We start from the raw sequence: 45,880 nt of genomic DNA, 5'->3' as shown, positions 1-45,880 counted from the left end.
AAATAACGGTGTAACCCTCCGAGAGTGAGGACATGCCGTGAGTGACACGATGGTAGAGGTTCCGCCGGCCCACGAGGCCCCCGCGCTGGATCGACCCGGGGACGGCCCGGTGGACCTTCGGTCCTCGGCTTCGACGCACATTGAGGGCTATTATGTGCGTCATGGTCGTGCGCGTCGGAGTCAGAGAACTGCAACACAACACCGCCCGGGTGATCGAGAAGATCAAGGATGGGCAGACCGTCGAGATCACCGAACGGGGACGGCTGGTCGCCCTCCTCGTCCCCCCTGGACCGTCCCATAAGGCCAGGGACGAACTGATCGCCGCGGGAGTCCTGCATCCTGGTCGCGGCGGTCTGGCCGGCTGGCAACCGTTGGCAGCGCGTCCGGAGATTCCACCGTTGTCCCAGATCCTTGCGGACATGCGCGACGAGGACGACCTATGATCTATCTGGACTCCTGCGCGCTGGTCAAACTGCTCGTCACCGAACCCGAAACCCCGGCACTTGTGGCATTCCTTTCCGCTCACGCCGCCTATCCACACGTAACCACCACCCTGGCCCGCACCGAAGTGACGCGGGTCGTACGCCGTGCAGCACCGAAGGACTCCCAGCTGCACGCAACCGCCGTCGAACTGGTCGATCAACTGGACCAGGTCGAGCTGGAGCGGCCGTTGCTCGACCAGGCCGGCATCATCGCTGATCCGTATGTCCGTACCCTCGACGCGATCCATCTCGCGGCCGCACTCCACCTCGCGGAGGCGCTGACCGCCTTCGTTACCTATGACCACCGACTGGCTGCGGCCGCCCGGGATGCGGGCCTTCCCGTCCGCACGCCGACGTAGACTTGCGTTACGGAGATGGACGGAAGGACGCGCTGATGAGCGAGCCGCTGATCGCGATCCCGCCGGATGGGTGGACCACCGACTACCTTGACGAACTGCCGGTCAGCAACCACCGCTACGAACTGACCGACGGAGCGCTCAGCGTGTCGCCGTCGGCTTCCAACCTGCACCAGGCCCTGAGCGCCCGACTCTTCGCCGCGCTTGACGCGCTCGCGACCGAGCCGTTCGCCCTTGCGATGGCCGTGGACATCCGGTTCGGCCGGCAGCTCACCCGCATCCCCGACCTCATGGTGGTGCGCAGCGACGAACCGGGCCGGCACTGGTTCGCTCCCGCCGAGGTCGTCGTCGCGATCGAGATCGAATCCCCCGGCAACCACGTTGAGGACCGCACCACCAGGCCGGCGTTGTACGCCCAGTTCGGCATTCCGTACTACTGGCGGATTGAACCGTCCCCGCCGCGGGTGACGACCTACCGGCGCGGCCGCGGCGACGCCTACACGGTGGCCGGTAGCGGCGAGCGGCTCACCGTCACCGAACCGTTCCCGGTCGACCTCGACCTCACGGCGCTACTCCCCCACTGGGCCCGCTGACGACCGCGGGATGTCGTAGTACAGAGGCTACAATGCACTACATGGGTGCGCCACTATCGATCCGATTCGACCCGGAACTGCTCGCCCGGCTACGGCGTCGGGCACAGGCGCTACCGGGGGCAACCGTTTCCGGCCTCGCGCAGCGCCTGGTCGACGAGGGGTTGCGCCAGGCCGAACATCCAGGTGTGACCTTCAAGGACGGCCCGACCGGTCGCCGGGCGGCGCTCGTGACCGGTCCCGACCTGTGGGAGGTCATCAAGACTCTTCGGGAGTTGGACGAGCGTGGGCCACGTGCCGTCGAGGCAGCCGCCGAGCTGTTGAACCTCCCCGTAGCAAAGGTGCGTACCGCCTTGCGGTACTACCTCGACTACCGCGAGGAGATCGACGCCGAGATCGAGCAGGCCGACGCGGAGTCCAGAGCCGCCGAAGAAGCGGACCAGGCTCAGCTGCGGTTGCTTGCGTGAACGACCAGGACGACCCGTCAGGTGATGGACCCCGTGCCATCGCTCTGCTCCTGGACGAGATGCACGCCCCGGCTGTAGCGCAACGGCTGCGGGATCTCGGACATGACGTCGTCGCGGTCGCGGCGGACGACAGCCTGCGAGCCATGGCGGACGCCGACCTCTACGCATGGGCTCTGGAACACAGCCGTTGGATAGTCACGGAGAACGTCAAGGACTTCCGCCGACTACTCGTGGCCGCCGACGAGGCAGGCGGGCAGATGATCGGAATGATCTACACCAGCAACCGGACATTCCCACGGACGCGGCGTAACCACGAACCGCTCGTCACTGCGCTCGACGCATGGTTACGCAGGACCACGCTCGACAACGCCGCGCTGGAGGAATGGCTACGCCCAGCGTGACCGGGACGACCGACTCATCCGTCGACGATCAACCCGTCGGTGGGGGCCAGCCGCCGGGAAGGCGGAAGGTGAGGTCGGCGGCGGGGATGCCGGTTTCCAGCTGAGCCTTCTGCAGGTGGCCGGAGTAGTCCCAGTTGACCGCCTGCCACCGGGTGACCTGGTCGAGCACCCAGCGTCCGGACTGACGGGAACCGTTACCGGACCGGCCGTTGCCACCGAAGGGCAGGTGCGCCTCGGCCCCGGACGTCGAGTTGTTGACGCTGACCATGCCGGCGCTGATCCTGCGGCGGAACCGGAAGACCGTCGCCGGGTCATTGGTGTAGATCGACGAAGACAGGCCGTAACCGGGCGCGTTGGCCAGTTCTATCGCCTCGTCGAGGTGACCGTAGGTGGTGACGCCGACGATCGGGCCGAACGTCTCCTCACCGAACACCTCATCCCCGGGACGCACACCGTCGAGGATCACCGGATGGTAGTACAGGCCGGTCTCGGCGACGCCGACGAACCCGTTGCGCGGGCGGGCCGCGTCGATCCGCCCGACCGCCGAGGACCCCGCGACCCGGTGATGATCACGGATGAGCCCGAGGGTGCGTTCGAAACCAGCGGCGAACCGCCGATCGAGCAACGGCCCGTAGAGGACGTCCGCGCAGGGGTCACCGATCGCCGCCGTCTGCACCGCGGTCACGAACCGGCGGACGAACTCGTCGTGCAACGACGCGTGCACGATCACTGTGCCCAGCGACGTGCACCGCTGCCCGGCCGTGCCGAAGCCGGAGAACACCGCGCCGGCGACGGCGGCGTCCAGATCCGCGTCGGGTGCGACCACCATCGGGTTCTTCCCGCCCAGCTCCAGGCAGGGGGTCTGCAGGTGCCGGCCGCACAGCTCGCCGATCATCCGTCCGACCTCGGTCGAGCCGGTGAAGCCGACCTTGTCGACGCACCCTGCCTCCAGCGCCCGCTCCAGGCCGGTGAACGTTTCCACCCCCTCGGCGGGCACCAGGCCCAGCACGCCGGCGGGTACCCCGGCATGGTGAACCAGCTCGGTGAACGCCTGGGCGCACGCGGCCGCGTAGACGGCCGGCTTCCACACGACGGTGTTGCCGCACAGCAACGCCGGGATGATGTACCACGCCGGAACCGCCACCGGAAAGTTACCCGCAGTTATCACTGCCATCACACCGACCGGCTCCCGGAAGGTGAACAGCTGCTTGTCGGGCAGTTCCGACGGCACGGTCTCGCCGTAGAGACGCCGGCCCTCGCCGAGGAAGAACCGGCAGGTGTCGATGATCTCCTGTACCTCACCGCGCGCCTCGGCCAGGGGCTTGCCGACCTCGCGGGTGACCAGCCGGGCGAGCGCGTCGGCGTTGTCCTCGACCAGGCGCCCGAGGTTCGCGATCACGGTTCCACGCACGGGTGCGGGCACATCGGCCCAGCCGGGCTGGGCGTCCCGGGCGATGCGGCAGGCAGCCAGCAGTTCGGCGGGGCTCGCAAGCACGATCTCCGCGACGACCTCGTCAAGATGGGCGGGGTTCGTCGACAGGCTCACCGATCCCATCACGTGGCCGGGACGCTGGTCAGTACCCGCTCAAGGGCATCCACGCCGAGGGAGAGCTCGGTGGCCGAAACGGTCAACGCGGGCCGGAAGCGCAGTGCCCGCGGACCAGCGGGCAGGACCAGCACATGCTCCTCGGTGCGCAGCCGGCGCACGACCTCGTCGCGGATTCCGGGTGCGGGCAGGTCGATCGCGCACAGCAGGCCGCGCCCGCGCGGGTTGGTCACCAGCGACGGGTGGCGCCGGGCCAGCTCCCACAGGCCGGCCAGCAGGTCAGCGCCGAGCTCGCCGGCCCGGGTGAACAATCCGTCAGCTTCCATGATCTCCAGCATCCGCCGGGAGCGGACCATGTCGACCAGCCCGCCACCCCAGGTCGAGCTGATCCTTCCCGCTACACAGAAGACGTTGTCGGGCACCTCGTCCACCCGCCGGCCTGCCATCACCCCACCGACCTGCACCTTCTTACCGAAGGCGACAACGTCGGGATGCAGGCCCAACTGCTGGTAGGCCCAGGCCGACCCGGTGCTCCCCACCCCGGTCTGGACCTCGTCGAGGACGAACAGCGCGTCATGGACGTGACACAGACGTTCCATCGCGGTGAGGAACTCCGCCCGCAGATGGTTGTCGCCGCCCTCACTCTGGATCGGTTCGGCCAGGAAACAGGCGATGTCGTGTGGATGGCGGGCGAACGCCGCCTCGGCCTGGGCGAGCGCGCCCGCCTCGGCCACGGCGAGGTCGCCCAGCCGGGTGTCGTCCAGCGGGTAGGTGACCGCCGGGGTGTCGATCCGCGGCCAGTCGAAGGTGGGGAAGCGGTCGGTCTTGACCGGGTCGGTGTTGGTGACCGACAGGGTGTAGCCGCTGCGTCCATGGAAGGCGTGGCGCAGGTGCAGCACCCGCGTCCCGAGCGACGGCGACCGCCCCGCCTGGGCGTTGCGACGGCTTTTCCAGTCGAACGCGCACTTGAGCGCGTTCTCGACGGCGAGCGCTCCGCCTTCGACGAAGAACAGGTGGGGCAGCTCCGGGTCGCCGAGGACCCGGACGAACGTCTCGACGAACCCTGCGTAGGCGGCGGTGGCGATGTCGGGGTTGGCCGGCTTGTTGACCGCCGCGGCGGTCAGCTCGGCGAGAAAATCGGGGTCGCCGGTCAGCTCCGGCGGATTGACCCCCAGCGGCGCCGAGGCGAAGAAACTGTACAGGTCCAGATAGCGCTGGCCGTCACGGGCATCCACGAGCCAGCTGCCACGGCTGTGCGCAGTGTCGAGGACGATGTCGAAGCCGTCGGTGCGGACGTGGCGGCCCAGCACCTCCAGCACCCGGTCCGGTGCGACCGTCGGGTGTGCGACGGCGCGACTCCCCGTGACCAGGGAGATCCGACCCCGCATGGGGACCGCGGCAGGTGTGGTCGACATCCCGCCCCTCCTTCCGCGTACATCTCGCCTGGATCACACCGTGTCTGGGCCACATCCCACAAGATCTGTTTCTCGTGCGGCCAGCTTCTCGGAGAGACCGATAAACCTTCTGTCAAACCCTCTTGATCGTCAAGATACTATTCTTCCAGACCGGAATCAAGGCAAAATTTTTCCTCCGAGACGGAGGATGTCGCATAGCCGACGGCACCGGAGCAGCGCTGCCACGCACGGGCGAACGCATCAGGGACAATCGGGGACACCATCCGCCGATCGAGCGGGCGGGCGGGTGGCAAGGAGGAGGAAAAGACGTGCTCCAGCCGTTGTCGGACGACGACCCGCGCGAGGTCGGTCCGTACCGTCTACAGAGCCGGATCGGCGCCGGCGGCATGGGCATCGTCTACCTCGGGTTCGCCGCGGACAACAAGCCGGTCGCGGTCAAGGTGCCCTCGCCGGGGCTCGCCGACAACCCCGAGTTCCGTGACCGGTTCCGCACCGAGGTGACCGCGGCCGCGCGGGTGCGCGGCATGTCGGTCGCCGCGGTGATCGACGCCGACACCGACGGCCCACGCCCGTGGATGGCCACCGAATACGTCGAGGGCCGCAGCCTGACCGAGGCGGTCGCCCAGCGCGGCCCCTTCACCGGACGCCTGCTCGACGGGCTGGCGGTCGGGCTCGCCGACGCCCTGGTCGCGATCCACGCGGCCGGGGTGGTCCACCGCGACCTCAAACCATCCAACATCCTGGTCACCTGGGATGGCCCGAAGGTCATCGACTTCGGGATCGCGAGGTCGTCGGACTCGACCAGCCACACCCGTACCGGCGTGCTCATCGGCACCCTGGTGTGGATGGCACCCGAACAGCTACGGGGTGAGCGGGCCGGGTCGCCGACCGACATCTTCGCCTGGGGTGCGTGCGTCGCGTTCGCCGCCACCGGCCGCCAGCCGTTCCGGGGCGAGCGCCCCGAAGCGATCGCCGTCCAGATCATGACCGCTGCCCCCGACCTGACCGGTGTGCCACCGGCCCTCACCGCGGTGCTGGCCCGGACGCTGGACAAGAACCCGGCGCGGCGCCCGACCGCCACACAGCTCGTCGCCGGGCTCGTCGGGCACGATATGGTCGACCCCGGCGAGACCGTCCGGGCGGCACACACCGCCCTTGCGCAGTGGTGGTCGTTGCCGCCCACCCCGCCGCAGGCACCGTCCGAACAGGCGCAGGAGACCTTCCGCTCACCCACATACCGGACGCGGGCCGGCGGCGAGCCTATGCGCGGCGAGCCTTACCGGGGCGGCGAGTCGTACCCGCCAGCCGCACCGCACCGGGGTGGCGAGCCGTACCGGGAGTCGCAGCCAAGCCCGTCACGGCCCAGCCGACGCGGCACGTTTGCCGCGGTCCTGGCAACCGTCCTGGCGCTGGCGATCGCCGGCGGGATCATCGCCGCCATGACATTACGCGGGCACAGCACCCCGACCGGAGACACCGGCGGGTTGACGGCAGCCGGGCAGAGCACGCCGGCGTCGACCGCGACCACAGCCACCCACCGGAGCCCGACGCCGTCGGGCCGGCCCACTACCGCGACTCCGACCCCCACCCCGTCGCGGACTCCGACGCCGACACCGACACCGACGCACGGGCCGCTCACCCTCGCCGAGGCGGCGAAGATCGTCAACGAGCAGGGCTACGCGGTGACCGACCAGACCGGATTCCTCACGGGCCGGACCCTCAACGTCCTCATCGGCCGGGACACCGCCTCCGCTGGCACATCCCGCGAGTTCGCGTTCTTCTTCGTCGGCACCGACATGATCGGTAAAGATTTCATCGAGCCGAGCGCCGGCATCCATGTCGTGTCCGCGACGCAGATGGCGAGCGTGCTGCGCTACGACCTGTACGAGCCGTCGGACAAGGTGTGCTGCCCGACCGCCGGCACGGCTGATGTGACGTTCCGCTGGGACGGCAAGAAGCTCAACACCGACCCGTCGACGATCCCGCCGAGCGACCCCAACGTCCACGGCAGCCGCCGCTGACCGGATGACAGCGGCGGACAGGCGGGCTACCCGCCGTCCAGCGGGACGACGCACAGCCGAGCCGCGATGTCCTCGACCTCCGCCGCACCCTGAGCGACATCCATGACCAGGTCGAACGCCGCGTCGTGAGTCAGGTCGACCGTGTGACGGTTGATGTCGAGAAACACCACGGTCGCCAGCCAGGCAAGGCGCTTGTTACCGTCGACCAGAGCACGGTTGCCGGCAACTGAATGCAGCAGCGCGGCGGCCTTGAACGCGAGGGTCGGATAGGCGTCCTGCCCGAAGGCGCTCGACCGGGGCCGGGCTGCCGCGACGTCGAGCAGACCGACGTCGCGCACCGGACCGGCACCCAGGTCGCGTACCAGCGTGAGCAGGTCCTCCAGATCGAGATACGCGACGCGACTCACACTGTGCCCAACCGGACGAGCACATCCCCCCATCGATCGATCATGCGAGTGGAGCTGTCCCGTACCCGGGCAGTGTGCCCGGCTCGCTCGTAGCGCTCCAGAACGGCACGCCGAATGATCTCCTGCCGGGAAATGCCCTCACTGGCGGCCAGCGCGGTCAGAGCGTCTTCGAGCTCTTGGTCGGTACGCACCGTAAAGGCCATACGGTGACGATACCATTCTGATACCAAAAGTGCAGTCGACGGCCGGCACGGGATGGGACTCCACGCCCCGGTGACCCAGCCACCCGGGGCCGGGCACGAGCGCGGATGGGTTCAGGACGGGTGCGTCGATGGACCGACCGGGCACTGTGAGCGGCCCGGATCTTCGTGTGTCAGTCGGGTGTGAAAAGCATGGTCACGATGCCGACTCTCTTGATCGTTCATCACACACCCGCACCGGCGATGCAGGCGATCCTCGAGACCGTCCGCGCCGGTGCCACCGACGACGCGATCGAGGACGTGGCCGTGGTGGTGCGGCCGGCGCACTCAAACACTTCTTCGACCAGAACCCAGGCGATCTAGGGTGCTTCGGGCGGTCACGTTCCGTAACAACAGTAACGGCGGGCACCCAAGGGTGACACAGCCGCTACTTATTGTTACTGTGCGTGCCGATGAACCAGGATCTCGGCCAACACGGTCATGATCTGTTCTTCGTATGCCCCCGGCCTGCGGAAGCCTTCCCACGTCACGTTTGACAGGCCCAGGATCTCGATAGCATCCTCGCGGCGCATAACCGAATCCCGGCCTTCGTACGCTGCACGGAAGACAAAGAGAGGGCGGGTTCAAACGGTCGTAGCGACGGCGGTCGGACACGCTGCGGCGACCTCCGTACTCTCCGTTCGAATGCCTGGCTCGCTGGTCGTGTCGGTGCGATGTGACCGCGGACTCCGCTGCGCGCGAAGCCTGCTGCGAGCTGGGCGTCGGCACGGTGGCGCGCCTGATGCCGTAGCGCTCACGTCTGGTCGGGTATCTAGGAGCTTCATGCGCCGTGCATGAAAGCGTGGTAGCATCGACATATGGGCGAGTCCGCCGACGTGGGCATCATCCAGGTGCGCGATGTCGATCCGACGACGCTCGCGGTCCTCCGGGAGCGTGCTAGATCGCTAGGCCAGTCGCTGTCCGGGTACTTGCGGGACCTGATGGATGCTGACGCGGCCACGGAGACCAACGCCGAGGTCATCGCCCGCATTGCCCGCGACAGGGAACCGGTGGAGCTCACCATGGACGACATCCTCGAGGCGCGGGACGAGGGGCGGCGTTGACCCTCACGTACGTGGTTGACTGCTCGCTCGTCATTGATGTGTTGTCCGTCCGCAATGGCGATGAGGTGCTCCGGCAGCGCCTGTCTGCCCCGCGCACGCTGCACGCCCCGCACCATCTGGACGTCGAGGTCGCGTCAACAGTCCGCGGGCTTGCCGCCGGAAAGAAGATCACCGACCGTCGCGGCGAGCAGATGCTGGCTGACTACGCGCGCTTGCGGATCACCCGTCATCCGGTCTGGCCCTACCACCCCCGGATGTGGAAGCTACGACACAACCTCGGTGCCTACGATGCCGCCTACATCGCGCTCGCCGAAGCACTCGGCTGCGAACTGCTCACAGGCGACATCAAGCTCAAGAACGCGACCGGACACCGCGCGACGGTCATCGTCACCCGGTAGCCCGTGCGAGTTCGGCGCGAGGTAGCGGCGAGATGCCACGCGGTGTGACCGTCTGGCGCACCCTACTTTCGGGTAAATCTGCGACACCGTCTACTACCCGTGTCTCGACGCGACCGTTGGCCGGCCGTATGCGCTGTACGTCCACGGCAACAGCGATACGACCGGCGCGGTCCGCGGGGTCGAGACCATCGCGACCGGCCTGCGCTGGAGGTGCCTGCGCGATCCAGTCACCGTGATCGGTGCGCCACTGATAGGATGCGCGCAGATAATCTACGCATAGACTTTTATGGCAGGAGGTCCCAGGATGTGGTCCTACGAGCACAGCGTCCTGACGGAGGCGGCGCCGGAGGCGGTCTGGCGGTTGTGGGCAGACGTGGCAGGCTGGAGGGCCTGGAACGCGGACATCGACGGGATCGAGGTCAGTGGTCCGTTCGAGGTCGGGAGCGAGATCGTAATGAACCCCGCAGGTGAACAGCCGGTGCGGCTGCGGCTGACTGAGGTTGACGCGCCATGGCTGTTCGTCGATGAGGTCGATCTCGGCGACATTCTGGTCCGCACCACGCACCGCATCGACGCGGTCGACGCGGAGCGCCGCCGCGTGACCTACCGGACGGAGATCACAGGTTCGGCGGCCGACGAGCTGGGAACTCAGGTCGGCCCGGCGATCACGGCTGACTTTCCGGACACGATCGGGGCATTGGTCAGGCTCGCGGAGGCGCCAGCGTCCCGCGACTGACGAAGGTCGACCGATAACGTGGCCTTGCCTCCCGGTGGCAGCCCCGGCTTCCTGCTGTGGCACGCCACGCTGCGCTGGCAACGGGCGATCGCGGCGGCGCTCGCCCCGCTCGAACTCACTCATGTCCAGTTCGTGCTGCTCGCCTCCGTCTGGTGGCTGGGCGACCAGGGTGAGCCTCCCAACCAGCTCGCCGTCGCCGCGCACGCCGGCACCGACGTGAAGATGACGTCACAGGTGCTGCGCACCCTGGAACGCAACGGTTTGGTCAACCGCGAGACCGACCCGGCCGACACGAGGGCGAAGCTGCTTCAGGTCACCGCAAGGGGCGCCGAGCTCGCCCCCCGCGCGATCGCCGCTGTCGAGCGCGTCGACGCGGACTTCTTCCGTCCCGTCCCGACCGAAGGGGCACTTGCTCTGCTACGCCGCCTGGCTCACCCGGACGGCAGCGGCCGCGCGATCGACTGAACACCCTTGTTGATGTTACTTTTGCGATTACGCATATTTTCCGATCTTGGAAGCGACTGTCGGCAGGCCCTATGCCCTGTACGTGCATGGCGGGAGCGACACGACGGGCGCGGTTCGTTCGGTGGAAACGATCGCGACCGGCCCGCGGCGGCGTCTACGGGAGTCGCGGACCGCTTGGTGCGTCTGCTCCGGCGGGACACGTACGTACTACCGCCAAGTGCGTGACGCCTTACGACACCTCGGACGTCCAAGCCCCACCCCCGATCAGCGTCAACCAGCGGCGGACTTCGAGCTGGAGGAAATGTCGGGAGAGGCTGCGGACACGGTGGTGACGGTCGGCCTGGGCCGGCCGTCACCATCAAAGGCGAGCTTGTGGTTGCGGCTATTCCCTCGTCCTTGAGCCAGTTCCACGCGTGGTAAACATCCCCGCCGGATCCCAGAGCGAAAATTTCCTGATGACGGTCGGAGTGAGTGCCGGCGGCGATCGCTGTCAGCATATTGGTCGTACTACCCGGTGTGGAAGCCGCCTTCGCAGGTGCGGGGGCGGGCATGTCCGTCCAGTCCGACCAGCCTGCTTCTGTACAGCGGCTTGGTCAGTAGTCCATAGGTATCACCCTCCCATGTTCATCACTCCCTTCGGGGTGTACGGCGGTATCCGGGGCTCCAACTCCGTTGGCGGACACCCGGAGATTTTGGTGAAGATGGTCCAAGCGATCAGCTCGCAGTTGTCACGGGTGATGCGGCGGGTAATACGCTGGCTCCGGTCCTCCACTTCCAGCGGCAGGACCACTTGGTCGTCCATGGCCGTGAGGTGCGCCCACTGGTGGGCCTCTTCCCACTCTGCGAAGGCGGCCAACTGCTCGCCGTACCCGTTCAGGACGGCGTAGGGCCGGATACGCCGGGCCGCCGCCTTCTGGACTGCTCCAACCGTCCCACGAGCTTCCCCATTTGGTCGCGCATCCATCGGGCCTCCTCGGTCACGATTTCCAGCCGTTCGCGCAGGGCTTCCAGCTCAAGGGGCGTGGCGCCGAGTTCGTTCCTGGAATAGGCAACGTTTTCTTCCAGTCGCTCCAGTTGCGTCAGCGCGGCTTCAAATTGGCGCTCGATGAGATGTGTAGCCGTATTCTCCCCGGACCCCGGCCCAGACGAACACGGACCGCTGATCCAGCCGCCCATCATCTGCCTCCTCTTTTTTGTCCGCCGTCGGCCCCGTCTGGTTGGCGCCCGGTGCCGGGGAGCCCGGCATGATCGAACTTGAGCCATCTCGACCCGGCACCGGGGCCTGGTTGGGACAGTGCGCGCGTTGGCTGAAGAGCAGTAGCCATCCCATGTATGACGGGTATACGCGGCACGTCTGGACGACGGACCGTAACGGCTAGACTGCGAGGTAGGAAGCCCACCGCAGGCGACGGAGAGGGCCGGTAATTACGGTGAGCGAACAGCGGGGGCAGGGTCGCTACTGCCGGTGTGGGGAACGGCTGGCACGGGACAACAGTGTGGGCCTGTGCGGACCCTGCCAGCGCCGGACGGTGGAGCTGGAGGCAGGAGCGCCGGAGGTGCCGCCCGCGTTTTGGGAGGCGTCAGACCAGCTCCGAGATGCCCTCGACGCCTGGCACATGGGGCAGGTTATTGCGGCGTACCGCACCCACCCCCACCACGGCTCCCCCTTACCCCAGGAGATGGTGGCGCGATGGATGGGCAATACCCAGACACAGCTAAGCCGTATCGAATCGGGCGCTCCTATAGCTGATCTCACCAAGCTCATTCGGTGGGCACAGATGTTGCGCATCCCGGAAGAGCTGTTGTGGTTTAAGCTTCCCCGCCAGCGTCCGCCGGCGGGAGAAATACATAGGCTCCCTGCCGCTGGCGCCACATCAACTTTTCCGCCCCAGCGTGGCAGGGGCAGCACGTATAGCGACGTGCCGGACCAGTACCGGGTGATCGCGCACGTCGGGGAGGTGGTAATTGTGGCGATGGACCGGCGGACATTCCTCGCAGGAAGCGGAGCCGGATTTTTGGTCGGAGGCAAAGTGATGCCCCTGGCCTCCTATAAGCAAGTAGCGCCCGAGGCCATCGAGTATCTCGCCTCACAAATTGACGGCTTCTATGCGGCCGAGGCCACGCTAGGCCCTCACACGGTGATTCCCTCGGTGCTGGTCCAGCAGGAGGTGCTACGCCAATTCCTCACCGTGGCCCGTGGCGATGCGCGGCGGGCGCTCCTGCGCACCAACGCCGCCTATGCGGGCTTGGTGACGTGGCTTTACCAGGACGCCGGGGATTTGGGTACGGCCTCCCATTGGGCGAATCACACGCTGGAATTCGCCCACCGGGTCGGGGACACCCAACTCATCCGCCACGCCCTGACCAATAAAGCGATGATCTGCACCGACGAGCAGGACGGACCCGGCACGCTGGACCTCACCAGCGCCGCCCTGATGGATGAAACTGAGTTGTGCCCGAAGGTCCGGGTGCAGGCTATGCAGCAATCCGCCCACGGCTTTGCCCTCATGGGCGACCGGCGGGGCGCTGATTACGCTTTGGATAAAGCCGCCGCGTTCCTGCCCCAAGTAGATGACGAATACCCCTGGTATAATGCCTGCCGCCGGACCCCGGGCTACATCGAGGCCCAGCGCGCCACCTGTTACAACCGCCTTGGCCTCGGCGCGGAGGCGGTGGCGCTGTGGGAGCAGGTGATAACCGGCCTGCCCGCGACCGCCCGGCGGGATGCGGGCGTGTACCGGGCACGGCAGGCCGTGGCCTGCGCCCAAGCCCATCAGCCGGACGCCGTGGTGGAAGCGGTCGGCCAGGCCGTTACCATCGCCCAGGAAACCAGTTCGGCGCGGCTGCGCCAGGAATTGGACGGAGTCTGGCACCACCTCGCCCCGTGGCATGACCACGCCGTGGGACACGAGGTTAAAGAACTGTTGGCCCAACTGTAGGAGCGTGTGAGATGGCACTACGTGACCCGCTGCCAGCCGAGGAAGTCACCCGCCGCCTCAACGAGCTTGATGGTTGGGAGAAGGCCCCGGACCGCGAGGAGATCCATAAAAGCTTCCACCTGGACTACTACACCAGCGTCAAGGCGATCAACGACGTGATGGAGCCGGCCCAGGAGCTTGAGCACCACCCAGATATTGATTTGCGGTGGGAGACGTTGCACTTCAGCCTCACCACCTACACGGCGGGACAGAAGATTACGAAGCTGGATTTTCTGCTGGTGGCCCGGATCGAGGACGTGATGGCCAAATACATTCCGGCCGGATGAGTGCGGTTTCAAATGGGCGGGGTCCAGGGACGACGATGACTCTGGACCCGGCGGAATCAAGCGGTCAAGGCGGCACTGCAGGGTCGGCTTCGGGTGCTGGCGCAGGTGCTCTTCGGTAGCAGCGTGTTCGGCTCGCACACTGGGCCGACCGCGAGATAGCGGTGGGTGCGACCGCGGCCGACCTCCTCGATGAGTCTCGCTGCCTTCAGTCCTTGAAGATCACAGATCGTTTGGTAGAGCGCGGAGACCTACGGGTGGTGGACGTCTCGCCGATGCCGGCTGGAGTGGATCTCTACCAGGTGCTTGGCCTCGTCGATCCGGTAGATGACGCGGTAGGTCCCGCGGCGCGCCGAGTAGAAGCCGTCGAAAGGCTCGTCCAACGGCTTCCCGACCCGGCGAGGGTTCACCGCGATCGCTCGCTGGATCGTCTCCAGCGCGGCGGCCGCGACCTCCAAGGGCAGGTCCTCGTGGAGGTTTCTGCGTGCCCTGCGCGACAGTGCGATCTCGTAGGGCGCGCCGGCGGCGGCCATCACCCGCCCACGGCGCGCCGCTGCTCCAGTTCGGCCCGGACCTCGCCCACAGCGAAGACGTCGCCGGCCGCGAAGTCCTCCCGCGACTGCCGCAGATCCGCGAGAGCCTCGTTGTCCGACAGCAGGTCGAGGGTCTCCCGCATCGACTCGTACTCCGCGACAGAGATATGTGCCGCCGCGCTGCCAGGTGCCGGTGCGCCTGCTCACGGGCAGCCGGCACGGGTGGGACTCCACGCCCCGGTTACCCAGGCACCCGGGGCCGGGCACGAGCGCGGATGGGTTCAGGACGGGTGCGTCGATCGGCCGATCGGGCCCTGTGGAATCCTGTCACCGGATGTGGGGGGCTCCGTGGCGGCAGGCATTCGTATCGGAGTCCGATTCGTATCGGAGTCAGAACCGTCACGGTCGGGGGTGCTGGGGTGACATGGTCGTGGGCGCAGGTGCCGCTCGATCGTGTCGTGCGCCTTACCGAGGCGAGCCCCGAAGCCATCGAATTATCGCTGGAGCCACTACCCGACGACGCGCCCGCTGTCATCAGCTACCGACCGATCGCCACGACGTCTCCCACATCAATGATCACGAATGTACTGGACGCCCTGGACACGGTCGCGACCGCGCTGTTCCCGGCCTGGCTTCCCGGCGCGGAGCTGCTCGACGGACCAGCCGGCGCGAGTACCGCCGCCGCCCGCTCACTGGCCAGGAAGGCCGCTGCCACCACACCCGATTTCGGGCCCTTTCTCGCCGACCTGGCGCAACGGTCACTGGCCGGCGGGAAGCCGCCGACCGCGAAATTCACGGTCGAGGTACGCGCCGTCGGGCTGGCGCGGGTCATCGCAACCGCATTCGGCCGCGCCCGCACCGCCATCCTCGTGCAGGTACCCGATGGGCTCACACCCGCGGCCGAACGGTCCTTGGCGACGGCATTCGAGTGGCTCGTGTACCACGGCCGTGCCGGCGTGTGGCTCACGGGTGATCCGCTTCAAACCGTGGACCGGATCTGCGCGGCCGCGGTGGACCTGACCGGGACGGTTGCGGAATTCACCCGCCAACAGATGTTCACCGACCCCGCACCCATCGAACGTACGCCCATCAGCTACCCGCCCCTCGCCGGCAGGCCGCATCCGGCGAGCCAGGCCGAACACATCCTGGAAACAGCGCTGGCGGCACGGCCGTGGGCGATGGGACGAACCTGGAATCAGACCTACCGCTTCGGCCCACTGGTCAACCCGGTCCGGCTGGATCTGGCGTGGTCCGCCGAGCGATGTGTGGTCGAGGTCGACGGTCCGGAACACTGTGGGCTGGCGCGCTACGAAGCGGATCGGCGCCGCGACGTGGACCTCCAGCTCGACGGCTTCGCCGTGCTGCGGTTCACCAACACCCAGATCCTTCATGATCTGGATGCAGTGCTGCTCCGCATCGAGCGTTTCATCCGGACCCGACGCCAAGGACAGTAGGAGGAATAAGGAAATGCCCAGCGAGACGTTGACCCCCAGCGAGGTGGCGATCCTCTTGGCGTTGATGGCGGAGGCGGCCGAGGTCTCCAACCCGGAGCTGAAAAACGCCTACGGTCTGACGCTCGACGGCGCCCCGCGCAAAAAGCTCAATGACCTGAAGCTGGTGGCGAGCCGCCGCGCGGGTCGTCCGTACATCCACGAACTGACCGAAAGCGGATGGGCGCGGTGCCGCGAGGAGCTGTCGGCGCCGCGTACGGCGCGCGGTGGCCCCGCCGCCGGTGCGCTGTATGCCGTACTGGCCGGCATCAACCGTTATCTCGAACAGGAAGATCTCGTTCCCGCCGACGTCTTCCGGCCCCGCAGCGAGCCCCCGCCCGAAACCGGGTCGGCGTTGCCGAAAGCCGAAGCCGCGATACCGACCGCTTCGACGGCCGGTTTCGCCGGACCCGCCGGACCCGCCGGACCCGCCGGACCTGACCTCGATATTCGGATCCGGGATGCCTATCGACAGCTCGCCGAGCATCCCGGAAGCTGGGTGAGCCTTACCCGGCTACGCTCCCTTCTCGGTGATGCCGAGCATGATGACGTGGACACGGTGCTGCGCCGGATGGACCGCAGCCCGCGGGTGAACCTCATACCCGAGGAAAACCAGAAGACGCTGACCAACGAGGATCGGGCGGCGGCGGTGAAGATAGGCGGCCAGGACAACCACCTGCTCGCGATCGAGGACGTATGACCGCCCTGGAACGCAAGGCGTTCGCCGCTCTCCGGCTGGACTGGGCGCGCACGCCGGAGGACGTGTGGCGGACCTCCTCGGTGCATGTCGACGGACTCCACGCCCACGCGACACTCAGCATCGACGCCGGGATCACCGACGCCGTCGCGAGCAGCGGCTCCAGTCCCATCGGGATCGTCGTCCAGGGCCAACGCGGGTCGGGAAAGACACACCTGCTCGGCTGGGTGCGGGAAAGGGCGCACAGCGTTGACGGCTACTTCTTTCTCATCGGGCCGCTGAGCGGCACGACCTTCTGGGAGAGCGTCGCCGGTTCCATGCTTGAGAATCTGCTCCGCGACGTCGACGGACAGGGCACGCAGCTTTCGGTCTTCCTTCGGCGGCTGTCGTCACTGCTCGGGGTGACCGACCAGGTCCAGGCCGGCGTCGTCGGTGACACCGAGCTGGCACCGGAGCATCTGAAGGACTTCATCGTCGGGCTGCGCACGTTCGACAACAAGCTCGGACGGGAGTGTCAGGACACGCTGCGGGCGATGGTCCTGTACGGCGCGGCCGACTTCGCCGCGCAGGACATCGGCCAGAGCTACCTCCAGTCGATGGAGGAGCAGGAACCGGGCGAGCGCGCGCGGCGGGGCATGCGCACGCCCGCGAAACCGGCGCGGCAGATCGTCAGCGAGATCTCACGTCTGCTGGCACTCACCGGCCCGAGTGTGATAGCCATCGACCAGATCGACACGATTATCGCGGAAACCACATCCGCCGTGGACAAGGAGACCGGGCCGCAGGACTGGCATCCCAACCCGCTTTTCGATCAGGTGGCGGACGGGCTCCTGGTGCTGCGTGACGTGACGGCGCGCACGCTGTGCATAGTCGCCTGCCTCCCTACCACCTGGATCCTCATCAGGGACCATGCCGTTGCCACGGTGAGCGACCGATTCCGTGAACTCACCGCGCTGAACAGGATCGAGACCCCGACGATCGGCAGGGAGATCGTCGAAAGGCGCTTCGCCGATCGTTTCCGGAAAATATACTTCAAGGCTCCGCATCCTACCTGGCCGGTGAAAGAATCCGCCTTCGCGGACACCACAGCATATACTCCGCGGGCACTGCTCCAACGCATAGACAATCACGTCCAGAAATGCCTGACCGATGGCAGGTTCTCGGAACTGGAAAAACTGGACGAGGAAAGCACCCCGTCGAAACCCATCGTGCCCCCGCCCGTCATCGATCCGAATCCGAATCCGAATCCGCTGGACGTCAGGTTCGACGAACTACGTGGGAACGCCGACATCACCGCCGCCCTTGTCGCCGAGACGGAGGACTCGCTCGTTCCGAGACTGCTCGCGGCCGGCCTGACTGCGTGGATCGCCGAACGCGGCGGGAACGGGGACACCTTTTCCCGGGATCCACTGCCGGGGCCGAAACCCGCCCTGCATGCCCGCCTGCGCCGCACTCTCGACGAGAGCACCGGCGACGAGATCCACTGGGCCTTCCGAGCGATCACGAGTGACCAGGCCACCTCCGCGCTCAACCGAATCCGCGGCGCCTGCACGATGGCCGGCATCGATCAGAGCGGAGGCAGACGCCGGCTGTTCCTGTTACGCAACGCCATCTGGAGCAACGGCGCCCGCACGCGGGAGGCGATCGAGGCGTTCACCGCGGCAGGTGGCATCACCCTCCCGCTGGACGACGGCGACCTGAAGACATTCGCCGCGCTGGAGACGATGCTGGCCGAGAACCGCCCCAACCTGCGGGACTGGCTCGTTACGCGGCAGCCGGCCAGCAACACGACGCTGCTGAGCGCAGTCCTCGCCGACGCGGCTCCCGCTCCGGTCCCGCCACCGGTCTCGGGGTCGGAAGCAGGGTCGGGGTCGGAAGCAGGGTCGGACCACACAAGCCCCGAACCTGGTGCGACAAAAACCGCGCCGATCACGATCGGCCTGACCGTGAACAGCCGGGTACCGGTACAGGTCGAGCTGGAGTCCCTGCGCAGGCATGTCGCGATCTTCGCCGGTTCCGGTTCGGGTAAGACCGTGCTCATCCGGCGGCTGGTCGAGGAGTGCGCGCTGCGCGGTGTTTCGTCGGTGGTCCTCGACCCCAACAATGACCTTGCCCGGTTGGGCGACGCCTGGCCGACGCCCCCGGCGCACTGGGCCGACGCCGACGCAGGGCTGGCCAAGGAGTACCTGGCCGAGACCGATGTCGTGGTGTGGACGCCACGCAAGGTGCGCGGTCGGCCCCTGAGCTTCCAGCCTCTTCCGGACTTCCAGAGCGTCCTCGACGATCCCGACGAGTTCGGCGTGGCGATCGACGCGGCCGCCGCCACGCTGGCGGCCAGGGCCAACGTCGCGGGAAGCAGCAGCAAGGCGCGCCTGGGTCAGGCGGTGCTGTGCGAGGCGCTTCGGTACTTCGCCCGCCGCGGTCGGTCCACCCTTGCCTCGTTCCTCGAGCTCCTGTCCGACATCCCGGACGGCGTGAGCTCCCTCGATGACGCCGGAAAAATCGCAGCGGGGATGGCGCAGGCGCTGAAGGCCGCGATGGTGATCGACCCGCTGTTCGGCGGTCGGGGCGAGCCCGTCGATCCGAGCCTGCTGTTGACACCGCCCGCCGGGAAGCGTGCCCGGGTGTCGGTGATCAGCCTCGTGGGCCTTCCCGGCGATGAGCAGCGGCAGAGTTTCGTCAACCAGTTGCAGATGGCGCTGTTCGCCTGGGTCAAGAAGAACCCGGCCGGCGACCGGCCGCTGGGCGGGTTGTTCGTGATGGACGAGGCCCAGACCTTCGCGCCGTCCGGCGGGATGACGGCCTGCACGACGAGCACCGTGGCGCTGGCGTCGCAGGCACGCAAGTACGGGCTCGGGCTCGTCTTCGCGACGCAGGCTCCCAAAGGGCTACACAATCAGATCCCGGGCAATGCCGCCACTCAGTTCTTCGGCCTGCTGAACAGTCCGGTCCAGATCGCCGCCGCCCAGGCCATGGCCAAGGTCAAGGGTGGCGACGCGCCGGACATCGGCCGTCTTAAGATCGGCCAGTTCTACGCCGCGGGTGACGGGTTCGCCTTCCGGAAGGTGCAGACGCCTCTGTGTCTGAGCCACCATCCCAAGAGCCCGCTGACCGCCGAACAGGTCGTCGAGCGCGCGAACGGCGGCACCGACCAAAAACCCGTCATCCAGTTCGACTAGCCGGCCCAGGTAGGTGGCTGCCGGTCGTCAGGTGTCGGCATCTCCTCACCCTCAGCCGCTGCCTACGCCGCATGGCACACCACCGACCCGTCCGCGTTCGACTTCCGAGTGCGGCACCCGGGAGCCACCCGGCCCAGAGCCGGCCCCGACATCCGAACGCCGCGCCCCGACGAGCTCCACGCCGCCTGCCACGTCAGACGAGTGGAAGGTAGGCGTATATCTTGCGTCCGATTTGTGGCTTTCTGGGATGTCAACCTTCCACTCGTCACGGCGGTACAGTCAATACGTCGCGCCGGGGGACGCTACCGGCAGACCTGCGGCACGGGCCGCCGCTATGAGAAGTTTGTCGTACGTGAGCATGATGTCCAGCGAGCCTTGAAGGTCCAAGCTCACGTGGCCACAGACAGTGGCCGCCGAAAGTGCGCGGCACCGTGAATGGCCTCCGGGACACGCCGACGAGCAACCCCTGGGCAGACACGATCACGAGCCTGATCGGGGAAGGGCGCCGACACAGGTTCAGTCTTGCTGCCCGCCGTACGGGTCGCGCAGCGGTCGATCCGCGTGCGTACCGCGGACCGACCGCTGCGCCTGCGCCGCCGGGCCGGATGCGACATAATGCTGCGTCCGGCCGTGCCCGACATCTTCGATCAACCCGGCCTTCTTCAGGCCCGCCAGGTCGCGGATGGCCTGATCGCGAGTCAGCCCCTCGTCCCGAGCATAGGTACCGCGCCGCACCCCGCCCGGACGAATGCCTGCGTACAGCGCGGCGACCGTCCGCTCCCCCAGACCGGCGGCGGCAACCTGGCCGGCGAGAACCGGCCAGATCTCCGCCGCGATCTCGAGCCGCCGCTCGACCAGCTGCGCCTGGAGATGATGTGCTCGCAGGCAGAACCGCACCCAGCCGTGGGCATCCCGGTTCGGCTGGTAACTGCCCCCCTGCGCCTCGCCCAGCGCCGCGTAATACATCGCGGTGTTGTACGGCGACGACCCCAGCCATTCCTCGATGCTGGAGAACTCAGGCGCCAGGACCAGTTCCCGGGCCAGCACGAGCGTGTGCAGGCAGCGCGACATCCGTCCGTTGCCGTCCCGCCAGGGATGGATGCTGACCAGGTTCAGATGGGCCATCGCCGCGCGGACGAGGGACGGCGCATCGCGATCACCGTTCTGGAGCCAACCACACAGCTCATCCATCAGATCCGGTAGGCATGCCGCATCCGGCCCCATGTACACGGGAGGGTTGTCCGGCGAGCCGGCAACCCAGATCGGCCCCAGCCGGTACCGGCCGGGTGACCGTTCCAACTCACTGCGCACCATCGTGAAGTGCAGCACCGACAGCAGCATCGGATGGTAGGTGAACACCTCGAACCGGGCTGCCTGCTGCACGTAGGTCAGCGCGTCCGCGTAGCCGGCGATCGCCGCGCGGGTCTGCCGGTCGTGAGCTGTCGGCATCTCCTCGCCTTCGGCCACCGCCTCGGCCTCAGCGACGCCAACCGTGTAGCCCTCAATCGTGTTGGAGCCCCTGATCGCCCCTGCGATGAGACTCCGCCGCAACTGCCCGAGCCAGCGCCTCGGTTCAGCGACATGGTGGCGCAGATCCATGCGGAACCGTTCGAGCTCGCCGAGCACTCGCTCATCGGCCGTGTCGATCTCAGGAACGCGAAACAACATGCGACGATGCTACGTGCCTCGTAGCACGACCGGCCGATCCTGGCACACCGAAACAACATCACTCTGGTAATGGATCGTTTCCACGTTGAGGAGGTCCGGTTCGCCCTGGCCTTGGCACCGGGCCGGTCGGTCGATGGCCGCCGGTGGGAGTTGGATGAGTCCTGCGCCAGCCGGCGTCACCGGCACGGCACTACGGACTCGCCTCAGCCAGGCGCGGCAACGGCCAGACCTTCCTGGCTCGCGGCGGTGGCCAGGCGCTTGTCATAGGTGACGAGGACGAGCGACGGTGCGTCGAGCCGGAGCGCCGTCGCGAGATGAATGGCGTCCAACGAGCGCAGCAGCGGTACGCGCCGGTGCCACCGACGACGCGATCGAGGGAGTGGACGTCGTCACCCGGCCTGCGCTCGTCGCGTCCACCATGGACGTGCTGACCGCGGACTCCTACCTGCTGGGTACCCCGGTGAACATGGGTACCCCGGTGAACATCGGTTACATGTCCGGTGCGCTCAAACATTTCTTCGACCAGAAGTAGCGCGAACCCTGGACCTGAGATGTGCGTAACGTAGCGGTCCGGACATGTAGGGTAATCCCGGTGGGGTGCAGCCTTTGCGGCAGAGTGTGCCTCGGCTGGTGTAGGGCGCCGGCACGTGACCCAGCTGCGGGACCGATCCTGGCAACCGCCCCACGAAGCCAAAGCCGAGGTGTGTCGGCATCGAGCCCCGACTAGATCGTCGATCACGCGTAGGGTGGTCACGGAGCAACCCTGCTGGCAGGTCCGCGGAGGGAGGATCGATGCCTCGCCGGTTCAACACGGCCGGTCCGTGTGTGCCCGCGAACCATTACATGATCCCGGCTCTGGAGCGACTGCCAGAGGGGCCGGGGCTCGTTGACCAGCGGGCGTATTTCGTGGTGCACGCCCCTCGGCAGACGGGGAAGACGACGGCGCTGCGCGCGCTTGCCAGCGAGCTGACCGCCGGTGGGCAGTATGCGGCTCTGCACTTCACGTGTGAGGCCGCACAGGCCGCCGGAGACGACTACGCGCAGGCGCAGCACGCCATCCTGCAAGAGATCCGCACCCGCGCGATCACCGCGCTGCCGGCAGCCCTCCAACCACCGGTCTGGCCCGGGGCGCCGGATGCCTCGCTTCTGCGTGAGGCACTCACCCTGTGGTCGCGGGTCTGCCCACGTCCACTAGTGCTCTTCTTCGACGAGATCGACGCGGTACGCGGCGAGAGTCTGATCAGCGTGCTCCGCCAGCTGCGGGCTGGCTTTCCCGAGCGCGAGACCGGGGACTTTCCCTGGTCGGTGACCCTCTGCGGTCTGCGTGACGTCCGCGACTATAAAATCATGTCCGGTAGTAATGCCACCCGTCTCGGGAGCGCGAGCCCCTTCAATGTCAAACTGGAGTCCCTTCGTCTTGGGGACTTCACGCCGGACGAGGTCGCCGAGCTTTACGGCCAGCACACCACCGATACCGGGCAGCAGTTCGCCCCGGGCGCCGTCGAGCACGCCTACGAGCTGACCGGCGGCCAGCCCTGGCTGGTGAACGCGCTCGCCCGTGAGGTCGTCGAGAAACTAGTTGTGCCCGCGCCCGAACCGATCACCGTCGATCACCTCGAGGCGGCGAAGGAGCGGCTTATCCTCGCCCGGGCCACCCACCTGGACTCGCTTGCGGCCAGGCTCGCCGAGCCGCGGGTGCGGCGGGTTGTCGGTCCGCTGCTAGCCGGTGACCTGCTCACTCTTGAGCCCTATGACGATGACCTCGTCTACGTTCGTGACCTCGGCCTGATCGCCCCCATGGCTCCTGTCCGCGTCGCGAACCCGATCTACCGGGAGGTCATCGCCCGGGTTCTGTCGTCAAGCATCCAGGAGAGCGTCACCGCCGACCCCCGCTCGTTCGTCCGCTCGGACGGCGGCTTCGATTTCCCCAAGGTGCTCGACGAGTTCGCGGACTGGTGGATGGAGAACGGTGACTTTCTTATCAAGACAGGCTTCTACCACGAGGCGGCCCCCCAGCTGATCCTCATGGGCTACCTCCAGCGCGTTGTGAACGGCGGTGGGTTTGTCGAGCGTGAGTACGCGGTCGGTTCGGGCCGTATCGACCTGCATATCCGCTGGCCCTACACGACTCCCGATGGCTCCCGCCGCGTCCAGCGTGAAGCGTTGGAGATCAAAACCTGGCGTCCGACCAAGGCGGACCCGCTTCGCCAGGGCCTCAAGCAGCTTGACCGCTACCTCGATCGTCTCCAGCTCGACACCGGCACCCTCGCCATCTTCGACCAGCGCCCCGCTGCCCCCGCCATCGACGAGCGCACCGCCATCACGACGACCACAAGCCCCGCTGGCCGCCGAATCACCTTGCTACGTGGATAACCGAAAGTCGGGCAGCGTCCCTGGGTACGACCGACGCTCGCCCGCGCGGCCCGCTCACCGTGATCGGCGAGGCCGACGCCGCCGCCCGCGAGGCCTGCTGGGACCTCGGCGCCACGGCAACCGCCAGCCTGATGCCCAGCTGAGACGAATCAGCTCGCGGCCTCGTCGCCCGCCGTCTGCCGGGGGCCGGGGGCCGAGATCCACCACGGTCACCTCTCCGTCAGCCTCGACCGCGAGGCGGGCGAAGCTGTCCGACAGGCGCAGCTGCCGGACCAGCCATCCCTCGGCGACCGCGGCCCGGGTGAATGCCCTCACCACGTCAGGGATCGGGACGACCGGCGGGGCTCCGGAAAAAAGATCGACATCTTGCGTCGATCTGTCCACGAGGGCTCTGGCAATGAGCGCCGCGCCACCCGCGACCGCGAAACCGGCGCTTTCGTCGAGGCTGAAGAACATTGCGGCGACGGATCGTTGGAAGGGTGTGATCATGCGAAGACGATCTGTTCCCAGGCCCGCCGAACGGCCGCCGGCAGGACCAGGTCCGGCCAGGCATCCACCAGCAGGGCGCCATCGACATAGGTGAGGAGGTCCGCGGGCAGACCCTCCCGTAGGACGATCTCGTACACCCGATGACGCTGCCGGCGGTCCGAGAGGTCATAGACCCGGTCGGGGTCAGACCAGTTGAGATGGACCGGCAGCCGCACCCGCGCCAGTGCCTGGCCTGCCGGCAGCCGCGGCAGGCGGTTGGGCACGGAGAAGGGCCGGCCACGCTCGTCGGTCAGGTCGACGAAGGAGGGCACCGGGACGACGTCGAACCGGAAGCCTGCGGCGGCCAGCAGACGTGCCGCGGTATCGAGCGTTGGCGACTTCGTTCCGTGCTCGTAGGCGGCCAGGGTTGGCCGGGAAGTCCCTGCACGCCGGGCCAGTTCGGCCCCCGAGAGCCCTGCCTCCAGCCGGGCCTGTTCGATCAGGCGGCCCGTGGTCTTCACTCGGCGTCCCTCCCCCACATTCTGGCGTATCCTATAGGATACGCCAGGAGCTCTCGTGGCGCGTCGAAGGCGGTGATCGGAGTCTCGGGAGCGGCCAGCGGCGCCACCGTGCCGGTCATACGGCTTGCGAGGCGATGCGTTATTGGCGGCCTGCCGCGAGCAAAGGATGCGGCCAGCGAGATGACGGGTTGAACACCCTTGTTGATGTGATTCCCGCGGCCAGATCTACTACCCCGCGCTCGCGCCACTGCGCGCGGAACGGGATACCAGCCGCACCCGTCTCCTGCTGTGCGGATCAGCCATGTCCTTCATGGGCCGACTGCTCGGGGGCAACGCGCCACTGCGCGGACGCGCCGGCCTCGAGCTCGTCGTACCGACCCTCGACCACCGCCTCGCCGCGGAGTTCTGGGGAGTCCACGACCCGGTCACCGCCCTCAAGGTCAACGCGATCGTCGGGGGCACCCCGGCCTACCGCCGGGAATTCGCCCGCGACGACGTGCCCGCGGGCCCCGACGACTTCGACCCCTGGGTCACCCGCACCGTGCTCTCCCCCACCAGCCCACTGTTCCGTGAGGCCCGGTATCTACTCGCCGACGAGCCGGACCTGCGCGACACCGGTCTGTACCATTCGGTGCTCGCGGCGATCGCGGCCGGCAACAGCAGCCGCGGCGGCATCGCCTCCTACCTGGGCCGCAAATCCGGTGACCTCGCCCATCCACTGACCGTCCTCGAAGACTGCGACATGATCACCCGCGAACCCGACGTCTTCAGGAACAACCGGACCAACTTCCGGATCGCCGAGCCGCTCCTGACCTTCTACCACGCGGTGATGCGCCCGATCTGGTCCGATCTTGAGCACACCCGCGACGCCACCGGGCTGTGGCAACGCAGCCAGCGCAGGTTCGTCGGCAACGTCCTGGGCCCACACTTCGAACACATCTGCCGCCACTGGACCCGCCATCTGGCACCGACCGAGCGCTTCGGTGACTACCCCAACCGCGTCGGCGCGGGAACCGTCAACGACCCGGCCAACAAGGCCAGCCACGAACTGGACGTCGTCACTTTCGGTCTTGACGATGACAATCGGACGCCCCTGATCGCGATCGGGGAGGCGAAGTGGGGCGAGACCATGGGTGTGGGCCATCTCGCCCGACTCCGCCGGATCCGCGCCCTGCTCGTCGCGCAGGGACGTCTCGGCGCCCAGAGCGCGAAGCTTGCCTGCTACAGCGGCGCCGGGTTCAGCGCGGAACTCCGGAGACTCGCCGCGCAGGACACCGCCGTCGTCCTGGTCGGCCTCGACGATCTCTACCGGGGATCATGACCGGGATGCCGACTGATGCCGCCGCTCAGGTCACCTCATGGCTAGATCGTCGATCACGCGTAGGGTGGTCACGGAGCAACCGCTGCCTGCCGGCCCGCGAAGGGGACGATCGATGAGTCGCCGGTTCAACACGGCTGGTCCGTGCGTGCCCGCGAAGCATTACATGATCCCGGCGCTGGAACGGTTGCCGCAGGGGCCCGGACTCGTCGGTCAACAAGCTTACTTCGTCGTGCACGCACCCCGGCAGACGGGCAAGACGACGGCGCTGCGGGCGCTCGCGCGAGAACTGACCGCCCAGGGCAGGTACGCCGCGCTGTACTTCTCCTGCGAGGTGGGTGCGACCGCCGGGGAGGACTACGGGGCGGCGAGCCGAGACATCCTCACCCAGATCCGTTTCAACGCTGAGGACCATCTTCCGCCGGAGCTACGCCCGCCGGCCTGGCCCGTCGAGTCCGATGCGTCCCTTCTCCAAGGAGCGCTCCGCGCGTGGGCGCGGGCATGTCCGCGTCCATTAGTGCTGTTTTTTGACGAGATCGACGCTCTTCGTGGGCAGAGCCTTGTCAACGTGCTCCGACAGCTGCGCGCTGGCTTTCCCGAGCGCGAAAACAGAGATTTTCCCTGGTCGGTGGCCCTCTGCGGCCTACGAGACGTCCGTGATTACAAAGCAGCATCCGGCGGCGACCCGTCCCGGCTGGGCACGTCGAGCCCTTTCAACATCAAACTGGAATCGCTGCGGCTGGGCGATTTCACGGCCGAGGAAGTCGCCGAACTCTACGGCCAGCACACCGCGGATACCGGGCAGCGGTTCGCCCCGGGTGCCGTCGAGTACGCCTACGAGCTGACCGGCGGCCAGCCCTGGCTGGTCAACGCCCTTGCCAGGGAGGTCGTCGAGAAGCCTCAGGTGCCAGGTGACAAAATGATCACAAGCGGGCATCTGGAGGATGCGAAGGAGCGGTTGATCCTGGCTCGGGCGACCCATCTGGACTCGCTCGCCGCACGGCTCGCCGAACCTCGGGTCCAACGCATCCTCAGCCCCGTGATCGGCGGCGACCTCCTGCCCCTGGACCCCTACAACGACGACCTGAGCTATGTCCGCGACCTTGGCCTGATCGACGTGAACGCCCCGGTCCGGGTCGCCAACCCGATCTACCGCGAGGTCATCGTCCGCGTCCTGTCCGCCAGCGTCCAGGAGAGCGTCACCGCCAACCCCCGTTCGTTCGTCCGCCCGGACAACAGCTTCGACTTCCCCAAGGTCCTCACCGAGTTCGCCGAGTGGTGGATCGAGAACGGCGAGTTCCTCTCCAAGGGCGGCTTTTATCACGAGGTCGCCCCGCAGCTGATCCTCATGGGGTACCTCCAGCGCGTCGTCAATGGTGGCGGCTCCATCGCGCGGGAATACGCCGTCGGTGCCGGCCGTGTCGACCTGACCATCCGCTGGCCCTACACGACCCCCGGCGGCACCCGCGACGTCCAGCGCGAAGCGATCGAGATCAAGACCTGGCGCGCGACCAAGGCGGACCCGCTCCACCAGGGCCTCAAGCAACTCGATCGTTATCTCGACCGACTCCAACTCGACACGGGCACCCTCGCCGTCTTCGACCAGCGCCCGAGCGCTGCCGCCATCGACGAGCGCACCGCCATCACCGAGACCGTCAGCCCCGGCGGTCGCGTGATCACGCTGCTTCGCGGGTAACGCGGCGGGAGGGCTCGCCGCCAGACCTTGACCCAACGGCGGTGTGACGCACAGCGGCCGTAGCATGGCCGCGATGCCGACCCTCCTCTGTTCGGGGAAGCAGCTATAGCGCGTTGTCCGTCGGCGGCCGACGACGCCTGCCGCCGATGGGCAACGCGGCAGAGGCCACCGACTATCGATGCAGCTGCATGTTTTCAATCACGTCGCCGCCATCAACCGAGTACGACATTCGTAGGTTGGCAGATGAGGCGTTCAGGCTGGGTCGAGTGAACTGAACTGGATGCCGGCGAGGCGCCATCCGTCGGGCAGTTCCACCCATACCTGACTCAGTCGCACTGTCAGCGTCATCACTTCACCACGCCACGACGCCCGGCTGCGCTGGACGCAGCGCACGATCGCAGCGTGGTCGTAGCGGCGCACGTCCAGTTCGCTTGTTTCCAAGGAGTGGTAGGCGAAGTCGGCGTGTCGGTCGATCCACTGCCGCTTGTTGAGCTGGTAGCCCCGCTCGCCGATGGACATGAAGTCATCCGCCAGCAGGGTGTTCAAGCGGTCGGTGTCGGCGTGCAACTCAGCGTTGTCGAAGGCTTGCTGGAGTTCGCGGATGTCGGTTATCACGTGGTCTTCCTGTCGCGCAGTGGTGTCGTCGGTCGGCTGAACTTCCGGAAACGCCGATGACAGCGCGTTTCACATCATGACGACGAGCATGCCCGTGGTGTGCAGGCGGACGAAGTCGACGCATGCTTGAACGCCCTTGTCGAGGGTGTAGCGGCGGCCGGTAGTTCGCCGTGGAGCGTCAGTTCGCCGACCTCGCGCATCCCGCCGAAGGTGCCGTCCATGTCCAGCACGAAATGTAGAGCGACGTCGTCGCGGCCGATCCACTCCTGCTGCGGCACGGGGTAGGTGATCGTGAGGAAACGCCGTCCGCCTGGGCGGACGTCATCCTACTGATGTGCGCGCCGAACTACGTCACCACCTACATGCCAGATGCCTCACCCGATCTGTGGCAACGGTACCTGGCCATCATCTTCGACGGCCTACGCCCAGAAGGCGTCCACCCGCTGCTCCACCCGCCACCGGTGGCTCCTTGACGCCGCCAGCCGTTGACGCTTGTGGGCGATCTGGACACTGCTGGCCGAGAGACAGCTTGGGAGCTGGGCGCCATGACGGCCGCGGGTCTCATGCAATGATAGTAACCGTCCGCAATGGCCCGACGCACCGCCATTCGCGCTACTTTTGCGACCAAAACCTCGGTGCGTTCGCCGGGAAACCGCTGAGCCGATGCGAGACCTACCGGGTGACACCGTCAAGGATCTCGGCGAGCTCGGCGGGGCGGCTGAACATTGGCCAGTGCCAGGTAGGTAGCTCGGCGTACCGCCAGATGTCGCCGACCATGTGCCGGAAGGCCGGCACGGTTGCCGCCATGGCGCGGACCTGTTCGGTCGTGAAGGTGCAGAGGATCGCCAGTCGGGGCAGCTTTTCCCACCTGCCGGTCAGCCGTGCTGGTGAGGTGGCGGTCGCCCAAGGCTGCGGGACCGAGTTGGTGGTGAGCGCTTCAATGGCCGCTTCGTCGACGTCGGGGACGGGGGCGGCAAGCGTCGCCCACGGGGGCGGCGGTAGCTGCCAGCCGTCCCCGTAGTTCGCGACGAGTTCCGCATTGGTCGTCTGCTGCTCGGGCGGTGCGAATTCATTTTGCGACATGCCGTCGGGCAGAGGGCCGGTGTCGAGGTAAACGAGTTGCTCAATGCGCTCGGGGAGCCGGTCGGCGGCACCGGTGATCACCAGGCCGGCGTAGCTGTGTCCGACGAGGATCACGTCGTGAAGGTCCCGCGAGGCCAGCAGGTTCACCACGTCGTTGATGTGGGTTTCCAGGTCGGTATCGGGCCGCGCCTGACCGGCCCGCTCGGCCATGCCGGTCAGGGAGACCGGATGCACATTGTGCCCGCGCTCACGCAGTGGTTGGGCAACGGGGCGCCAGGCCCATGCGCCGAGCCAGAATCCGGGAACGAGTACGTAGGTCGCCATGTGGTCAACGTAGAGTTGATACCGGACAACATCCGACCGGATTGGCGGAGAATCTTGGCCCGGCCCACGGCGCGCGTGCTCGCTCTGCTCGGGTTGTTGCAGGCTGGCGGCCAGCACACGGTCGGTGAGCTCGCTGAGCGTCTCGGCGTCGATGAGCGGACCGTGCGCCGTTACGCCGAGCACCTTGCCGACCTCGGCATCCCGATTGAGGCCCGTCGCGGCCGCTACGGCGGCTACCGGCTGGCGCGTAGCTACAAGCTCCCGCCACTCATGCTGACCGACGACGAGGCGATCGCGGTCATGCTCGGCCTCACTGCCGGCCGTCGCTCCGGGCTGCTGACCACCGAGGTCACCGCGGCCGACAGCGCGATGGCGAAGTTGCAACGCGTCCTGCCGGGCGCGCTGGCGAACCGCTTGGGCTCGCTGCTGTCCACCACACGGTTCACCGCGCCCAGCCGAGTAGGTGTTCCGCCCGGGGCACCCGTCCTGCTTGAACTCGCCGAAGCCGCCCACCAGCGGCGCACCGTCACCATTGACTACACCGCATGGGATGGGCGCAGCGGTCAACGCTCGCTCGACGCGTACGGGCTCGTCTTCCATGCTGGCCGCTGGTACGTGACGGGGCGTGACCATCTCCGAGGTGAGGTCCGCACATTCCGACTCGACCGCATCGCCCAGGTCCGTCCTGCTGACGGCAGTTACGACGTACCGTCTGGCTTCGACCCCGCCGAACACGTGCTGGCGGGAATAGCGGCCGTGGACTGGAAGCATGAGGTCGCCGTGGTACTACACACCACGCCCGACGAGGCGAAACGACGGCTGCCACCAACCATCGGCACACTGACCGAACGGTCCGACGGGGTCTTGTTGAAAGCCCGAGTCGAAAGGCTCGACGGTATGGCCCAGATGCTCGCCGGACTCGGCTGGTCCTTTACCATCGACAAGCCCGACGCCCTACGTGCGGAAGTCGCCGCCCTCGCCGATCGACTCAAGGCCGCCGTGGCGTCCCGCCCCTTCGGAAGATGAATCTGGCCGGGTCCACGCGGGTCCAGGGCGGCGTGTTTTCTCCGTGTAGACCAGAGCGAACGTCTGTAACGGGAGTAGATCGGAGTCCCCATCGCGAGGCATAGGTCATTTCGGTGACATAAGCGAGATGATCGCCTGGAAACCGCGCGCTAGAATAGCGGTTGTGCCCACGCTCCTAGTAGTCCACCACACACCGTCGCCCACGATGCAGGCGATACTAGAGTCCGTCCTATCCGGTGCCCGTGATGAGGCTATCGAGGGCGTGGCAGTGGAGGTGCGCCCGGCGCTGTCGGCTTCCGCCTCAGATGTGCTGGCGGCTGATGGTTATCTTTTGGGCACGACGGCGAACATTGGCTATATGAGCGGCGCCATGAAGCATTTCTTCGATCAAGCCTATTACCCCTGTTTGGAGGCGACGGTAGGTCGCCCCTACGCCCTGTATGTCCACGGTGGCTCCGACACCACGGGCGCGATCCGCAGCGTGGAGACTATCGCCACGGGCTTGAAGTGGAAGCGGTTGCGCGAGCCGGTGACGGTGCTCGGTACCCCGGACGCGAAAGATCGAGAGGCGTGCTGGGAGCTGGGAGCGACGGTCGCTGCGAGCTTGATGCCGTAGCCGACCGGCGCCCCGCCTCGTGGGCCGGGCATCCATTTCGGCCAGATGGGGTTACGGGGAGCATCGTTCCCGTGACCAGGGGTCGGTTCCTTTCTGACCGGATCTACTACTCCGGACTCGATGCCACCGCCGGTCGGCCATATGCCGTGTACGTGTACGTGTACGTGTACGTGTACGTGTACGTGCACGGGAACTCTAGACACGACCGGAGAGGTCCGCGGAGTCGAGACCATCGCCACCGGGCTGAGGTGGAAGCGCTTGTGGGAGCCGCTGCGATCGTCGGCGAGGTGGAGGCCGCTGCACGCGAGGCCCGCCGGGAGTTGGGGGCGACGGTCGCCGCGAGTTTCCCGACCTGGCGATCGTTCGCTGGTCTTCTTCAGGGCGGCGGCCGCGACATCCAGGGGCAGGTCCTCGTGGAGGTTTCTCCGTGCCTGCGCGACGGCAGCGCGATCTCGACGTGCGGAGGCCGAGGCGAAGCGCAATTGCTCGTCAGTGATTACAGGTGATAGACGTCCCGCCGATGCCGGATGGAGTGGATCTCTACAAGATGCTTGGCCGCGTCGATCCGATAGATGATGCGGTAGGTTCCTCTGCGCGCCGAGTAGAAGCCATCGAAGGGCTCGTCCAACGGCTTTCCGACTCGGTGGGGATTTATGGCGATCGCTCGCTGGATCGTCTCCAGTGCGGCGGCCGCGACCTCCAGGGACAGGTCCTCGTGGAGGTTTCTCCGTGCTCTGCGCGACAGCGCGACCTCGTAGGGCGCGTCGCTGGCGGCCGTCACTCGTCCCTGGCCCGCCGCTCGTTCAGTTCGGCCACGACCTCGTCCAGGGCGAAGGTGTCGCCCGTGGCGAAGTCGTCCCTCGACTGCCGCAGATCCACGAGAGCCTCGCCGTCCGACAGAAGGTCGAGGGTCTCGCGCATCGACTCATACTCGGCAACGGAGATCAGCATGACGTCCGCCCGTCCGTTGCGGGTGATCGTGAAGTGATCATGCTCTCGTGCGACCCGCTCCGCCAGTTCGGCGATCCGGGCCTTCGCCTCCGTGATCGGTATGGTCTCCATGAAGGCCATTATATGGACCGGTCGCTATTCTGGTTGCGCTGGTGGCCGCCTGGGGCCGAGTTGATCACCCAGTGTGCGCCTTCGTTGACGGGGGCAATGGCGACGGTCAGTCAGGAGCGGGACGAGGAGGCCAAGGGTGGCGCGCCGGGCATCGGTGGCCGCTGGTGCTGGTGTCGACACCGGGCGGTCGAGGCGCTTCCGGCTCATCACCCTCCGAGTGCCGGTCAGCCACTTACACCCGACCTGGAGACCGCCCCCGGCGTCGACCCCCTCGTGCTTGACAGCGCGTGGGCCTTCGCCGGGGGCGGCCCGGCCGGCCGGGGCGCGCGGGGGTGCACTGGTCGGGGCCTCAGGCCTGATTCGAGACCCTACTTCCTGACCGATTCATCATAGTGCACGGAAGGCGGAATCTCGCCTGGTGTGGTGATATCGTCACCTGCTGTGCGCACTAAATGATGTATTTGACTTTCCGCATCAATCCATCACTTACATGCATCCGCGTCGGAGGCTGATGGTGCGGTGCGGGCCGCTGGTGGGGGGAGCACTGGTGGGCAGAGCAGTGGTAGGTGGATCAGTGACGGGTCGGGCGTTTCGTGGCGTGCGGGCAGGGGGCCCGGGTGCCGCCGTGCCGCTGACGGCCGAGACCGCGCCATGAAGGTCGCGAGCGTCATCAACTACAAGGGCGGGGTCGGCAAGACGACCCTCACCGCGAACATCGGAGCCGAGATCGCCGGTCAGGTTGGGAGTCGGCCCGCCTGGTCGTCGAGGAAGGAGATCGTGGAGCGCTCACTGGCACGCGGGCGAGGCCGGCCGACGATCACGACGCTCCTGATACGGATTCGTGATCCACTGAGGCTCTGAGGGCGGGGATCAGGGCACCGATCCGCTCGAGCTGGTCGCGTTGGGAGCGCAGATCCAGCGCGCCCAGGCGGGTGACGATGTGGCGCGCGCCGGCGGTGACGTACCGGGCCAAGGCATTGAGGACCTGGTTCGCGGAGCCGGTGACCACTGCCTGGATCTTCTCTAGCTCCTTCAGTGGCATCCCGTAGGCGGCCCGCGCGTAGTCGGCGGGGTCGGGTGGGTAGGGCAGCCACCCGTCGTATGTCCGGCCGGTGCGGACCAGGGCGGCCGGGGTCGCGCCGCCGAGCCAGATCGGCGGGCCGCCTGCCTGGAACGGCTTGGTCGCGGGCGGGATGTCGGCGAACTCGAGGATCTCGCCGTGGAAGGAGCCGGCACCGTTCCACAGCGCTCGCCACAACGCGACCGTCTCGTCCAGCCGGGCGAAGCGCCGTTCCCACGGCACCTCGGACAGGGTGTAAAAGGGCCGTCCGAAGTGGCCGGGGAAACCCGCGCCCACCGTCACCGTGAGCCGGCCGCCGGACAGCAGGTCTATCGACGCCAGGGACTGCGCGGCCTGGATCGGCCGTCGCAGGAAAGGCAGCAGCGCGCCGGTTCCAAGGGTCACGGTCTCGGTCGTCGGGGCGAGCGCGGCCAACATCGTCAGCGCCTCGATGCGTGGGCTGATCAGCGAGTCATTGACGAAGAGCGAGGCGAATCCCAGGCGTTCGGCCCTGCGGCCGAACGCGACCAGTTCTCGAGGGTTGCCGCCCTCGCCCCACTGGGAGGCTCCGGTCGGAAGCAGTACACCGATGTCCATGGCAACGATGCTCACGGCCGGGGCAGCTAGTGACAATTCCCGGCGAGGAATGGACCGGGATGCCGCCATCGGTAGAACAGGTCTGTGGACTTCCCTCGCGCACTACGCGACTGCCGTACCCACCGTCACCTCAGCCAGCTCGACCTGGCGCTGCGGGCGGGCACCACCCAGCGGCACCTCAGCTTCATCGAGTCGGGCAGGTCCGTCCCCGGCCGGAACATGGTCCTACGCCTGGCCGAGTCACTCGAACTGCCGCTGCGGGAGCGCAATGAGCTGCTCGTGGCCGCCGGATACGTGCCCGTCTACCCGGAGCACTCGTTCGACGACCCGGTGCTGGCCCCTGTGCGCACGGCGATCGAGCACATCGTCCGCGGGCACCTGCCGTACCCGGCGCTGGTCGTGGACCGCAATGGCGACCTGATCGCAGCGAACGATGCATTCGATCTGATCACTGAAGGCGCGGCGCCCGAGCTGGTTGGCCCCGGCAAGAACGTCTACCGCCTCGCGCTGCATCCGGAGGGCCTGGCGCCCCGCATCCGCAACCTCGCCGAATGGGCGCGCCACATCCTGGCCCGCCTCGGCCATGTGGCGGAGCTACGCGCCGAACTTACGAGGTACGTCCCCGACCTGGCGCCGTCCGACGGGCAGCTCGGTTTCGCGGTCCCCCTCCACCTGGGGTCATCGCGTGGTGATCTGCGCCTGATGACGACCGTGACGACCTTCGCCACCGCCGTCGATGTAACACTCGCCGAGTTGAAGTTGGAGGCGTTTCTGCCGGTCGACCCAGCGACGGCCAGTGCCCTCACCGGGGCTGCCGGGGCGGTGCCCCCCGCGGCTCCGGGTCAGGCTCCCGGGAACATGTAGTCGGCCTTGATCCGGCCGTCGTCGCCAAGCACAACGATCTCCAGGCCCCACCTGCCACGTCACTGGTGTCGACGGACACGGTCTCCCAGCGGAACTTGACGAAGTCGTGGAGGCGTACCGCGCCGGTGCACGACCGGAATGTGAACTCCCCTTTCTCGACGAACTGCTCGAAGCTGCGTGCCACGCGGATCTCGATGGCGTCGTGCCCCTGGGCCTCGAGCACCGGGTGCTCGAATCCGATTCTCGCCGCGATCCCGCGGATCTCCATCGGCGGCTGGAGGATATGGGGCGGGCGGCGACGGCGACCGACAACTCCCGCCCAGGAATGGCCTCGCCCGGCGTATGAGATCGGCGGAAGGACTTCCTGCCGCCGCGGCGTCGCGGGCGCAGCCATCGCGGTGACTCGCTGTGCCGTGAACCCGTTCGGCCATAGGAGCCGACCTTGCGGTCACACAACATGTTCGCTCGGCGTACCCGACTTCTCGGTACTTCCTGGACTACGTCCACTATCCGATCGCTGGAAACGACGACCGGCCGCCAGTACGCCCTCTACGTTCATGGCAACGGCGACACGACCGGAGCGATCCGCGGGGTTGAGACCATCGCCACCGGGCTGAAGTGGAAACGCCTGCGCGAGCCCCTGTCGATCGTCGGTGCGGTGGACGCCGCTGTGCGTGAGGCCTGCTGGGAACTCGGGGCCACGACCGCCGCCAGCCTGATGCCGGACTCTTGACTCGTTCGTAGGGCCGGGCGGCGACGGCCGCTGGTGGTCGTCGACCAGCCCGCCTCCATCAGGGCGCTCCTCGCAGCCGCGTACCACCGATCGCAACCCTACGGAATCGGCCGCCAGGCGACCGCCAGCCACTCCAGGTCCACCTGGTCGCCTGCCCGGGCCTCCGCCTCGTTGGTGAAAAGCGCGTCGGTCTTGCGCAGAACGAGCGTGTAGGGGCGACCCTGGCGCCGGGTGACATGGCCTACGGGCAGTTCGGCGGCGTCGATCCGGGAGTGGACGTGCCGTCTGCGCGGCTCGGCGAGCGGCCAGTCCAACGTGCGCCGGTCCGGGTCCGCCAGGAATGCGCCGAGCTCCTCGCACAGGTCACAGGAGCAGCCGGCCGGGGGCAGCGTGACCGACCAGTTCCCGGCCGCGCGCGGCGGCTGGGCCAGCCGGGCACGCAGCCGTGCCGCGCAGTCGGCGGCCAGGTCGCCGAAGCCAGCCTCGCCGCGGGCGCCGTCGTCGGGCAGTTCGGCGGCGGCGCGCAGCATCGGCACCTCCAGCGCGGTGACGGCGTCCCCCTTCCGCCGGAGATGGCCGGTCACCGCGTCCCGGGTGCCCACATCCCGCAGCACGGCGGCGGCCCTCAGTATGGAGACGAGCGGTCCGGCCAGGTCAGCGAGTGCCCTGTCGCGGTAGCTGGGCGACGACGACGCGAGCGTCGTGTCGATATCCCTGCCGGCCCACGTCCACACCAGGTCGAGAATCACCCGCGCGGCCGTTGCGCCGCCGGCCGCGCGCGCGGCGGACAGCCCCGAGCACAGGCCGGGAAGCTCGTCCGCCACCCATCGCCGCCGTTGCGGCCCGCCGGTGTAGGCCCACGCGGGCTGCTGCGCGCCGAACCACGTCGCCAGCAGGTCGGCAGTCCACTGCTCGCCGTAGGCGCTGACGAGTCCCGCGAACGCGTCGGCGTTGTCGGCCGTCAGGTTCTCCGCCTGGAAGGGGCACAGCAGCGCCGTCGCGGTCGCCCCGTCCGCCAAGGCGTGCGCCGCCCGCAGCGCCTTGCCGAGGATTCCGGCGACCTCCGCCTTCGCCTCCCTGGTCCGCGCGCGCAGGGAGCCGTCCCAGAACGGCTGAAGCGTCGCCGCGGCGAACCGGGCGCCCGCCAGGTCGCCGGCTGACACCATCGCGACGAGCTCGTCGAGCGCCCAGCCGGGCGAGGTCTCGGCGCGGTTCGCGAAGGACTGCTCCCGAGGCCACACGACGACCGCCGCCCGGTGGTACCAGCGGTCGAGCGTGTTGCCCCAGTTGCCCATGTAGCCCTCGTACTCCGAGGAGTAGGGCTCGAGGTCGTCGGTCCCGGTGGAGGCGCACACCTCGTCCTCGCCCACGCCCAGCGAGACCTCTTCCAGCCGGGTGTCATCCGGGCCGGTCCAGTGCGTGAGCGTGACCTCGCGGACAACCAGCTCCTCGACGACGTACTCGGCGTCGGCGCCCGGGCCCTCGGAGTCCTCGTCGTAGTCGTCGTCGTCGTCCCAGTACCGCTCTCCTCGATCCTCGACGTATTCGCCCGCCTCATAGGCGGTGTGTGTCGTCTTGACGTCGGCGAGCGCGAGGACGGTCTCGCACCCCGCCTGGCCCGCCGCTGCCCGCAGCAGGGATACGCGAGCGGCGTCGGCGCCCTTCAACCCGCTCCAGCCCAGCGCGCGGGAGGTGTACTCGTGGTCGAGGAGGTAGACGAGCCGATTCGGTGGGCCTGCGGCGCGCAGGCCGTAGGGACTGGCCACGGGCGTGCCGAAGTGCTCGCGAAGGAAGCCGGCCAGCTCGGCGACCGTGCCCTCGTCGCCCTCCGGCAGGGCGGTGTCCCCGCGCAGCAGGAGGTTGTAGGTAAGTGCGATCCGATACCCCGACCGCACCGCGGCGACCTCGTGCCTGCAGTCGGCGTAAAAGGCGACCAGCGACAGGTCCGTCTTCGAGCCCCGGTAGGCCATCTTCTCGTCGAGGTGGCGCACCACGAGCTCGCCGCCGGTGTGGCTGGAGGGCAGTACCACCACCAGAGTGCCGATCATCGCGTTGTCCTTCTCGCTGTCCTGATGGGCGCGGAAGAACTGGCCCGGCTCGTACACCAGGAGCGCATGGAGGTCGGCCGTCAGCTCGGCGGCGATCGGCAGGCCCAGCTCGTCTTTTGCCGTCGTCAGAAGAACGTCGAGTGCCTTGTCGTCCCACCGGGCGCGGACGAGGTGCTTCGGGATCTCCCAGGTATCGCGGACGCCCGGGTCGGTCAGCGTCTCCTCGCCGCGGCCGAACCGGGCGGGCTGACCGAGGCCGAGCAGCTCGCGGGCCTGCTCGGGCCGGACCGGGAAGGTCACGGGCCCGACGCCCTCGACTTCGAGGCTCAGGTCATCCCTACTCGCCGTCAGCTCCACGCTGAACGCGGACTCCGCGTCGCCTCGCAGCATCCTCGCCAGCCGGTCACGCCCCACGGTCACCATTACCCAAGCCCTCCGATAACCCCAGGAAGCGATACCTCTCGCAGAATCTAGAGGACTGGGCGCACTCGACCGGTCTCGGCACCCAGTCGTGTGCGCCGGGTGAGACTCAGCCCAGGGCGGGTCGGACCCGGGTCGGACCGGCGAGCACCTGGAACAGATTGTCGTCCTACCAGGCCGGGAACTCGAGGCGACCAGGCGCGCCGATGACGCCGTCAAAGAGGCCGTTGGCGAGAACCCGGGTGATGACGTTGCGGTAGACCGGGTTGGCGATCTCGACCGTCGCCGCGGTCCGTCGGACCAGGCCGAGGTCGGTGGTATAGGCGAGGTCGTCGGAGAACGGGTCGAACCGGACCTCTGCGCCGGCGAGGATGGGTTCGATGATCCGCCGGACGCGCGGATCGTGGAGCCGGTCGAGCAGGGAGTCCAGGTGCGTCTCGCGCGTGACGATGATCCGTTCGGCGGCCTGGTCGACGTGGTCGCCTGTGATCGTCGTCGTGGGGACCTTCATGCGGTGCACGATCTCGTATGCGAGGGCATTGACCAGCCAAGGCTGACCCATGGTCAGCGCATAGGCGTACTCGACGGCCTGGGGGATGAACCGCTGGCCGGTGTCGGCGGTGTGCTGCCCGTAGAGCTCACGGACCTCGTCGAGGGTGAAGTCGTCCAGCCGCAGGGACGTCACCTTGATGTTGAACGGACTCGGCGACGTCAGCCTGGCCGGATCGCCGTCCGAAGCAACTCTGTAATCGCGGATGTCGCGCAGGCCGCAGAGAACGATCGACGCGGGGAAGCCGGTGGGGCGGTCGGGTAACCGTCGCGCAGCTGGCCGAGGACGCTGAGCAGGGTGCGTCCGCCGAGGGCGTCAATCTCGTCGAGGAACAGCACCAGCGGTCGCGGGCAGGCCTCCGCCCAGACGGCGAACGCTTCCGAGAGGAGCCCCTCCGCCCAGCTCTCCGGCCAGGGCGGCGGACGCAGGTCGGCAGGCAGGTTGGTTCGCGAGGTGCGTCGGGCACGCGTGAGGATCGCCCGGGTGGCCGCGCCGACGTCATCCGGCCAGGGCCGGCCCGCCTCCATCGACAGCACGACCGCCGCGTAGCGGCCACTCGCGGTCAGTTCCGCGGCGAGCGCCTGCAGCGCTGTCGTCTTGCCTGTCTGGCGTGGGGCGTGCAGGACGAAGTACTTCTTGGCCTCGATGAGATCGGGCGCCTCGGGGAGCCGCTCCGAGGCCGGGATCATGTAGTGGTCGCTCGGCACGCACGGCCCGGTCGTGTTGAACGAGCGCGTCACCATCCACCGCCGTCCCACATGGCCTCAGTAAAACACTGATCACAACTCTACGGCGTTCTGGTGCTACGAGGCACGTAGCATCGTCGCGTCTTGTTTCGTGTGCCGGAGGTCGATGCGGCCGACGAGCGGGTGCTGGCCGAGCTCGAGCGGCTCCGTGGCGAGTTGCGTCACCAGAACAACGTGAGGTGCACGCCCCAGCCCCGCGAAGCCGCGCCCCTGTTGCCGGACCCTCTGTGGGAACGATGTGAATCTGGTGTTGTGGCAGGAGCATCAGATTCACATCGTTACGCGCCCCTGACAGTAGGGGGGTGGATCAAGGAGCGGGACTGGGGTGCGTGCCGAGGAGACCGCGGCTCGGCGGATGTGGCGGCTGTCCGAACCGGTGCACGCCGTCACCTCCCTCGCGCCGGCCTGCGCTGGAAGCGCCTGCGCGACCCGGTCACCGTGGTCGGCGAGATGGACGCCGCCGCCCGCGAAGCCTGCTGGGAACTCAGCGCGATGACTGTCGCCAGTCTTGTGCCGTAGCGGGGGCGCATAATCCTCTTACTTTGAAAAGTAGGAGGCCTCGATGCGGATCACGTCCAAGGGCCAGGTGACGATCCCGGTAGAGATCCGAGAGAAGGCCGGCCTCCTCCCGGGCAGCGAGATTAAGATCATCTTCGATGACGACGGCGTCCACATCGTGCGCGTGGAGCCAGGTCCGGGCGATGGGCGCGGCCAGCGCATTGTGCGCCGGCTTCGTGGCACGGCTCCGCCGGGCATGTCCACCGATGAGATCATGGCGCTTACCCGCGGCGAGTGACGCCCGTCCTGGTTGACAGCAACGTGCTGCTCGACCTGCTTGGTGACGATCCCCGGTGGGGCGACTGGTCCGCCGATGCGATCGCGGCGGCCGCGGACGAGGCGCAGCTCGTCATCAATCCTGTTATCTACGCGGAGGTCTCCGTCCGCTATCCGCGGATAGAGGATCTCGATGACACGCTCCGGCCAGAGGTCTTTCGACGAGACAGCCTCCCGTACCCGGCGGCCTTCCTTGCTGGCAAGGCCTATACGAACTACCGCCGACGGGGTGGGACGAGGACATCGCCCCTACCAGACTTCCTGATCGGCGCACACGCGGCCGTCGCCGGCTATCGGCTGCTCGCTCACGACCCCGCACGGTACCGAACGTACTTTCCGAAGGTCGAGCTGATCGCACCTTGATGTTCGGCGCCCCGGACGCGGCCGCTGCGAAGCCTGCTGGGAGCTCGGCGCGGCTACCTCCGCGGCCCTGATGCCCTGATGGGTATGCGGGCGGGGCGGCGGCGATCCACTCACGGTTGTCGGCGACCTGTCCGCCGCCGATCGTGAGGCCTGTTGGGAACTTGGTGCCACGGTCGCGGCCAGCCTGATGCCGTAGTGGAGTCGCGGCCTCCTGGTAAACGCGCGCGAGTCTTGGCTTGACGTCTCTCCTCCGGAAACCACATCAGTAAGGTTTGTTCCCATGGACGCAGGTGCGGGGCAGGTTATGATGACCATTCCGGCGGGGCGGGTGGCGCTGTCGGACCGGCGAACGCGGCGCACGTGGTCGGTCGACCTTGCTCCCTACCAGCTTGCCGTATTTCCGGTTACTCAGGCGCAGTACGCACGTGTCATCGGGAGAAATCCGAGTACCGCCAAAGGGGACCGGCTGCCCGTGGAAGGTGTTTCCTGGTGGGACGCCGTCCGGTTCTGTAACGCGCTGTCCCAAGGCGAAGGGGTGGCACCGGCATACCGCATCCGCGCCGGCGAGAACGTCGATAGCGATAATGTCGAATGGAATACCTCCTCGCTCGGATATCGGTTGGCGACCGAGGCCGAGTGGGAGCACGCATGCCGCGCCGGTACGACGGGTCCGCGGTACGGACCGCTCGACGACATCGCGTGGTATGGGTGGAACACGGAGGATCGAATCCGCGAGGTGGGCGGAAAACTGCCCAACCGGTGGGGACTGTATGACATGCTGGGAAACGTCTGGGAATGGTGCTGGGACGTGTACGACGCCGAAGCGTACGGCACCTATCGTGTGCTCCGGGGCGGTGGATGGGCTGACGAGCAGTGGAGCTGCCGGGCATCGGTGCGGCGCCGTAGCCATCCAACATTTCAGATCGACGACGTGGGATTTCGCCTCGCGCGTTCGGTCCTGCTCTGATCGGCCTGTCGATTGGATGTCGTGACGAGCAAACCTTTTGCTACGCCGCCGGGGTGTCGGTGCCGCGCAGGATGTACAGGTCGCCGCCGAAGACCGCCGTGATCTGGATCTGGCCGCCGACGGCCTGGGCGTAGCGGGCGATGACGTCGAAGGTCGAGACCTCGCCGCGTTCGATCTGGGACACCCGGCTTTTGCTGATGCCCATGGACTCGCCAACCTCGATCTGGGTGAGACCGAGAAGTCTGCGGCGCTCCGCGAGCCGGTGGCCGTCGATGTAGGCCTGGTTGCGCCTGCGGGCCTCGGCCAGCGCTTCTTCACCGCCGACGTCGGCGATCAGACCGACGCGGACGTCGCTCCACCTGGGAAACCTGGTCATGACCTGCCCTCCTGGGTTTCCCGTTCCTTCACATACTCGACGTACAGCTTTTCCGCCCGTGGAATCGTCTTCCGGTACCAATCGGACCAATCGCCTGACTTGTCCCCGCCTACCAGCAGAATCGCCGAACGCCAGGAATCGAAGACGAAGACGATCCTGATCTCGGAGGAGCCCGCGGAACCGGGCCTGAGCTCCTTGAGGGTATGGATCTCGGAGCCGGCCAAGCGGTCGACGAGCGGCCTGCCCAGGCCTGGTCCTGCCTCTGCCAGCCGGTCGATCGCATCGACGACGAACCCCTTGGACCTCGAATCGAGCCCGTCGACCCAGCCCAAGAACTCGTCTGTGACGCGGACCTCCCACTCGTCCACGGCTTGGGTTTAGCAAATCCTCGACTCCCCGTCGCCGGACCAGCGTGGCGGAGGGCGGGCGCGCTGCCACCCTTCGGACCGTGTGGGCGGATAGTACAGACCGGTCGTATATATGTCGAAATATCGCAATCACGGCATGCGTTTCGGAGTAGACGGAGTGGGGCGAGACGGGCACCTTGTCAAGATCGCTTCGACCCCTACGTTAGCGATGGTGCTGCGACCAGATCTACTACCCCTGTCTGGACGCGACCGTGGGTCGGCCGTACGCCTTGTATGTCTACGGGAACAACGACACCGCCGGCGCAGTGCGTGCAGTGGAGTCGATCGCGACGGGCCTGCGCTGGAAGCGTCGACGGGAGCCGCTGACACTGGTCGGCGATCTGAAGTCAGCCGACCGTGAGGCAGCTTGGGAGTTGGGCGTCACGACGGCCGCAAGTCCGATGGAGACCTGACGCCACGATCCTCGCGGCGCATGCTCTCGTGCTCAAGGCCGCTGGGGCGTTAAATGACGGGTGTGGCAATCCGAAAAGTGACGGTGATGGCCGACTACCGCGCCTTTCCGCTGTGGTCCGGCGAGAGAAACGGGATGCTCTCGCCCGACGCGCTGCAACTGACCGACGTGCTGCGCGACGAGCTCGTCCGGTGGTCGGCCGACTACGACCGCTGGCTGAGCGCTAACGGCTACTGCTGGCCGAGCGAACAGGTCCAGACCGACTGGAACGAGCGAGGCTACGCACTGGCGGGCCGCGTCGCCCAGGAACTGGGGTCCTCCTACAAGGTCGTGTTCTTCGACGAGCTGCTGCAGCGCACCGTCGCAGTGACCGCTTGATTCCGCCCTGATTTAGATCTTCTGTCCGATCCGTCGCGTCCAGGCAGTCCCTGATCAAACAAAAGATCTACAAGGAGCTCTGACATGCGATCGACAGCCCGGATTCTTGATGAATCCCAAACCCCAGCGTCCACGCGCGTACGATCGCCAAAGCCATCGGTGGGGTTGACTGGCGCCGCGAGATACACCGGCCGTGAACACCGGTTGCTCCAACTCCAGCGCCAGGCAGGTAACATCGCCGTGGCCGCCGCCGTTGCACGTCAACCCGATGCCGGCGCTGCGGCGACGACTGGCGTACAGGCTGGTCGGTTCGCTAACTCAGGAACCAGCCAGCTCGGCCGAAGGCTCGGGTTCATTCCTGTCGGTGCCTATTTTGCGAACGGTATCGAAATCGTCTTCGACCTCGATCCGGGCGCTCGCGCCCGATACACGGAGTTGCATCCCAGGCAATGGTCCGGTCCCGAAGCGGTCTATTTCAAGACTGGTCCGCCGCTGAGCTCGTCGTGGCAGACGATGCTGCGTGGGAGCGGTAGTGGCGCGGATGACCCCCTGCCAGAAAGCCAGCGGATTACCGACCGCGCAGTTGTCTACGACGACAGCCCCGGCGTCTCGGTGCTGGGACACAGGGGACACACGTGGATACACGTGGTCCAGAACTTCACCGGCTGGGTCCAGGGCCGACCCAGATCGGGGGGTGCAGTGCGACGGCTCACCGAAGCCGTCGCCTGGCACAGCGTCATCAGCGTGGTCAATCCCGAGGCGGGCCGCGATGGTGGTAGCAGTTATCACGAGACAGCGGACACGAGAAGCGGTCCCGGGTGGGTCCCGCTGGACCACCCGGGATTCTGACCGAACCATGCCGGCTCTGCAGGAGAATGAATTCACCCAAACTCCGACACGAAACCGTGTCAGGCAGTTGGGCGTAGTAGGAACTCTCGACGTTGAGAGGTAGCTGGGCGCGGCAGCTGCCGCAAGCCTCATGAACCACGCCTGATACACCGGCATCAGGACACCTTCGCTCACCGGCGGGTTCCATCACCGGTGGGTTCCGCGATCTCTGCGGCGATCGCCGCGGTCGCCTGGAGAGCAGCGACCATGCCCGCACCGTATCCACGTCAGGCGCCCGGTACTACCTGTGGAGATCCCGAACTGTGGAGATCCCGAAGAGCTGATCAGTTCCTACGCGCCCCCGAGGCCAGGGCGTCGTCGAGGGAACCGATGTTGACATAGGTCGACAGCCGATGGATCAGCCCGTCACGCAGCAGGAAGAAGTAGCCGAGCCACGCCTTCTCACCGCGAGTGATGATCTCTGTCTGCACGGCGACATACTCGCCGTCAACCAGGATGGGTCCCAGGGTGGTGGCGATGTCACCAGGCGCGAACGCGGTCATCCACTGCCGGTAGTGCTCCGTGACGATCTGCCTGCCCGCACGCAGGCGAACCCCGTTGACGACCATCTCGCCGTCGGGCGCGAACAGTGCGCCGACCGCATCGGCATCCAGTGCCGTGTTCGCCGCGAAATACGCTGCGACAACCCCTGCCGGCTGTGCCAATGCGGCGGGTGCGACGTCGTGGGTCATGGTCGGATTCCTCCTGAGAGTTTCAACGCCGAATCGTGATCGACCGTAGCGTCAGCTCTGGGCTTGTCTTCTCGGCGAATGCCCAGTAGGACGAGCCACGGCCTGTTCGGGTGGTGAGGGTGTTCCACCCACTCTGTGACCCACTCCATCGACCAGCTTGTTGTCCATGTGTTATCCGCTCGCCTGTCCAACCGAGTACTACCACCAGCTCGGGGAGATCGGTCCTTGAGCACGACCTTCGGACCGTACAGTCAAAGACGGTAGACATCGCGGCGATGATCGATGTCGAGTACCTGTATTTCCCGTCGATCTTCTACGATCCGGTAACGCACGCGGTACTCGCCGCGTCGCGCCCGCCACAGTCCTTCGAACGGCTTGCGGAGCGGAGCGCCGACCACGCGCGTGCGTTCCAGTAGGGGGCCCGAGATGAACTCCCAGGCCGCGAAGGCTGCCGCCGCCGGCAGTTTCCGGCTCAGAGCCCGACGGGCACCGGGTGAGAGAAGGAGTCGGTACGGTGGCGGTGCGGGGGCCTCGGACGTGTCAGTCATCGCCCTGCTCGCGGCGTCGCCGCATGATCGCTGCCATCTCGTCCCCGGTCGTTACCTCGCCAGCGGCGACGGCCTCGTCAGCCTCTCGGATCCTCGCCATCGCCTGCGAATCGGACAGCAGTTCGAGGGTAGCCTCCAACGACTCCAGGTCCTCGGCTGAGAGGAGTACGACGTACTCGCGGCCGTTGCGGGTGATGTGGACCCGTTCGTGGGTGCGGTTGACCTCGTCGGCAATCTCGGACAGGCGAACCTTCACGTCGGACAACGGCAGCGTCAGCATAGACTAGGATTCTAGTCCATCGATGGTCCGCCTGTCAGGTCACCGGTATCCCTGTCGCGAGCCTGGGGTGCGTACCTGGCGAGACGGCGAAGGGAGGCACCCTGGTCTCGGGTGCCGGGTCTCGGGTCTCGACAACGACGTGAGGTGCACGCCCCAGCCCCGCGAAGCCGCGCCCCTGTTGCCGGACCCTCTGTGGGAA

51 protein-coding genes and 8 pseudogenes are annotated in these 45,880 nt (G+C 67.3%); 34 read left to right on the top strand and 25 right to left on the bottom strand.

Going from position 1 to position 45,880, the window contains the following annotated elements:
• Positions 1-161: 161 nt before the first annotated feature.
• The 5 genes from U9983_RS08160 to U9983_RS08140 are packed head-to-tail and all read left to right on the top strand — an operon-like array spanning position 162 to position 2,296.
• The gene (locus U9983_RS08160) at positions 162-443 is read left to right on the top strand and encodes a hypothetical protein (protein ID WP_322753434.1); all 282 of its coding nucleotides are present in this window, start codon (positions 162-164) and stop codon (positions 441-443) included.
• On the top strand, positions 440-841 hold the full coding sequence (locus U9983_RS08155; protein WP_322753433.1) for a type II toxin-antitoxin system VapC family toxin: 402 nt from the start codon (positions 440-442) through the stop codon (positions 839-841). The genes U9983_RS08160 and U9983_RS08155 overlap by 4 nt, the downstream gene beginning before the upstream one ends.
• Before the next feature lie 35 nt (positions 842-876).
• Positions 877-1,431 (top strand): Uma2 family endonuclease, encoded by a 555-nt coding sequence (locus tag U9983_RS08150; RefSeq protein ID WP_322748635.1) that lies wholly within the window; start codon positions 877-879, stop codon positions 1,429-1,431.
• Between the two features lie 41 nt (positions 1,432-1,472).
• Positions 1,473-1,895 carry a hypothetical protein gene (locus U9983_RS08145; RefSeq protein WP_322753432.1) on the top strand — a complete coding sequence of 141 codons (423 nt, stop codon included), beginning with the start codon at positions 1,473-1,475 and terminating at the stop codon, positions 1,893-1,895.
• The gene (locus U9983_RS08140; RefSeq protein WP_322753431.1) at positions 1,892-2,296 is read left to right on the top strand and encodes a DUF5615 family PIN-like protein; all 405 of its coding nucleotides are present in this window, start codon (positions 1,892-1,894) and stop codon (positions 2,294-2,296) included. The genes U9983_RS08145 and U9983_RS08140 overlap by 4 nt, the downstream gene beginning before the upstream one ends.
• A gap of 28 nt (positions 2,297-2,324) precedes the next feature.
• Here U9983_RS08140 and U9983_RS08135 read toward each other — a convergent pair whose 3' ends face one another.
• Both U9983_RS08135 and lat read right to left on the bottom strand, forming a co-directional pair.
• The gene (locus tag U9983_RS08135) at positions 2,325-3,851 is read right to left on the bottom strand and encodes an aldehyde dehydrogenase family protein (protein WP_416211310.1); all 1,527 of its coding nucleotides are present in this window, start codon (positions 3,849-3,851) and stop codon (positions 2,325-2,327) included.
• Positions 3,851-5,230, bottom strand: coding sequence for an L-lysine 6-transaminase (gene lat, locus U9983_RS08130; RefSeq protein ID WP_416211309.1), 1,380 nt, complete (start codon positions 5,228-5,230; stop codon positions 3,851-3,853). Before lat ends, U9983_RS08135 begins: the two co-directional genes overlap by 1 nt.
• Before the next feature lie 335 nt (positions 5,231-5,565).
• On the opposite strand from lat, the gene U9983_RS08125 reads away from it, so the two are divergent.
• Positions 5,566-7,278, top strand: a complete 1,713-nt coding sequence (locus U9983_RS08125) for a protein kinase domain-containing protein (protein ID WP_322753428.1) — start codon at positions 5,566-5,568, stop codon at positions 7,276-7,278.
• Positions 7,279-7,304: 26 nt separating this feature from the next.
• On the opposite strand, the gene U9983_RS08120 is transcribed toward U9983_RS08125, so the two are convergent.
• Positions 7,305-7,685: a type II toxin-antitoxin system death-on-curing family toxin gene (locus U9983_RS08120; RefSeq protein WP_322753427.1), complete on the bottom strand. Its 381-nt coding sequence runs from the start codon at positions 7,683-7,685 to the stop codon at positions 7,305-7,307.
• Positions 7,682-7,876 (bottom strand): CopG family transcriptional regulator, encoded by a 195-nt coding sequence (locus U9983_RS08115; protein WP_322753426.1) that lies wholly within the window; start codon positions 7,874-7,876, stop codon positions 7,682-7,684. The genes U9983_RS08120 and U9983_RS08115 overlap by 4 nt, the downstream gene beginning before the upstream one ends.
• A 210-nt stretch (positions 7,877-8,086) precedes the next feature.
• Here U9983_RS08115 and U9983_RS08110 point away from each other — a divergent pair, with 210 nt between their 5' ends.
• The 6 genes and pseudogenes from U9983_RS08110 (at position 8,087) to U9983_RS08085 (ending at position 10,587) form a co-directional block, all read left to right on the top strand.
• Positions 8,087-8,248, top strand: a complete 162-nt coding sequence (locus U9983_RS08110; protein ID WP_416211306.1) for a hypothetical protein — start codon at positions 8,087-8,089, stop codon at positions 8,246-8,248.
• A 494-nt stretch (positions 8,249-8,742) separates the two neighbouring features.
• Complete coding sequence (locus U9983_RS08105) at positions 8,743-8,988, top strand: hypothetical protein (protein WP_322753425.1); 246 nt, start codon at positions 8,743-8,745, stop codon at positions 8,986-8,988.
• On the top strand, positions 8,985-9,386 hold the full coding sequence (locus U9983_RS08100) for a type II toxin-antitoxin system VapC family toxin (protein WP_322753424.1): 402 nt from the start codon (positions 8,985-8,987) through the stop codon (positions 9,384-9,386). The genes U9983_RS08105 and U9983_RS08100 overlap by 4 nt, the downstream gene beginning before the upstream one ends.
• Positions 9,387-9,468: 82 nt before the next feature.
• A pseudogene (locus tag U9983_RS08095) lies at positions 9,469-9,633 on the top strand (flavodoxin); the annotation flags it as partial.
• Between the two features lie 57 nt (positions 9,634-9,690).
• Entirely contained in the window at positions 9,691-10,122 is a 432-nt protein-coding gene (locus tag U9983_RS08090; RefSeq protein ID WP_322748645.1) for an SRPBCC family protein, read from the top strand.
• 18 nt (positions 10,123-10,140) lie between these two features.
• Entirely contained in the window at positions 10,141-10,587 is a 447-nt protein-coding gene (locus tag U9983_RS08085) for a MarR family winged helix-turn-helix transcriptional regulator (protein WP_322753423.1), read from the top strand.
• A gap of 610 nt (positions 10,588-11,197) precedes the next feature.
• Here U9983_RS08085 and U9983_RS08080 read toward each other — a convergent pair.
• Positions 11,198-11,551 (bottom strand): hypothetical protein, encoded by a 354-nt coding sequence (locus U9983_RS08080; protein ID WP_322753422.1) that lies wholly within the window; start codon positions 11,549-11,551, stop codon positions 11,198-11,200.
• A 955-nt stretch (positions 11,552-12,506) separates the two neighbouring features.
• Between U9983_RS08080 and U9983_RS08075 the strand changes: the two genes are divergently transcribed.
• Both U9983_RS08075 and U9983_RS08070 read left to right on the top strand, forming a co-directional pair.
• The gene (locus tag U9983_RS08075) at positions 12,507-13,526 is read left to right on the top strand and encodes a transcriptional regulator (protein WP_322753421.1); all 1,020 of its coding nucleotides are present in this window, start codon (positions 12,507-12,509) and stop codon (positions 13,524-13,526) included.
• A gap of 11 nt (positions 13,527-13,537) precedes the next feature.
• A complete protein-coding gene (locus U9983_RS08070) occupies positions 13,538-13,852 on the top strand; it encodes a 4a-hydroxytetrahydrobiopterin dehydratase (protein ID WP_322753420.1) in 315 nt (104 codons plus the stop codon).
• Positions 13,853-14,100: 248 nt separating this feature from the next.
• Here U9983_RS08070 and U9983_RS08065 read toward each other — a convergent pair whose 3' ends face one another.
• Positions 14,101-14,382: a type II toxin-antitoxin system RelE/ParE family toxin gene (locus U9983_RS08065; protein ID WP_322753435.1), complete on the bottom strand. Its 282-nt coding sequence runs from the start codon at positions 14,380-14,382 to the stop codon at positions 14,101-14,103.
• The gene (locus tag U9983_RS08060; protein WP_322753419.1) at positions 14,382-14,525 is read right to left on the bottom strand and encodes a hypothetical protein; all 144 of its coding nucleotides are present in this window, start codon (positions 14,523-14,525) and stop codon (positions 14,382-14,384) included. The genes U9983_RS08065 and U9983_RS08060 overlap by 1 nt, the downstream gene beginning before the upstream one ends.
• A 276-nt stretch (positions 14,526-14,801) precedes the next feature.
• On the opposite strand from U9983_RS08060, the gene U9983_RS08055 reads away from it, so the two are divergent.
• Genes U9983_RS08055 through U9983_RS08045 form a run of 3 tightly spaced genes read left to right on the top strand, consistent with a single transcriptional unit; the run spans position 14,802 to position 19,748 of the window.
• Positions 14,802-15,836, top strand: coding sequence for an endonuclease domain-containing protein (locus U9983_RS08055; RefSeq protein ID WP_322753418.1), 1,035 nt, complete (start codon positions 14,802-14,804; stop codon positions 15,834-15,836).
• A gap of 13 nt (positions 15,837-15,849) precedes the next feature.
• Positions 15,850-16,572, top strand: coding sequence for a hypothetical protein (locus U9983_RS08050; RefSeq protein WP_322753417.1), 723 nt, complete (start codon positions 15,850-15,852; stop codon positions 16,570-16,572).
• On the top strand, positions 16,569-19,748 hold the full coding sequence (locus U9983_RS08045; RefSeq protein ID WP_322753416.1) for a helicase HerA domain-containing protein: 3,180 nt from the start codon (positions 16,569-16,571) through the stop codon (positions 19,746-19,748). The genes U9983_RS08050 and U9983_RS08045 overlap by 4 nt, the downstream gene beginning before the upstream one ends.
• A 516-nt stretch (positions 19,749-20,264) precedes the next feature.
• On the opposite strand, the gene U9983_RS08040 is transcribed toward U9983_RS08045, so the two are convergent.
• Complete coding sequence (locus U9983_RS08040; RefSeq protein ID WP_322753415.1) at positions 20,265-21,416, bottom strand: Fic family protein; 1,152 nt, start codon at positions 21,414-21,416, stop codon at positions 20,265-20,267.
• A gap of 203 nt (positions 21,417-21,619) precedes the next feature.
• A pseudogene (locus tag U9983_RS27795) lies at positions 21,620-21,760 on the bottom strand (VapC toxin family PIN domain ribonuclease); the annotation flags it as partial.
• Between U9983_RS27795 and U9983_RS08035 the strand changes: the two are divergent.
• Together U9983_RS08035 and U9983_RS08030 are read left to right on the top strand one after the other, a co-directional pair.
• Positions 21,703-21,942: pseudogene (locus tag U9983_RS08035) on the top strand (hypothetical protein); the annotation flags it as partial. The pseudogenes U9983_RS27795 and U9983_RS08035 overlap by 58 nt on opposite strands.
• A gap of 266 nt (positions 21,943-22,208) precedes the next feature.
• Positions 22,209-23,789, top strand: a complete 1,581-nt coding sequence (locus U9983_RS08030) for an ATP-binding protein (RefSeq protein WP_322753414.1) — start codon at positions 22,209-22,211, stop codon at positions 23,787-23,789.
• A gap of 54 nt (positions 23,790-23,843) precedes the next feature.
• Here the strand turns inward: U9983_RS08030 and U9983_RS08025 are convergent, their stop codons facing one another.
• Positions 23,844-24,278: a hypothetical protein gene (locus U9983_RS08025; protein WP_322753413.1), complete on the bottom strand. Its 435-nt coding sequence runs from the start codon at positions 24,276-24,278 to the stop codon at positions 23,844-23,846.
• Positions 24,275-24,778 (bottom strand): helix-turn-helix transcriptional regulator, encoded by a 504-nt coding sequence (locus U9983_RS08020; protein ID WP_322753412.1) that lies wholly within the window; start codon positions 24,776-24,778, stop codon positions 24,275-24,277. The genes U9983_RS08025 and U9983_RS08020 overlap by 4 nt, the downstream gene beginning before the upstream one ends.
• Positions 24,779-25,013: 235 nt before the next feature.
• On the opposite strand from U9983_RS08020, the pseudogene U9983_RS08015 reads away from it, so the two are divergent.
• Positions 25,014-26,099: pseudogene (locus U9983_RS08015) on the top strand (ATP-binding protein); the annotation flags it as partial.
• Positions 26,100-26,211: 112 nt separating this feature from the next.
• Positions 26,212-27,792, top strand: coding sequence for an ATP-binding protein (locus tag U9983_RS08010; RefSeq protein ID WP_322753410.1), 1,581 nt, complete (start codon positions 26,212-26,214; stop codon positions 27,790-27,792).
• A 252-nt stretch (positions 27,793-28,044) separates the two neighbouring features.
• Here U9983_RS08010 and U9983_RS08005 read toward each other — a convergent pair whose 3' ends face one another.
• The gene (locus tag U9983_RS08005; RefSeq protein WP_322753409.1) at positions 28,045-28,407 is read right to left on the bottom strand and encodes a nuclear transport factor 2 family protein; all 363 of its coding nucleotides are present in this window, start codon (positions 28,405-28,407) and stop codon (positions 28,045-28,047) included.
• Positions 28,408-28,481: 74 nt separating this feature from the next.
• Positions 28,482-28,685 carry a hypothetical protein gene (locus tag U9983_RS08000; RefSeq protein WP_322753408.1) on the bottom strand — a complete coding sequence of 68 codons (204 nt, stop codon included), beginning with the start codon at positions 28,683-28,685 and terminating at the stop codon, positions 28,482-28,484.
• A 39-nt stretch (positions 28,686-28,724) separates the two neighbouring features.
• Here U9983_RS08000 and U9983_RS27790 point away from each other — a divergent pair.
• Positions 28,725-28,880, top strand: a pseudogene (locus U9983_RS27790) (TetR family transcriptional regulator); the annotation flags it as partial.
• 199 nt (positions 28,881-29,079) lie between these two features.
• Here the strand turns inward: U9983_RS27790 and U9983_RS07995 are convergent.
• Positions 29,080-29,814, bottom strand: coding sequence for an alpha/beta hydrolase (locus tag U9983_RS07995; RefSeq protein WP_322753407.1), 735 nt, complete (start codon positions 29,812-29,814; stop codon positions 29,080-29,082).
• A 54-nt stretch (positions 29,815-29,868) separates the two neighbouring features.
• Between U9983_RS07995 and U9983_RS07990 the strand changes: the two genes are divergently transcribed.
• From U9983_RS07990 to U9983_RS27785, 3 genes and pseudogenes are all read left to right on the top strand, one after another.
• Entirely contained in the window at positions 29,869-30,840 is a 972-nt protein-coding gene (locus tag U9983_RS07990; RefSeq protein ID WP_322753406.1) for a YafY family protein, read from the top strand.
• Between the two features lie 154 nt (positions 30,841-30,994).
• A complete protein-coding gene (locus tag U9983_RS07985; RefSeq protein WP_322749267.1) occupies positions 30,995-31,456 on the top strand; it encodes a flavodoxin in 462 nt (153 codons plus the stop codon).
• A gap of 71 nt (positions 31,457-31,527) precedes the next feature.
• A pseudogene (locus tag U9983_RS27785) lies at positions 31,528-31,800 on the top strand (hypothetical protein); the annotation flags it as partial.
• 152 nt (positions 31,801-31,952) lie between these two features.
• Here the strand turns inward: U9983_RS27785 and U9983_RS07975 are convergent.
• Together U9983_RS07975 and U9983_RS07970 are read right to left on the bottom strand one after the other, a co-directional pair.
• Entirely contained in the window at positions 31,953-32,237 is a 285-nt protein-coding gene (locus tag U9983_RS07975; protein ID WP_322753404.1) for a type II toxin-antitoxin system RelE/ParE family toxin, read from the bottom strand.
• Positions 32,234-32,518 carry a type II toxin-antitoxin system Phd/YefM family antitoxin gene (locus U9983_RS07970; RefSeq protein ID WP_322753403.1) on the bottom strand — a complete coding sequence of 95 codons (285 nt, stop codon included), beginning with the start codon at positions 32,516-32,518 and terminating at the stop codon, positions 32,234-32,236. Before U9983_RS07970 ends, U9983_RS07975 begins: the two co-directional genes overlap by 4 nt.
• Positions 32,519-33,169: 651 nt before the next feature.
• On the opposite strand from U9983_RS07970, the pseudogene U9983_RS07965 reads away from it, so the two are divergent.
• Positions 33,170-33,250, top strand: a pseudogene (locus tag U9983_RS07965) (ParA family protein); the annotation flags it as partial.
• Positions 33,251-33,335: 85 nt separating this feature from the next.
• Here the strand turns inward: U9983_RS07965 and U9983_RS07960 are convergent.
• Positions 33,336-34,175 carry an LLM class flavin-dependent oxidoreductase gene (locus tag U9983_RS07960; RefSeq protein WP_416211308.1) on the bottom strand — a complete coding sequence of 280 codons (840 nt, stop codon included), beginning with the start codon at positions 34,173-34,175 and terminating at the stop codon, positions 33,336-33,338.
• Positions 34,176-34,259: 84 nt separating this feature from the next.
• Here U9983_RS07960 and U9983_RS07955 point away from each other — a divergent pair, with 84 nt between their 5' ends.
• Both U9983_RS07955 and U9983_RS07950 read left to right on the top strand, forming a co-directional pair.
• Positions 34,260-35,039: a helix-turn-helix transcriptional regulator gene (locus U9983_RS07955; protein ID WP_322753401.1), complete on the top strand. Its 780-nt coding sequence runs from the start codon at positions 34,260-34,262 to the stop codon at positions 35,037-35,039.
• 457 nt (positions 35,040-35,496) lie between these two features.
• Positions 35,497-35,772 carry a flavodoxin gene (locus U9983_RS07950; protein WP_322753400.1) on the top strand — a complete coding sequence of 92 codons (276 nt, stop codon included), beginning with the start codon at positions 35,497-35,499 and terminating at the stop codon, positions 35,770-35,772.
• A 98-nt stretch (positions 35,773-35,870) separates the two neighbouring features.
• Here the strand turns inward: U9983_RS07950 and U9983_RS07945 are convergent, their stop codons facing one another.
• The 3 genes from U9983_RS07945 to U9983_RS07935 all read right to left on the bottom strand — a co-directional run bounded on the left by U9983_RS07945 (position 35,871) and on the right by U9983_RS07935 (position 39,533).
• Positions 35,871-38,243: a 2OG-Fe(II) oxygenase gene (locus tag U9983_RS07945; protein WP_322753399.1), complete on the bottom strand. Its 2,373-nt coding sequence runs from the start codon at positions 38,241-38,243 to the stop codon at positions 35,871-35,873.
• 166 nt (positions 38,244-38,409) lie between these two features.
• On the bottom strand, positions 38,410-38,925 hold the full coding sequence (locus U9983_RS07940; protein WP_322753398.1) for a hypothetical protein: 516 nt from the start codon (positions 38,923-38,925) through the stop codon (positions 38,410-38,412).
• A 26-nt stretch (positions 38,926-38,951) separates the two neighbouring features.
• The gene (locus U9983_RS07935) at positions 38,952-39,533 is read right to left on the bottom strand and encodes an ATP-binding protein (protein ID WP_322753397.1); all 582 of its coding nucleotides are present in this window, start codon (positions 39,531-39,533) and stop codon (positions 38,952-38,954) included.
• A gap of 360 nt (positions 39,534-39,893) precedes the next feature.
• Between U9983_RS07935 and U9983_RS07930 the strand changes: the two genes are divergently transcribed.
• The 4 genes from U9983_RS07930 to U9983_RS07915 all read left to right on the top strand — a co-directional run bounded on the left by U9983_RS07930 (position 39,894) and on the right by U9983_RS07915 (position 41,700).
• On the top strand, positions 39,894-40,055 hold the full coding sequence (locus U9983_RS07930; RefSeq protein WP_416211305.1) for a hypothetical protein: 162 nt from the start codon (positions 39,894-39,896) through the stop codon (positions 40,053-40,055).
• Between the two features lie 43 nt (positions 40,056-40,098).
• A complete protein-coding gene (locus U9983_RS07925) occupies positions 40,099-40,332 on the top strand; it encodes an AbrB/MazE/SpoVT family DNA-binding domain-containing protein (RefSeq protein ID WP_322753396.1) in 234 nt (77 codons plus the stop codon).
• Complete coding sequence (locus tag U9983_RS07920) at positions 40,329-40,733, top strand: type II toxin-antitoxin system VapC family toxin (protein WP_322753395.1); 405 nt, start codon at positions 40,329-40,331, stop codon at positions 40,731-40,733. The genes U9983_RS07925 and U9983_RS07920 overlap by 4 nt, the downstream gene beginning before the upstream one ends.
• A 280-nt stretch (positions 40,734-41,013) precedes the next feature.
• A complete protein-coding gene (locus U9983_RS07915) occupies positions 41,014-41,700 on the top strand; it encodes a formylglycine-generating enzyme family protein (protein ID WP_322753394.1) in 687 nt (228 codons plus the stop codon).
• Positions 41,701-41,740: 40 nt separating this feature from the next.
• Here U9983_RS07915 and U9983_RS07910 read toward each other — a convergent pair whose 3' ends face one another.
• Both U9983_RS07910 and U9983_RS07905 read right to left on the bottom strand, forming a co-directional pair.
• Positions 41,741-42,076, bottom strand: a complete 336-nt coding sequence (locus U9983_RS07910) for a helix-turn-helix transcriptional regulator (RefSeq protein WP_322753393.1) — start codon at positions 42,074-42,076, stop codon at positions 41,741-41,743.
• A complete protein-coding gene (locus U9983_RS07905) occupies positions 42,073-42,444 on the bottom strand; it encodes a type II toxin-antitoxin system RelE/ParE family toxin (protein WP_322753392.1) in 372 nt (123 codons plus the stop codon). The genes U9983_RS07910 and U9983_RS07905 overlap by 4 nt, the downstream gene beginning before the upstream one ends.
• A 218-nt stretch (positions 42,445-42,662) precedes the next feature.
• Here U9983_RS07905 and U9983_RS07900 point away from each other — a divergent pair.
• Together U9983_RS07900 and U9983_RS07895 are read left to right on the top strand one after the other, a co-directional pair.
• Positions 42,663-42,896 (top strand): annotated as a pseudogene (locus U9983_RS07900) (flavodoxin); the annotation flags it as partial.
• An 86-nt stretch (positions 42,897-42,982) separates the two neighbouring features.
• The gene (locus U9983_RS07895; protein ID WP_322753391.1) at positions 42,983-43,273 is read left to right on the top strand and encodes a hypothetical protein; all 291 of its coding nucleotides are present in this window, start codon (positions 42,983-42,985) and stop codon (positions 43,271-43,273) included.
• Between the two features lie 1,172 nt (positions 43,274-44,445).
• Here U9983_RS07895 and U9983_RS07890 read toward each other — a convergent pair.
• From U9983_RS07890 to U9983_RS07880, 3 genes are all read right to left on the bottom strand, one after another.
• Positions 44,446-44,853: a nuclear transport factor 2 family protein gene (locus U9983_RS07890; protein WP_322749257.1), complete on the bottom strand. Its 408-nt coding sequence runs from the start codon at positions 44,851-44,853 to the stop codon at positions 44,446-44,448.
• A 251-nt stretch (positions 44,854-45,104) separates the two neighbouring features.
• The gene (locus tag U9983_RS07885) at positions 45,105-45,401 is read right to left on the bottom strand and encodes a type II toxin-antitoxin system RelE/ParE family toxin (protein ID WP_322753390.1); all 297 of its coding nucleotides are present in this window, start codon (positions 45,399-45,401) and stop codon (positions 45,105-45,107) included.
• On the bottom strand, positions 45,394-45,681 hold the full coding sequence (locus U9983_RS07880) for a type II toxin-antitoxin system Phd/YefM family antitoxin (protein WP_322753389.1): 288 nt from the start codon (positions 45,679-45,681) through the stop codon (positions 45,394-45,396). Before U9983_RS07880 ends, U9983_RS07885 begins: the two co-directional genes overlap by 8 nt.
• Positions 45,682-45,880: the final 199 nt, after the last annotated feature.

This window comes from Protofrankia sp. Cas3 (genome assembly GCF_963555955.1).
GTDB lineage: Bacteria > Actinomycetota > Actinomycetes > Frankiales > Frankiaceae > Protofrankia.
The sequence above is the reverse complement of the archived record's forward strand: the minus strand, read 5'-3'. Positions and strand labels throughout refer to the sequence as shown.

Bases quoted from the DNA above. Each gene is read 5' to 3' on its own strand.
- U9983_RS08040 (WP_322753415.1), bottom strand. From the start codon at position 21,416: ATGTTGTTTCGCGTTCCTGAGATCGACACGGCCGATGAGCGAGTGCTC.
- U9983_RS08160 (WP_322753434.1), top strand. From the start codon at position 162: ATGGTCGTGCGCGTCGGAGTCAGAGAACTGCAACACAACACCGCCCGG.
- U9983_RS08050 (WP_322753417.1), top strand. From the start codon at position 15,850: ATGCCCAGCGAGACGTTGACCCCCAGCGAGGTGGCGATCCTCTTGGCG.
- U9983_RS08065 (WP_322753435.1), bottom strand. From the start codon at position 14,382: ATGGCCGCCGCCGGCGCGCCCTACGAGATCGCACTGTCGCGCAGGGCA.
- U9983_RS07995 (WP_322753407.1), bottom strand. From the start codon at position 29,814: ATGGCGACCTACGTACTCGTTCCCGGATTCTGGCTCGGCGCATGGGCC.
- U9983_RS08110 (WP_416211306.1), top strand. From the start codon at position 8,087: ATGCCGACTCTCTTGATCGTTCATCACACACCCGCACCGGCGATGCAG.
- U9983_RS07925 (WP_322753396.1), top strand. From the start codon at position 40,099: ATGCGGATCACGTCCAAGGGCCAGGTGACGATCCCGGTAGAGATCCGA.
- U9983_RS08105 (WP_322753425.1), top strand. From the start codon at position 8,743: ATGGGCGAGTCCGCCGACGTGGGCATCATCCAGGTGCGCGATGTCGAT.
- U9983_RS08090 (WP_322748645.1), top strand. From the start codon at position 9,691: ATGTGGTCCTACGAGCACAGCGTCCTGACGGAGGCGGCGCCGGAGGCG.
- U9983_RS08010 (WP_322753410.1), top strand. From the start codon at position 26,212: ATGAGTCGCCGGTTCAACACGGCTGGTCCGTGCGTGCCCGCGAAGCAT.
- U9983_RS08025 (WP_322753413.1), bottom strand. From the start codon at position 24,278: ATGATCACACCCTTCCAACGATCCGTCGCCGCAATGTTCTTCAGCCTC.
- U9983_RS08155 (WP_322753433.1), top strand. From the start codon at position 440: ATGATCTATCTGGACTCCTGCGCGCTGGTCAAACTGCTCGTCACCGAA.
- U9983_RS07880 (WP_322753389.1), bottom strand. From the start codon at position 45,681: ATGCTGACGCTGCCGTTGTCCGACGTGAAGGTTCGCCTGTCCGAGATT.
- U9983_RS07885 (WP_322753390.1), bottom strand. From the start codon at position 45,401: ATGACTGACACGTCCGAGGCCCCCGCACCGCCACCGTACCGACTCCTT.
- U9983_RS07915 (WP_322753394.1), top strand. From the start codon at position 41,014: ATGGACGCAGGTGCGGGGCAGGTTATGATGACCATTCCGGCGGGGCGG.
- U9983_RS07910 (WP_322753393.1), bottom strand. From the start codon at position 42,076: ATGACCAGGTTTCCCAGGTGGAGCGACGTCCGCGTCGGTCTGATCGCC.
- U9983_RS07970 (WP_322753403.1), bottom strand. From the start codon at position 32,518: ATGGAGACCATACCGATCACGGAGGCGAAGGCCCGGATCGCCGAACTG.
- U9983_RS07945 (WP_322753399.1), bottom strand. From the start codon at position 38,243: ATGGTGACCGTGGGGCGTGACCGGCTGGCGAGGATGCTGCGAGGCGAC.
- U9983_RS08150 (WP_322748635.1), top strand. From the start codon at position 877: ATGAGCGAGCCGCTGATCGCGATCCCGCCGGATGGGTGGACCACCGAC.
- lat (WP_416211309.1), bottom strand. From the start codon at position 5,230: ATGCGGGGTCGGATCTCCCTGGTCACGGGGAGTCGCGCCGTCGCACAC.
- U9983_RS07935 (WP_322753397.1), bottom strand. From the start codon at position 39,533: ATGGTGACGCGCTCGTTCAACACGACCGGGCCGTGCGTGCCGAGCGAC.
- U9983_RS08080 (WP_322753422.1), bottom strand. From the start codon at position 11,551: ATGGATGCGCGACCAAATGGGGAAGCTCGTGGGACGGTTGGAGCAGTC.
- U9983_RS08145 (WP_322753432.1), top strand. From the start codon at position 1,473: ATGGGTGCGCCACTATCGATCCGATTCGACCCGGAACTGCTCGCCCGG.
- U9983_RS07960 (WP_416211308.1), bottom strand. From the start codon at position 34,175: ATGGACATCGGTGTACTGCTTCCGACCGGAGCCTCCCAGTGGGGCGAG.
- U9983_RS08135 (WP_416211310.1), bottom strand. From the start codon at position 3,851: ATGGGATCGGTGAGCCTGTCGACGAACCCCGCCCATCTTGACGAGGTC.
- U9983_RS08070 (WP_322753420.1), top strand. From the start codon at position 13,538: ATGGCACTACGTGACCCGCTGCCAGCCGAGGAAGTCACCCGCCGCCTC.
- U9983_RS08045 (WP_322753416.1), top strand. From the start codon at position 16,569: ATGACCGCCCTGGAACGCAAGGCGTTCGCCGCTCTCCGGCTGGACTGG.
- U9983_RS07895 (WP_322753391.1), top strand. From the start codon at position 42,983: ATGGCCGACTACCGCGCCTTTCCGCTGTGGTCCGGCGAGAGAAACGGG.
- U9983_RS07950 (WP_322753400.1), top strand. From the start codon at position 35,497: ATGTTCGCTCGGCGTACCCGACTTCTCGGTACTTCCTGGACTACGTCC.
- U9983_RS08060 (WP_322753419.1), bottom strand. From the start codon at position 14,525: ATGCGGGAGACCCTCGACCTGCTGTCGGACAACGAGGCTCTCGCGGAT.
- U9983_RS08030 (WP_322753414.1), top strand. From the start codon at position 22,209: ATGCCTCGCCGGTTCAACACGGCCGGTCCGTGTGTGCCCGCGAACCAT.
- U9983_RS07890 (WP_322749257.1), bottom strand. From the start codon at position 44,853: ATGACCCACGACGTCGCACCCGCCGCATTGGCACAGCCGGCAGGGGTT.